The organism is Terrabacter sp. FW104-15G4B, assembly GCF_058790095.1.
Genome location: NZ_JBYTCI010000001.1, coordinates 1 through 56,463 on the forward strand (window position 1 = coordinate 1; position 56,463 = coordinate 56,463).

General features: G+C 72.1%; 53 protein-coding genes and 1 tRNA gene. 29 read left to right on the top strand and 25 right to left on the bottom strand.

Annotated elements, in window-relative coordinates:
• Positions 1-95 precede the first annotated feature (95 nt).
• Entirely contained in the window at positions 96-317 is a 222-nt protein-coding gene (locus tag AC3WRT_RS00005) for a DUF3107 domain-containing protein (protein WP_492717629.1), read from the bottom strand.
• A gap of 56 nt (positions 318-373) precedes the next feature.
• On the bottom strand, positions 374-1,063 hold the full coding sequence (locus AC3WRT_RS00010; RefSeq protein WP_492717631.1) for a TetR/AcrR family transcriptional regulator: 690 nt from the start codon (positions 1,061-1,063) through the stop codon (positions 374-376).
• A gap of 100 nt (positions 1,064-1,163) precedes the next feature.
• Between AC3WRT_RS00010 and moeB the strand changes: the two genes are divergently transcribed.
• From moeB to AC3WRT_RS00025, 3 genes are all read left to right on the top strand, one after another.
• Positions 1,164-2,342, top strand: a complete 1,179-nt coding sequence (gene moeB, locus AC3WRT_RS00015; RefSeq protein ID WP_492717633.1) for a molybdopterin-synthase adenylyltransferase MoeB — start codon at positions 1,164-1,166, stop codon at positions 2,340-2,342.
• Positions 2,343-2,352: 10 nt separating this feature from the next.
• Complete coding sequence (locus tag AC3WRT_RS00020) at positions 2,353-3,096, top strand: MGMT family protein (RefSeq protein WP_492717635.1); 744 nt, start codon at positions 2,353-2,355, stop codon at positions 3,094-3,096.
• A gap of 91 nt (positions 3,097-3,187) precedes the next feature.
• The gene (locus AC3WRT_RS00025) at positions 3,188-4,651 is read left to right on the top strand and encodes a hypothetical protein (RefSeq protein ID WP_492717637.1); all 1,464 of its coding nucleotides are present in this window, start codon (positions 3,188-3,190) and stop codon (positions 4,649-4,651) included.
• Between the two features lie 20 nt (positions 4,652-4,671).
• Here the strand turns inward: AC3WRT_RS00025 and AC3WRT_RS00030 are convergent, their stop codons facing one another.
• Positions 4,672-6,426, bottom strand: a complete 1,755-nt coding sequence (locus tag AC3WRT_RS00030) for a glycosyltransferase family 61 protein (protein ID WP_492717639.1) — start codon at positions 6,424-6,426, stop codon at positions 4,672-4,674.
• The gene (locus tag AC3WRT_RS00035) at positions 6,423-7,196 is read right to left on the bottom strand and encodes a class I SAM-dependent methyltransferase (protein WP_492717641.1); all 774 of its coding nucleotides are present in this window, start codon (positions 7,194-7,196) and stop codon (positions 6,423-6,425) included. Before AC3WRT_RS00035 ends, AC3WRT_RS00030 begins: the two co-directional genes overlap by 4 nt.
• Positions 7,197-7,316: 120 nt before the next feature.
• Between AC3WRT_RS00035 and AC3WRT_RS00040 the strand changes: the two genes are divergently transcribed.
• The 4 genes from AC3WRT_RS00040 to AC3WRT_RS00055 all read left to right on the top strand — a co-directional run bounded on the left by AC3WRT_RS00040 (position 7,317) and on the right by AC3WRT_RS00055 (position 16,955).
• Positions 7,317-7,748: a Fur family transcriptional regulator gene (locus AC3WRT_RS00040; RefSeq protein WP_492717643.1), complete on the top strand. Its 432-nt coding sequence runs from the start codon at positions 7,317-7,319 to the stop codon at positions 7,746-7,748.
• Positions 7,749-7,820: 72 nt separating this feature from the next.
• Positions 7,821-10,004 carry a catalase/peroxidase HPI gene (gene katG, locus AC3WRT_RS00045; protein WP_492718401.1) on the top strand — a complete coding sequence of 728 codons (2,184 nt, stop codon included), beginning with the start codon at positions 7,821-7,823 and terminating at the stop codon, positions 10,002-10,004.
• A gap of 169 nt (positions 10,005-10,173) precedes the next feature.
• The gene (locus tag AC3WRT_RS00050) at positions 10,174-13,410 is read left to right on the top strand and encodes an ATP-dependent helicase (RefSeq protein WP_492717645.1); all 3,237 of its coding nucleotides are present in this window, start codon (positions 10,174-10,176) and stop codon (positions 13,408-13,410) included.
• Positions 13,407-16,955: an ATP-dependent helicase gene (locus AC3WRT_RS00055; RefSeq protein ID WP_492717647.1), complete on the top strand. Its 3,549-nt coding sequence runs from the start codon at positions 13,407-13,409 to the stop codon at positions 16,953-16,955. Before AC3WRT_RS00050 ends, AC3WRT_RS00055 begins: the two co-directional genes overlap by 4 nt.
• 63 nt (positions 16,956-17,018) lie before the next feature.
• Here AC3WRT_RS00055 and AC3WRT_RS00060 read toward each other — a convergent pair whose 3' ends face one another.
• Positions 17,019-18,629, bottom strand: a complete 1,611-nt coding sequence (locus AC3WRT_RS00060; protein ID WP_492717649.1) for a phosphotransferase — start codon at positions 18,627-18,629, stop codon at positions 17,019-17,021.
• An 88-nt stretch (positions 18,630-18,717) separates the two neighbouring features.
• On the opposite strand from AC3WRT_RS00060, the gene nudC reads away from it, so the two are divergent.
• Entirely contained in the window at positions 18,718-19,746 is a 1,029-nt protein-coding gene (gene nudC / locus AC3WRT_RS00065) for an NAD(+) diphosphatase (RefSeq protein ID WP_492717651.1), read from the top strand.
• 9 nt (positions 19,747-19,755) lie between these two features.
• Here the strand turns inward: nudC and AC3WRT_RS00070 are convergent, their stop codons facing one another.
• A complete protein-coding gene (locus tag AC3WRT_RS00070) occupies positions 19,756-20,025 on the bottom strand; it encodes a mycoredoxin (RefSeq protein WP_492717653.1) in 270 nt (89 codons plus the stop codon).
• Between the two features lie 95 nt (positions 20,026-20,120).
• Here AC3WRT_RS00070 and ppk2 point away from each other — a divergent pair, with 95 nt between their 5' ends.
• The 6 genes from ppk2 to AC3WRT_RS00100 all read left to right on the top strand — a co-directional run bounded on the left by ppk2 (position 20,121) and on the right by AC3WRT_RS00100 (position 24,681).
• Complete coding sequence (ppk2, locus tag AC3WRT_RS00075; protein WP_492717655.1) at positions 20,121-20,960, top strand: polyphosphate kinase 2; 840 nt, start codon at positions 20,121-20,123, stop codon at positions 20,958-20,960.
• 23 nt (positions 20,961-20,983) lie between these two features.
• Complete coding sequence (locus tag AC3WRT_RS00080) at positions 20,984-23,098, top strand: ATP-dependent DNA helicase UvrD2 (protein ID WP_492718404.1); 2,115 nt, start codon at positions 20,984-20,986, stop codon at positions 23,096-23,098.
• Positions 23,099-23,214: 116 nt separating this feature from the next.
• A complete protein-coding gene (locus AC3WRT_RS00085) occupies positions 23,215-23,505 on the top strand; it encodes a hypothetical protein (RefSeq protein ID WP_492717657.1) in 291 nt (96 codons plus the stop codon).
• A 286-nt stretch (positions 23,506-23,791) separates the two neighbouring features.
• Entirely contained in the window at positions 23,792-24,079 is a 288-nt protein-coding gene (locus tag AC3WRT_RS00090; RefSeq protein WP_492717659.1) for a WhiB family transcriptional regulator, read from the top strand.
• Positions 24,080-24,153: 74 nt separating this feature from the next.
• Positions 24,154-24,288 carry a hypothetical protein gene (locus AC3WRT_RS00095; RefSeq protein WP_492717661.1) on the top strand — a complete coding sequence of 45 codons (135 nt, stop codon included), beginning with the start codon at positions 24,154-24,156 and terminating at the stop codon, positions 24,286-24,288.
• A 186-nt stretch (positions 24,289-24,474) separates the two neighbouring features.
• Positions 24,475-24,681, top strand: a complete 207-nt coding sequence (locus AC3WRT_RS00100; protein WP_492717664.1) for a hypothetical protein — start codon at positions 24,475-24,477, stop codon at positions 24,679-24,681.
• 24 nt (positions 24,682-24,705) lie between these two features.
• Here AC3WRT_RS00100 and AC3WRT_RS00105 read toward each other — a convergent pair whose 3' ends face one another.
• The 3 genes from AC3WRT_RS00105 to AC3WRT_RS00115 all read right to left on the bottom strand — a co-directional run bounded on the left by AC3WRT_RS00105 (position 24,706) and on the right by AC3WRT_RS00115 (position 27,625).
• Complete coding sequence (locus tag AC3WRT_RS00105; protein ID WP_492717666.1) at positions 24,706-26,034, bottom strand: ABC1 kinase family protein; 1,329 nt, start codon at positions 26,032-26,034, stop codon at positions 24,706-24,708.
• A gap of 267 nt (positions 26,035-26,301) precedes the next feature.
• Positions 26,302-27,264, bottom strand: a complete 963-nt coding sequence (locus AC3WRT_RS00110) for a hypothetical protein (RefSeq protein ID WP_492717668.1) — start codon at positions 27,262-27,264, stop codon at positions 26,302-26,304.
• Between the two features lie 199 nt (positions 27,265-27,463).
• Positions 27,464-27,625, bottom strand: a complete 162-nt coding sequence (locus AC3WRT_RS00115) for a DUF5679 domain-containing protein (RefSeq protein ID WP_020143053.1) — start codon at positions 27,623-27,625, stop codon at positions 27,464-27,466.
• A gap of 200 nt (positions 27,626-27,825) precedes the next feature.
• On the opposite strand from AC3WRT_RS00115, the gene AC3WRT_RS00120 reads away from it, so the two are divergent.
• Positions 27,826-28,377, top strand: coding sequence for a M48 family metallopeptidase (locus AC3WRT_RS00120; protein ID WP_492717672.1), 552 nt, complete (start codon positions 27,826-27,828; stop codon positions 28,375-28,377).
• 72 nt (positions 28,378-28,449) lie between these two features.
• On the opposite strand, the gene AC3WRT_RS00125 is transcribed toward AC3WRT_RS00120, so the two are convergent.
• Both AC3WRT_RS00125 and AC3WRT_RS00130 read right to left on the bottom strand, forming a co-directional pair.
• Positions 28,450-29,046 (bottom strand): NUDIX hydrolase, encoded by a 597-nt coding sequence (locus AC3WRT_RS00125; RefSeq protein ID WP_492717673.1) that lies wholly within the window; start codon positions 29,044-29,046, stop codon positions 28,450-28,452.
• Positions 29,043-30,818: a zinc-dependent metalloprotease gene (locus AC3WRT_RS00130; RefSeq protein ID WP_492717676.1), complete on the bottom strand. Its 1,776-nt coding sequence runs from the start codon at positions 30,816-30,818 to the stop codon at positions 29,043-29,045. The genes AC3WRT_RS00125 and AC3WRT_RS00130 overlap by 4 nt, the downstream gene beginning before the upstream one ends.
• A gap of 154 nt (positions 30,819-30,972) precedes the next feature.
• On the opposite strand from AC3WRT_RS00130, the gene AC3WRT_RS00135 reads away from it, so the two are divergent.
• Together AC3WRT_RS00135 and AC3WRT_RS00140 are read left to right on the top strand one after the other, a co-directional pair.
• Complete coding sequence (locus AC3WRT_RS00135) at positions 30,973-31,437, top strand: molybdenum cofactor biosynthesis protein MoaE (RefSeq protein ID WP_492717678.1); 465 nt, start codon at positions 30,973-30,975, stop codon at positions 31,435-31,437.
• The gene (locus AC3WRT_RS00140) at positions 31,434-32,570 is read left to right on the top strand and encodes a YlbL family protein (RefSeq protein WP_492717680.1); all 1,137 of its coding nucleotides are present in this window, start codon (positions 31,434-31,436) and stop codon (positions 32,568-32,570) included. The genes AC3WRT_RS00135 and AC3WRT_RS00140 overlap by 4 nt, the downstream gene beginning before the upstream one ends.
• Before the next feature lie 44 nt (positions 32,571-32,614).
• Here the strand turns inward: AC3WRT_RS00140 and AC3WRT_RS00145 are convergent, their stop codons facing one another.
• On the bottom strand, positions 32,615-33,145 hold the full coding sequence (locus AC3WRT_RS00145) for a PPA1309 family protein (protein ID WP_492717683.1): 531 nt from the start codon (positions 33,143-33,145) through the stop codon (positions 32,615-32,617).
• Between the two features lie 260 nt (positions 33,146-33,405).
• Between AC3WRT_RS00145 and AC3WRT_RS00150 the strand changes: the two genes are divergently transcribed.
• Together AC3WRT_RS00150 and AC3WRT_RS00155 are read left to right on the top strand one after the other, a co-directional pair.
• Positions 33,406-36,432 (top strand): UPF0182 family membrane protein, encoded by a 3,027-nt coding sequence (locus AC3WRT_RS00150; RefSeq protein WP_492717686.1) that lies wholly within the window; start codon positions 33,406-33,408, stop codon positions 36,430-36,432.
• Positions 36,433-36,587: 155 nt separating this feature from the next.
• Positions 36,588-36,661, top strand: a tRNA-Met gene (locus AC3WRT_RS00155).
• A 102-nt stretch (positions 36,662-36,763) separates the two neighbouring features.
• Here AC3WRT_RS00155 and AC3WRT_RS00160 read toward each other — a convergent pair.
• The gene (locus AC3WRT_RS00160; RefSeq protein ID WP_492717689.1) at positions 36,764-36,952 is read right to left on the bottom strand and encodes a hypothetical protein; all 189 of its coding nucleotides are present in this window, start codon (positions 36,950-36,952) and stop codon (positions 36,764-36,766) included.
• Between the two features lie 338 nt (positions 36,953-37,290).
• Between AC3WRT_RS00160 and AC3WRT_RS00165 the strand changes: the two genes are divergently transcribed.
• A complete protein-coding gene (locus AC3WRT_RS00165; RefSeq protein ID WP_492717692.1) occupies positions 37,291-38,220 on the top strand; it encodes an alpha/beta hydrolase in 930 nt (309 codons plus the stop codon).
• 158 nt (positions 38,221-38,378) lie between these two features.
• A complete protein-coding gene (locus tag AC3WRT_RS00170) occupies positions 38,379-38,912 on the top strand; it encodes a hypothetical protein (RefSeq protein ID WP_492717694.1) in 534 nt (177 codons plus the stop codon).
• Positions 38,913-38,964: 52 nt separating this feature from the next.
• Here AC3WRT_RS00170 and AC3WRT_RS00175 read toward each other — a convergent pair whose 3' ends face one another.
• The 3 genes from AC3WRT_RS00175 to AC3WRT_RS00185 all read right to left on the bottom strand — a co-directional run bounded on the left by AC3WRT_RS00175 (position 38,965) and on the right by AC3WRT_RS00185 (position 41,763).
• Positions 38,965-39,528 (bottom strand): DUF1990 domain-containing protein, encoded by a 564-nt coding sequence (locus AC3WRT_RS00175; protein ID WP_492717696.1) that lies wholly within the window; start codon positions 39,526-39,528, stop codon positions 38,965-38,967.
• Positions 39,529-39,569: 41 nt separating this feature from the next.
• Complete coding sequence (locus tag AC3WRT_RS00180; protein ID WP_492717698.1) at positions 39,570-41,270, bottom strand: aminotransferase class V-fold PLP-dependent enzyme; 1,701 nt, start codon at positions 41,268-41,270, stop codon at positions 39,570-39,572.
• 127 nt (positions 41,271-41,397) lie between these two features.
• Entirely contained in the window at positions 41,398-41,763 is a 366-nt protein-coding gene (locus tag AC3WRT_RS00185; RefSeq protein WP_492717700.1) for a hypothetical protein, read from the bottom strand.
• A gap of 122 nt (positions 41,764-41,885) precedes the next feature.
• Between AC3WRT_RS00185 and AC3WRT_RS00190 the strand changes: the two genes are divergently transcribed.
• A complete protein-coding gene (locus tag AC3WRT_RS00190; RefSeq protein WP_492717702.1) occupies positions 41,886-43,181 on the top strand; it encodes a M16 family metallopeptidase in 1,296 nt (431 codons plus the stop codon).
• The gene (locus AC3WRT_RS00195) at positions 43,178-44,566 is read left to right on the top strand and encodes a M16 family metallopeptidase (RefSeq protein ID WP_492717704.1); all 1,389 of its coding nucleotides are present in this window, start codon (positions 43,178-43,180) and stop codon (positions 44,564-44,566) included. The genes AC3WRT_RS00190 and AC3WRT_RS00195 overlap by 4 nt, the downstream gene beginning before the upstream one ends.
• A 30-nt stretch (positions 44,567-44,596) precedes the next feature.
• Here AC3WRT_RS00195 and AC3WRT_RS00200 read toward each other — a convergent pair whose 3' ends face one another.
• From AC3WRT_RS00200 to AC3WRT_RS00220, 5 genes are all read right to left on the bottom strand, one after another.
• Positions 44,597-45,181, bottom strand: a complete 585-nt coding sequence (locus AC3WRT_RS00200) for a GNAT family N-acetyltransferase (RefSeq protein WP_492717706.1) — start codon at positions 45,179-45,181, stop codon at positions 44,597-44,599.
• Positions 45,182-45,216: 35 nt separating this feature from the next.
• On the bottom strand, positions 45,217-46,017 hold the full coding sequence (hisN, locus tag AC3WRT_RS00205; protein WP_492717708.1) for a histidinol-phosphatase: 801 nt from the start codon (positions 46,015-46,017) through the stop codon (positions 45,217-45,219).
• A gap of 56 nt (positions 46,018-46,073) precedes the next feature.
• Positions 46,074-47,117: a ribosome small subunit-dependent GTPase A gene (gene rsgA / locus AC3WRT_RS00210; RefSeq protein ID WP_492717710.1), complete on the bottom strand. Its 1,044-nt coding sequence runs from the start codon at positions 47,115-47,117 to the stop codon at positions 46,074-46,076.
• Entirely contained in the window at positions 47,114-48,409 is a 1,296-nt protein-coding gene (aroA, locus tag AC3WRT_RS00215) for a 3-phosphoshikimate 1-carboxyvinyltransferase (protein ID WP_492717712.1), read from the bottom strand. The genes rsgA and aroA overlap by 4 nt, the downstream gene beginning before the upstream one ends.
• 91 nt (positions 48,410-48,500) lie before the next feature.
• Positions 48,501-49,031 carry a DoxX family membrane protein gene (locus AC3WRT_RS00220; protein ID WP_492717714.1) on the bottom strand — a complete coding sequence of 177 codons (531 nt, stop codon included), beginning with the start codon at positions 49,029-49,031 and terminating at the stop codon, positions 48,501-48,503.
• A 166-nt stretch (positions 49,032-49,197) separates the two neighbouring features.
• Here AC3WRT_RS00220 and AC3WRT_RS00225 point away from each other — a divergent pair, with 166 nt between their 5' ends.
• Genes AC3WRT_RS00225 through rsrA form a run of 4 tightly spaced genes read left to right on the top strand, consistent with a single transcriptional unit; the run spans position 49,198 to position 51,837 of the window.
• Positions 49,198-50,043: an SOS response-associated peptidase gene (locus AC3WRT_RS00225; RefSeq protein WP_492717716.1), complete on the top strand. Its 846-nt coding sequence runs from the start codon at positions 49,198-49,200 to the stop codon at positions 50,041-50,043.
• Positions 50,040-50,681: an alpha/beta hydrolase family protein gene (locus AC3WRT_RS00230; protein ID WP_492717718.1), complete on the top strand. Its 642-nt coding sequence runs from the start codon at positions 50,040-50,042 to the stop codon at positions 50,679-50,681. The genes AC3WRT_RS00225 and AC3WRT_RS00230 overlap by 4 nt, the downstream gene beginning before the upstream one ends.
• A 17-nt stretch (positions 50,682-50,698) precedes the next feature.
• Positions 50,699-51,541 (top strand): sigma-70 family RNA polymerase sigma factor, encoded by an 843-nt coding sequence (locus AC3WRT_RS00235; RefSeq protein WP_492717720.1) that lies wholly within the window; start codon positions 50,699-50,701, stop codon positions 51,539-51,541.
• Positions 51,538-51,837: a mycothiol system anti-sigma-R factor gene (gene rsrA / locus AC3WRT_RS00240; RefSeq protein WP_492717723.1), complete on the top strand. Its 300-nt coding sequence runs from the start codon at positions 51,538-51,540 to the stop codon at positions 51,835-51,837. Before AC3WRT_RS00235 ends, rsrA begins: the two co-directional genes overlap by 4 nt.
• A 93-nt stretch (positions 51,838-51,930) precedes the next feature.
• Here the strand turns inward: rsrA and AC3WRT_RS00245 are convergent, their stop codons facing one another.
• Both AC3WRT_RS00245 and AC3WRT_RS00250 read right to left on the bottom strand, forming a co-directional pair.
• Positions 51,931-52,005, bottom strand: coding sequence for a 50S ribosomal protein bL37 (locus AC3WRT_RS00245; protein WP_369791897.1), 75 nt, complete (start codon positions 52,003-52,005; stop codon positions 51,931-51,933).
• 612 nt (positions 52,006-52,617) lie between these two features.
• Positions 52,618-52,791, bottom strand: coding sequence for a hypothetical protein (locus AC3WRT_RS00250; RefSeq protein WP_492717725.1), 174 nt, complete (start codon positions 52,789-52,791; stop codon positions 52,618-52,620).
• Between AC3WRT_RS00250 and AC3WRT_RS00255 the strand changes: the two genes are divergently transcribed.
• Both AC3WRT_RS00255 and AC3WRT_RS00260 read left to right on the top strand, forming a co-directional pair.
• A complete protein-coding gene (locus tag AC3WRT_RS00255; protein WP_492717727.1) occupies positions 52,790-53,764 on the top strand; it encodes an HD-GYP domain-containing protein in 975 nt (324 codons plus the stop codon). The two genes, AC3WRT_RS00250 and AC3WRT_RS00255, sit on opposite strands and share 2 nt — an antisense overlap.
• Entirely contained in the window at positions 53,761-55,056 is a 1,296-nt protein-coding gene (locus tag AC3WRT_RS00260; protein ID WP_492717729.1) for an HD-GYP domain-containing protein, read from the top strand. The genes AC3WRT_RS00255 and AC3WRT_RS00260 overlap by 4 nt, the downstream gene beginning before the upstream one ends.
• Positions 55,057-55,083: 27 nt before the next feature.
• Here the strand turns inward: AC3WRT_RS00260 and AC3WRT_RS00265 are convergent, their stop codons facing one another.
• Both AC3WRT_RS00265 and AC3WRT_RS00270 read right to left on the bottom strand, forming a co-directional pair.
• Positions 55,084-55,755 (bottom strand): CbiQ family ECF transporter T component, encoded by a 672-nt coding sequence (locus AC3WRT_RS00265; protein ID WP_492717732.1) that lies wholly within the window; start codon positions 55,753-55,755, stop codon positions 55,084-55,086.
• Complete coding sequence (locus AC3WRT_RS00270) at positions 55,752-56,462, bottom strand: energy-coupling factor ABC transporter ATP-binding protein (RefSeq protein ID WP_492717735.1); 711 nt, start codon at positions 56,460-56,462, stop codon at positions 55,752-55,754. Before AC3WRT_RS00270 ends, AC3WRT_RS00265 begins: the two co-directional genes overlap by 4 nt.
• Between the last annotated feature and the right edge of the window lies 1 nt (position 56,463).

Genomic DNA, 56,463 nt, shown 5'->3' on the forward strand with positions numbered 1-56,463 from the left:
GACCGGTACCGGTCGGCGGCCTTCACAGGGCGCTTCGTGTCCGTTGCCGTTGCTGATCTCGTTGCAGCACTGGGGCTTCGGTGTGCCGTATGTCGTCAGTGAGCGCCGAAGCCGACGCCGGTCTTGCGCTCGGCACCCGTTGTCACGTAGCCGATCGAGGCGGAGGGGACGAGGATGCGCCCCCCCTTGTCGTCGGTCAGCTCGAGCACGTCGGATGCGAGCGATGCCTTGACGGCGGTGAAGACCTCGTCGCTCGACTGCGTCGTCTCGAAGGTGATCTCGCGTGCCACGTTCTGCACGCCGATGCGGACCTCCACGTCAAACCTGCTTTCTCCGGCTGGGTGGACGCGGTCGACCGCGTCCTGTCGTCACCTTAACCAGCGGGCGTACCGACCGATTCCCGGCCCGTACCCACGAGTCCGTCCCCCTCGGGCCGGCCCTCGCCCCGCCCGACGAGCGGGAAGGCCCCGAAGCCCCGGCGGATCAGGGCTGCCGTGATGCGCACCGCCGTCTCCTTGGACAGGCTCGCCTCGTGCGTCAGCCAGTGGCGAGCCGATGTCTGCGCCAGGCCGACGAACGCGACGCCGACGAGGACGGCCTCCTCCTGCTCCATGGACGTCTCGCTGCGGATGATCTGGGCCATCGCCTCCGCACAGGTCAGGTCGATCTGGTCCAGGCGCCTGCGCACCTCCGGCTCGTTGGCGAGGTCGGACTCGAAGATCAGCCGGAAGGCAGCTCCCTCCTGGCCCACGAAGTCGAAGTAGGCGCGGGTCATGGTGTTGATGCGCGCCTTGTTGTCGGACAGCGCGAGGGCGTCGCGCACCAGCTGCTCCAGCTCGCCCGTGTGCTGGTCGATGAGCGCGAGGTAGAGCTCGAGCTTGCCCGGGAAGTGCTGGTAGAGCACGGGTTTGGACACGCCGGCCCGTGCCGCGATGTCGTCCATGGCGGCCGCGTGGTAGCCGTTCTCGACAAAGACCCCGAGGGCGGCGTCGAGCAGCTGGGCGCGCCGCTCGGATCGGGGCAGTCGCTGCCCGCGGCCGGGCGGGGTGGTCTCGTCTGCCATGCGGATCCTCTTCGTGCGTCGGCGCATCTCGGGTGTCGTCGCCGTCCGCCCCCGCAGACGACCGTGTCCCTCCCACCATACCGAGCAGTACGGTGTGGGCATGTCCACGGATCCGCTGGTCAGGACGGGTCGCGCGCTCAGCAAGGCCGAGACGACGAGGTACGCCCGCCACGTCCTGCTGCCTGATGTGGGGCGCGACGGCCAGGAACGCCTCGCCGCGGCCCGGGTCCTCGTCGTGGGCGCCGGGGGCCTCGGGTCACCGGCCCTGCTGTACCTCGCCGCGGCGGGCGTGGGCACCATCGGCATCGCCGACGCGGACGTCGTCGACCTGACCAACCTGCACCGGCAGGTCATCCACTCCGACGCCGACATCGGGCGCCCCAAGACCGAGTCCGCCGAGCAGGCCGTCCATCGCGTGAACCCCCACGTGACGGTCGTGCGCCATGACGTCGCCCTCGACTCCTCCAACGCGCTCGAGATCATCGCCGGCTACGACCTCGTCGTCGACGGCACCGACAACTTCCCCACGCGCTACCTCGTCAACGACGCGTGCGTCATGCTCGGCAAGCCGCACGTGTGGGGATCGATCCTGCGCTTCGACGGCCAGGTGTCGGTGTGGTGGGCAGGCCACGGGCCTTGCTACCGCTGCGTCTTCCCGGAGCCGCCACCGCCGGGCTCGGTGCCGAGCTGCGCGGAGGGCGGGGTGCTCGGGGTGCTCTGCGCGGCGATCGGCTCCGTCCAGTCGACCGAGGCCGTCAAGCTGCTCCTCGGCATCGGCGAGCCGCTCGTCGGGCGTCTGATGGTCCACGACGCCCTGCGCCAGACGTGGGACACCCTGACCGTGCGCGCCGACCCCACCTGCCCGGTGTGCGGCGACGAACCGACCGTCACCGAGCTCATCGACTACGTGGAGTTCTGCGGTGTCCCGGGCGCCGCGACGCACGGTGAGGGTGACCTCCCGACGGTCACGGTTCGCGAGATGGCCGACGAGCTGGCCGCCGAACAGCCGCCCCTGCTCGTCGACGTGCGCGGCCCCGAGGAGCGGGCGATCGCCTCCATCCCCGGCGCCATCGCCATCCACCTCGACCGCTTCCGGTCCGGCGAGGCGTTCGACGAGCTGCCGTCCGGCCGTAGGGTGCTCATCCACTGCAAGGTTGGCGCACGGTCGGCCGAAGCGACCAGACTCGCGCTACGCGCGGGCCTCACGGACGTCGCGAACGTCGAGGGCGGCATACTCGCCTACGTCCGGGAGATCGACCCGAGCCAACCCGAGTACTGAGAGGGCGCCAGTGCCGCTGGAGGACCACGCCGAGCGCGTGCTCGACCTCGTCACGACCATCCCGGAGGGCCGCGTCCTCGCCTACGGCGACATCGCGCGACGTCTCGGGGGGATGGGCCCGCGCACCGTCGGGACGGTGCTGAGCCGCTACGGCTCCGGCGTGCCCTGGTGGCGGGTCATCCGGTCGGACGGGAGGCCACCGCAGGGCCTCGAGGACGAGGCGGTCGAGCACTGGCGTGCGGAGGGCACCCCCATGGTGCGCGGTCTCGTCGAGGGCGGCCGGGCCGACATGGAGCGGGCCCGGTGGGACTTCGGGGGAGCGGCCGCCGGGTCGGCGGGGTCCGTCGGGGGTGGGGGAGTCGCGGCACGCGGCGCGCTGCACCACGTCGAGATCTGGGTCGACGACATCGCGTCCGCCGGACGCGAGTGGGGCTGGCTCCTCGGCCGGCTCGGCTACCACCTCGGCGACGACTGGGGGCGCGGGCAGGCGTGGGAGCTCGGGTCCCTCTACGTCGTCCTCGAGGCAGGCCCAGACGTCGTCGCCGGGCCCCACGAACGAAGACGAGCGGGACTGAACCACCTTGCCTTCCATGGCGGTTCGCGGGCGGAGGTCGACGCGGTCGTCGACGGGTGCGGCGAGGGCGGGTGGACGCTGATGTTCCCCGACCGGCACCCGTATGCCGGTGGCCCGCAGCACTACGCCGCCTACCTCGAGAGCGGCGAGGGTTTCGAGGTCGAGCTGGTCGCTCGCTGAGGCTGCCCGCGCCGGAAGCCCCTCCGCGGCAGCCCGGCCGCTAGGGTTGCGGTCGTCCCAGCTCATGGCGAGTGGAAGATCGGTCTCCCAGATGACGCGTCGGCTCACGGTATGGACGAGGGTCGAGGCCAAGGGTGTGCCCGCCGCCCTCGCACTCCTGCGGCACCTCGATGCGCAGACGCTGCCCGTGGAGGACTGGGAGCTGGTCATCTCGACCGCCCCCTCGGCGCTGTCGGCCGCGCTGGAGTTCGCGGTGTCTCACCGCCCGAACGTCCGGCTCGTCGTCGGTGCCGAGGAGTTGGTGGACCCCGAGGGCGACTGGGTGCTGCGACTGGCGCTCGACGACCGCCTCGAGGCGTCTGCGCTGAGCCGGTTGGTCGACATCGGGGGGCAGTCCGGCGGCCATGACCAGGTCACCGTCGAGGCGAGCCATCCGCTCGGCAGCGTCGTGGCCCGACCCCTGGAGCTGCATCGAGGAGGCCCCGGCGCGTCGGGCGCAGCCGGCGTCTCCGGCGCCGCCCGCCACGTCGCCGTGCGGGTTCCGCTCCGGCACGCCGCGGGTCTCGGCGTGCATCCAGCAGCGGCGTCCGCCCTCGAGGGTGTCGTGGCCGAGGTGCGGTGGGACGGCGGCGTGCTCGAGCTCCGGGGCTGCGCTCCGCAACCGGCCGGGTCGGTGCGTGAAGCCTCCGTCCTCGTCGTGGGCCGGGCCAGTGGACGGCTGGATGCGCACCCGGCCGTCGCCGCGTCGGCGCCCCAGGGCGCCGTGGGCGTTCCTGGCGTCGATGGCGGCCTCGGAGCGCCCGGGGCGGATGGCACGCACGAAGCTCAGGCTCCAGTTCTCGCCTGGTCCGCCGGCATCCCGGTGTCGGGCGAGATCCCGGACGAGGTGCTCGAGGTGTGGCTGGAGCTCGAGGTCGGTGAGGCGGACGAGGCCCCCCGCACCCTGAGGGGCCGTGTCGGCGCGGCCGCCAAGGAGCCGGTGGAGGCGCCTGCCGTGCTGCACGGGCGACCAGTGGGAGTGCACTGGCAGGGCGGGGGCCTCGTCATCGACGTCGGCGCCACCGCGCGATCGCTGCTGGGGTCGCTGGAGGCACGGCTGTCCGACGTCGTGGAGGACGCCACGGGCTCGCTCCTGACGGTGGCGCTGCCGGGGCTCGCCCACGTCGGCGAGGGAGTCGTTGAAGGATCATTGGTCCTGGGCGAGGTCGTCCTGCCGGGCAGGCTCGTCCTGGACGACGAGCGGGCCCAGCTCCAGTGCCGTGTCGGCGCTCTGCCCGGGAGACTGGCCCTGCGCACGAGGTTCGGCGGCGTCCGTCCCGTCGACAGCGGGTGCGAGCTGGTGACCTCGCCGACGGGCGAGTACACCCTCGTGCCGGCGCCTCGTCCCGTCGGCCCGGCGGCAGGTCCGGGGCAAGACCGTGAGCGTCCGCGCGCCACCGGGGCCGTGGCCGCCCTGCGCCGCCGGCTGCCGCGCCGGGTCGACCCTCTGGTGTCCCGTCTCGCCCGGGTGCGGGTGCTGCGCGGCACCTACCGTCGGCTGACGGGTCTGCGGTAGGGGAGCCGGAAGCAGGCCGCTCAGTCCGCGAGCAGCCGCCGCAGCTGCCCGGCGAAACGGTCGAGCTCGAAGGTGAAGCCCGAGTGGAAGGCCTCGTCGGTCCAACCGCTCTCCGGGTGCTGGATGTCGCTCGGTGACCAGAAGTAGTGCAGGTCCAGCCCGACCACCGAGCCGATGAGGTACTCGTTGTTGGCGGTGTTCGCGTTGCCGGAGAGCAGGACGCACCGAGCTCCCGGGGCGAACATCAAGCTGAACATCCCGCTGCCGCCGAAGCCGGCGAGCCGTCGGGCCTGACGGAACATGCTGATCTGGTCGCCCAGCGAGTGGTCCTCGGGGTAGACGACGGTGAAGCCCTCGCGAGTGAACCACTCCTCGACGTCAGACAGGTTGTGACAGTGACGCCAGCCGCCGGGTCGACGCGAGACGAAGAGCTTCTCGGGGGTCTCCAGGTGCGGTGTGTGCAGTCGTCGCGCGACCTCGGCGTACAGCGCGGCCAGCCCAAGGTCGGCGTAGTGCGGCATCGTGAAGTCCGGCGTGACCCCGTAGAGCAGCTCGGGGCGAACGGTCCGGTCGTGCGGGACGTAGACGACCTCCTCCGAGGGGATGCCGAGGGCGTCGAAGAGCTGGACCTGGTAGTCGGGCATGGCCTGCTCGCCCTCCCGGAGGCTGACGAGCGGCCGCACGCCCGGTTCGAGGCGCCGGGCTTCGGTCCAGCCGTGGTAACGGGAGATCACCTCGGTCATGACGTGCCCGTAGTGGCCGGGGTACTCGGTGTCGAAGTGGAAGAAGCTGCCGGGCAGGTCGGTCGGGTCGAGCTCCCAGTCCTCCTTGAGCCGGTCGAGGGCCGCCGTCGCGCCCACCATGGTGTGATGTGCCAGCCGGCGCGCCAGGTGGTGCCGGAACGTCTCGGGAAGGAAGAAGTCCCCGAGGAGAACCCGCTGGCGGGGAAGCACCACGGGCTTTTCGTAGCGGCGCAGTGACCGCTGCGGCACCGAGATGGGTCGGGGCACGTCGTCGGAGCCGTGGAGGGGGCCGTCGCCGTAGGTGCTCACCCTGGCGCGGCTGGGATACGTGTAGCCGCTGCGAATCTCCACGACCGATCCCCATGAGTCGCCGAGACGGGCGGTGAGCAGGTCGGCCGCTCGCTCGTCCCGGAGCTTCATCAGATGCCGGTGCTGCTTGGAGACGTATGCCCTGTCACCGCAGATCCGTCGCGGGCACGAGGCCCGCACAAGCTCGGCATCGGGCTTGGACAGCGAGGCGTCCTCGGGGTCCAGGGACCTGGCCTGCTCGAGCCGCTCGAGCAGGTCGAGCACCGTCTCTCCGGGCACGTCGTGCAGCGCCTCGTCGTCCACGTCGGCGAGTCGGTCGACGACGTAGCAGCCGCCCGGCTCGAGAAAGAGGAACAGCTCGCGGAAACAGGCCAGCTTCTGGCCCTTGCGGCCGTTGCCGGACTCGACGATCAGCTGCGGGCGCGGCAGGCCCGCCAGGTGGTCGACCCGGTCCCAGATGCTCCGGCACAGCGTCACGCGGACGTTTGCAGGAAGCTCGGCGTCGAGGGCGGGGTCCGCGGCGGAGACGACGAGCAGGTGGACGGTGGCGTCGACGAGGCGCTGGCCGAGCTCGGTGGCAATCTCCACGGTGTCGTGTCCGAGCACGAGGACGAGGTGGCGGGCGTCCTGCGCGGGCACCTCGCCCGGCAGCGTGGGCACCTCGGTGGCCGCGGACACGTCACCCGCGAGAAGGTCGAGGACCGTGCGCGTGAGGGCGTTCATGAGGCGCCGGTCGGGAAGGTACCGGCGAAGGCGGGGCCGGCGCAGGCCAATACCGACTGGTCGACGCGTCGGCGCCAGGCCGCGTCGTCGGCAGTGTGGTCGCCGATGTCGTCGAGGAGCCTCGACGCGAGGAGGCGCTGCGGGGGCACGGCATCGAGGCGTGCGACGACCTCCACCGGCACCGTCTGCGGGTCGGGCTGGCGGTACTCCGCGAGGATGGCGTCGTAGTGCTCCGTCAGGACCCGGCTGTCGGGATCGAGTCCGCCGACCAGCACCAGACCTGTGGGAGCGGTGTCGATGGGTAGCACCACGAGGTCCGGCCGGTAACGGCGCAGGACGGCGGTGAGCCGGAAGACGTCACCGGTCCAGTCTCGGGTGTGGCGCGCCCGGGCAGCCTCGTCGACGGTGCGTGGCAGCATGTCGTCGAGGACGACCACGGAGCGGGGCCCGCAGTGGCGCTCCACGTTGGCGAAGTCGCGCAGGGCGAACTCGAACAGGTGAAGGCCGTCGATGAAGGCGAGGTCGACTGGACGTCCGCGCGAGAGCCGGGCCAGGTCCCGGCCGGCGAAGAAGTCGTCGCTGGAGGACCGGACCAGAGCGATGTCGCCGTCGAGCTCATGGGTCACGGAGAAGGCGGGGTCGACGCCGATGGCGCGGCAGCGGGCGAGCGAGAGGCTGCGACCGTTGCTGACGCCGATCTCCAGGTAGGTCGTGGGGTGGAGCCGGTCGTGCAAGGCCTTGAGCACGTCGAGATAGAACACCAGCGCCATCGCTCCCTGTCTCGTCCGGGCGTCGGCCGCCCGGCCTGCGCGTCAGCATAGTGTTCCCTGCCCTCCGACGGGCCTCTGCAAAGACTTGATTTGTTCCAGAAAGCGGTCCAGACTCGCAACGTGACCGGGGCCGACGTGGAGGTGCAGCTGCGTGAGGCCGGCCTGCGCGTCACCCGCCAGCGTGTCGCCGTGCTCACCGTCCTGACCGACCACCCGCACACTGACACCGACACGATCATCCGGCACGTCCGTGACATCGCCGGAGACGTCTCGCACCAGGCCGTCTACGACGTCCTGCGAGCGCTCACCGACGCCGGCCTCGTGCGTCGCTTCCAGCCCACCGGATCCGTCGCCCGCTACGAGGTCCGCGTCGGTGACAACCACCACCACGTCGTGTGCCGCTCCTGCGGTGTGATCGCCGACGTCGACTGCGCCGTCGGGGCCTCGCCGTGCCTCACGGCGGCCGACAGCCACGGGTTCGTGATCGACCAGGCCGAGGTGACGTACTGGGGCCTCTGCCCGTCGTGCGCCTCCTCCGCCGTCCCCTCCTGAAGTTGCCCACCAGAGAAAGTGAAGGACATCCTCGTGTCTGAGCTCCACCAGCCTGACGCCGAAGTCGGCGAGATGAACGAGCCGGAGGCCAGCAAGTGCCCCGTGGCCCACGACCGGTCGACCCGCCCTGCGGGCACGAGCAACCAGGACTGGTGGCCGAACCGCCTCAACCTCAAGGTCCTCGCCAAGAACCCCGCGGTCGCCAACCCCCTCGGCGCTGACTTCGACTACGCCGCAGTCTTCGCAAGCCTCGACCTGGCCGCCGTCAAGGCCGACATCGCCGGCGTCCTGACCGACTCGCAGGAGTGGTGGCCGGCTGACTTCGGCAACTACGGCCCCTTCATGATCCGCATGGCCTGGCACAGCGCCGGCACCTACCGGGTCCACGACGGCCGCGGTGGTGCGGGCGCCGGCCAGCAGCGCTTCGCCCCACTCAACTCCTGGCCCGACAACGGCAACCTGGACAAGGCCCGGCGCCTGCTCTGGCCGGTCAAGAAGAAGTACGGCCAGAAGCTCTCGTGGGCAGACCTGATGGTCCTCACCGGAAACGTCGCTCTCGAGACGATGGGCTTCAAGACCTTCGGCTTCGGTGGCGGGCGCGAGGACGTGTGGGAGCCGGATGCGGACGTCTACTGGGGATCGGAGGCCGAGTGGCTCGGCGACGAGCGCTACACCGGCGACCGCGACCTCGAGAGCCCGCTGGCCGCGGTGCAGATGGGCCTGATCTACGTCAACCCCGAGGGCCCCAACGGCAAGCCCGACCCGGTGGCCTCGGCCCGCGACATCCGAGAGACCTTCGGGCGGATGGCGATGAACGACGAGGAGACCGTCGCGCTCATCGCCGGCGGCCACACGTTCGGCAAGACCCACGGCGCCGCCGACCCTCTGAAGTACGTCGGCACGGAGCCCGAGGGCGCGCCACTCGAGGAGCAGGGCCTGGGCTGGAAGCAGTCCTACGGCACCGGCAGGCTCCAGGACGCCATCACGTCCGGTCTCGAGGTCACGTGGACCCCGACGCCGACACAGTGGGACAACACCTTCTTCGACATGCTCTTCGGTCACGAGTGGGAGCCGTCCCAGAGCCCGGCGGGCGCCAACCAGTGGGTCGCCAAGGACGCGGAGCCGATCATCCCGGCCCCCGACGAGGGTGGCGAGAAGCGCCTGCCCACCATGCTGACGACCGACCTCGCGCTGCGCTTCGACCCTGCCTACGAGCGGATCTCGCGCCGCTTCCACGAGAACCCGCAGGAGTTCGCCGACGCGTTCGCGCGGGCGTGGTTCAAGCTCACGCACCGCGACATGGGGCCCATCGAGCGCTACCTCGGCCCCGAGGTGCCGCAGGAGGAGCTGCTGTGGCAGGACCCCCTGCCCGTGGCCACCGGTGAGCCGGTCGACGCAGACGACGTGGTCACGCTCAAGGCGGCCATCGCCGACTCGGGCCTCACCGCCAGCCAGCTCGTCAAGGCAGCGTGGGCCTCCGCCTCCACCTTCCGCAGCAGCGACAAGCGCGGCGGCGCCAACGGTGCGCGAGTGCGGCTCGAGCCGCAGAGCGGCTGGGACGTCAACGACCCCGCCGAGCTCGCGACGGTCCTGCGCGCCCTCGAAGGCATCCGGTCGGACTTCAACGGCCGTGGCGGCCACGCCGTCTCGCTCGCCGACCTCATCGTCCTCGGCGGCAACGTCGCGATCGAGCAGGCGGCTGCGGCGGCGGGCGTCACCGTCGAGGTGCCCTTCCGCCCGGGCCGCGTCGACGCGAGCCAGGAGCAGACCGACGTCGAGTCGTTCGGCTACCTCGAGCCCAGGCACGACGGCTTCCGCAACTACCTCGGCAAGCCGGGTCGTGTGCCGGCCGAGTACCTCCTCGTCGACCGCGCCAACCTGCTCGGCCTCTCCGCCCCGCAGATGACGGTGCTCGTCGGGGGCCTGCGCGTCCTCGGCGCCAACACGGGCGGCTCGACCACGGGCACGTTCACCCACCGTCCCGGCACGCTGACGAACGACTTCTTCGTCAACCTGCTCGAGCTCGGCACCACGTGGACGCCGACGAACGAGGCGGCCGACGAGTTCGTCGCCACCAACGCCGCGGGCGAGCAGACGTGGACCGGCAGCCGCGTCGACCTGCTCTTCGGCTCCAACTCCGAGCTGCGTGCCCTCGCCGAGGTCTACGCCAGCGACGACGCGGGCGAGAAGTTCGTCCACGACTTCGTCGCGGCCTGGTCCCACGTCATGGAGGCCGACCGCTTCGACATGAAGTGACGTCCTGACACTCCGGAGGCCCGGGACGGCGTATGCCGTCCTTCGCGCGCCCACAAGTCTTGTCGGGGCCGAGTTCCCGGCCCCACGGGCGCGCGACCGCACCAGGGGGCACACGGCATACGTCGTCGGTGTGGCGGGCGTTGTCGGTCGCCCGTGATGGAATCCTCCCGTGGTCATCCTCCGTCGAGCTCCCGCCCCCACCGCGGCGCAGGTCCGGCTCGACGAGCGCCAGCAGGCGGTCCTCGACTCCCAGGCGCGCGTGCTGCGGGTCCTGGGCGGGCCCGGCACCGGCAAGTCCACCGTTGCGGTGGAGCTCGTCGTCGACGCCGTCCGCCGGCACGGGCTGCGCGCCGACTCGTGCCTCGCGCTGACCTCGAGCCGGAGCGCCGCCGCCGAGCTGCGCCAGCAGGTGACGGCTCGCCTCGGGGGCACCTCCACCGAGCCGCTGGCGCGCACGTGGCAGGCGTTCGGCTTCGGCGTCCTGCGCGCCGAGGCCGCCCTGCGCGGCGACCCGCCACCCCGACTGCTCAACGGTCCCGAGCAGGACGTCATCCTGCGCGACCTGCTGGCCGGCCATGCCTCCGGTGAGGTGCCCGGGCCGGCGTGGCCCGAGGAGCTGCGTGAGGCCCTGACGACCCGCGGTTTCCGCAACGAGCTGCGCGATCTGCTCATGCGCGCGGTGGAGCTGGGGCAGGGGCCCGACGACCTGGCGCACCTGGCCGCGCAGCACGGCCGGCCCGAGTGGGGTGCGGCCGCCCAGGTGCTGCGCGAGTACGACCAGGTCACCTCGTTCAGCAGGCACGGCTCCTACGACCCCGCGTGGGTGCTCACGGCCGTCGCAGAGCTGCTCGACGACGAACCGTCGGCCCTCGACCGCCTCCACGAGCGCATCCGCCTCGTCGTCGTCGACGAGGCGCAGGAGCTGACGTCCGCGGCAGCCCGGCTGTTGCAGGTCGTCGCTCGCCCCGGTGGGCCGCGAATCGTGCTCATCGGTGACCCCGACGTCGCGGTCCAGACCTTCCGCGGCGCCGACCCGCGCTTCCTCGCCGACGGCTGGACCGAGCTCGGAGTGGAGCGACGTGACCCTCGCTTCGTCGGCGGGCTCTTCGACCTGCTCGACGAGCAGGGCGCCGGCGAGGCCGACACGGTCGTCCTCGACCGCACCCACCGGCTCGGAGACGCCATGGCGGGCGTCGCCGACCGTGTGTCGAGACGCATCGGCGCGCTGGGCGGCGGTGAGCAGCGACGGCTGGCGTCCGCGGTGCCCGACCCTTCGAGAGGTGTCGTCGAGGTCGCCCTGCTGCGGTCCACCGCCCAGGAGACCGCCCACGTGGCGGCGCTGCTGCGCCGGGCCCACCTCGTCGAGGGCGTGCCGTGGACCGACATGGCCGTCGTCGTGCGCGGGTCGGGTCGCGCCGACACGATGCGACGCCTGCTCGGTCAGGCCGGCGTGCCCGTCCAGGCCGGCACGGCGGAGACCCCGGTCCGCGACGAGAGCGCGGTGCGGCCACTGCTCCACCTGTTGGAGGAGAGCCTCGCCGTCGCCCGTGCCGAGCACCGCGGCGAGGCCCATGTCATCGACCCGGTGCGCGCCGCAGACCTCGTGGTCTCGCCCGTCGGGGGCTCCGACACGGTGGGTCTGCGCCGGCTCCGGCGGCTGCTGCGCCAGGACGAGCTCGCCTCCGGCGGTGGCCGCTCCAGCGACGAGCTTCTCGCCGAGCTGCTCCAGTCCGCGCCGCGAGCCGTGATGCTCGGGTCGACGGCGCGGCCCGCCGAACGCATCGCGACGGCGCTGGCCGCGGGTGCGGCAGCCGCCCGGGTCGGGGCCGACGGTCGCTGGGCCCGCGGGGTCACGGCCGAGTCGGTGCTGTGGGCGATCTGGCAGAGCGCAGGCGTCGCCGACAGCTGGCGCCGGCAGGCGCTCTCCGGCGGCACGTCGGGGGAGCGGGCCGACCGCGACCTCGACGCCGTGCTGGCCCTCTTCGACGCTGCCGGTGCCTTCGTCGACCGGCTGCCGACCGCCGGTCCGGACAAGTTCCACGAACACATCCAGGGCCAGGACGTCCCGGGCGACACCCTGCTCGTCGGCGGGCAGTCCGGCGGTCGCGTCGCCCTGCTGACGCCGCAGACCGCCGCCGGCCGACAGTGGCGCATCGTCGTCGTCGCGGGGGTCCAGGAGGGCGTCTGGCCGGACTTGCGGCTGCGCGGGTCCGTCCTCGGGTCCGAGGACCTCGTCGACGTCGTCGCGGAGCGGCCGCTCGGCTTCCGGGCCGCCCAGGCGGCGGTGCGCTACGACGAGACGCGCCTCTTCCTCGTGGCCGTCACCCGGGCCACCGAGCGACTGCTCGTCACGGCGGTCGGCAACGAGGACGAGCAGCCTTCCGTGTACCTCGACCTCGTCGACCCGCCGGCCACGACCCGGCTCGCCGACGAGGTGCGCCCGCACTCCGAGGTGGCGCGCACCATGACCCTGCCCGGGCTCGTCGGTGAGCTGCGCCGTGAGGCCGTCAGCCTCGACCCCGGCGTCGCGGAGCCCGCGCTCAACCTGCTCGCCGCCGCGGCGCGCGAGGGCGTGCGGGGCGCCGACCCGTCCTCGTGGTGGGCGCTGCGGTCCGTGACGAGCGAGCGGCCCGTCCGCAGCCCCGATGAGCCCGTGCCGGTGTCGCCGTCCAAGGTCACCTACTTCGCCGAGTGCGGTCTGCGGTGGTTCCTCACGTCGGTCGGCGGCGAGGGGGTGTCCCTCGGGGCGGCCTCCGTCGGCACGTTCGTGCACGACATCGTCGCCGAGCTTCCCGACGCGCCGCTCGACGAGCTGCGGCACGAGGTCGACGCGCGCTGGGGACGACTGGGGCTCAAGCCCGGCTGGGTCACCGACCGCACCCACCAGGAGGCGCACGACATGGTGGCCCGGTTCGCGGCCTACCGCGACGCCGCCGAGCGCGACTGGGAGCGCGTCGGCATCGAGACCGGCTTCCGGGTCGAGGTAGGCCGCGCCGTCGTGGCCGGCCGCGTCGACCGCATCGAGCGCGACTCCGAGGGGCGCCTGCGCATCGTCGACCTCAAGACGGGCAAGTCCAAGCCCAGCAAGGCCGAGCTCGCCGAGCACGGCCAGCTCGGCGCGTACCAGGTTGCCGTCGAGGAGGGCGGCTTCCCCGCCCTCGGCGACCGCAGCGCCGGTGCCGCCCTCGTCTTCATCGGCAAGGGCGGCCTCTCCGGTCTCAAGCCGAGCGTGCTGCCGCAGCCGCCCCTGGCGGGCAGCGACGATCCGGCATGGGCGCGCACCCTCGTCGAGCAGACAGCCGAGGGGATGGGCGCCGGGGAGTTCACGGCCTCGCAGGGCAAGGCCTGCGAGACCTGCCCGGTGCGCTCGTCGTGCCCCGTCCAGCCCGAAGGGGACGCCGTATGAGCACCATCGAGACGACGCAGCCGCGGCCAAGTGCCGGCCGGGGTGCTGGACCGAGCGCAGGACCGAGCGCAGGGCGGAGCGCAGGCGCCACCACGACGGTGCAGCACAGTGCGTTCGACATCGCGACGGCCCTGGAGATGCCACCCCCCACCGACGAGCAGGCGGCCGTCATCGAGGCCGGGGCCCGACCCCTGCTCGTGGTGGCAGGGGCCGGCTCAGGCAAGACCGAGACCATGGCGGCCCGCGTCGTGTGGCTCGTCGCCAACGGCCTCGTCGACCCGGATCAGGTGCTCGGTCTCACCTTCACGCGCAAGGCCGCCGCGGAGCTGTCGCAGCGCATCGCGAAGCGCCTGCGCGGCCTCGAGCGGGCCGGCATCTGGACGCCACCGGCCGACGACGGCTCCGGCGCCGAGGTGCTCGGCGGCACTCCCACCGTGTCCACCTACCACTCGTATGCCGGCCGCGTCGTGCGCGAGCACGCCCTCCGGGTCGGCATCGAGCCCGAGTTCCGCATCCTGACCGAGGCGGGCGCCTGGCAGCTGGCCGCCGAGGCCGTGTCGCGCTGGGACGGTCCGATGGACGGCGTCGTCAAGAGCGAGGCCACCGTCATCCAGGCCGTCATGGCCCTCGCCGGCGAGATGGCCGAACACGTTCGCACACCGACAGAGGTCATCGAACACCTCGACGCCGTGCTGGCTCGGCTCGAAGGCCTGCCGGACGGCGACGGGCGCGGCTCGCTCACCGCGGCCCGGGACGCCGTCGCCGTGCTGCGGGAGCGGCGCACCGTCCTGCCGATCGTCGACGCCTTCCTCGCCCTCAAGCGGGAGCGAGAATCCCTCGACTTCGCCGACCAGATGGCGATCGCCGCACGGCTGACTCGCTCCGTTCCCGCGGTCGGCGAGATCGAGCGGGAGCGCTTCCGCGCGGTCCTGCTCGACGAGTTCCAGGACACCTCCGAGGCGCAGCTCGAGCTGCTGCGCTCCCTCTTTCACCACCCGGGGGTCGCGCTGACCGCGGTCGGCGACCCGAACCAGTCGATCTACGGCTGGCGCGGCGCCAGTGCGACGACCCTGCTGCGCTTCCCGTCGGAGTTCGCGAGCGATGCGCGGCCGGCCGACGTGCTGCCGCTCTCGACGAGCTGGCGCAACGACTCCCTGATCCTCGACGCGGCCAACGTCGTCGCGGCCCCGCTCGCCACCGAGCACGTGCAACCGCTTCGCCCCCGCCCCGGCGCCGGCGTCGGTTCCATCGAGGTCGCCCGCCTCGAGACCGCCGAGGAGGAGGCCGACCACGTCGCAGCCTGGATCGCTTCCCACTGGTCAAGTCCCAGCGGACGGCGCACGGGCCGCAGCGCCGCGGTGCTGTGTCGCCGGCGCTCCTCGTTCCCGGTGGTGCTCGAGGCGCTGCGCCGGCACCAGCTCCCCGTCGAGGTGGTGGGCCTGGGCGGCCTGCTCGTCACCCCCGAGGTCAGCGACCTCGTGGCCGCGTTGTGGGTGGTCCAGGACCCGACCCGTGGCGACCAGCTCATGCGGCTGCTGACCGGCCCCGTGGTCCGTCTCGGTGCGGCCGACCTCGCCGGGCTCTGGGCGTGGGCCCGGGAGCTCCACGCCCGCGCGACACGCGCGGCGTCGAGCCGCGCTGAACACGACGGGACGTCGGCGTCGGCGCACGAGGGCCACGAGGGCTCCGGTCCGGAGGACCGGCGCCACGATGGCGCGGGACCGGCCGACGAGCGCGACCAGGCCTCGACGCCGGCAGGCGTGCCGGGCGAGGAGTCCGCCTCCGATCGACGCGGGTCCGACCTGGCCGCCGACAGCGCCGACACGGCCACCCTGGTGGAGGCCCTCGACGACCTTCCGCGCCCCGGCTGGACGGCTCGCGACGGGGCCCGCATCAGCGAGCAGGCGCAGGTCCGCCTGCGCGACCTCTCCGACGTCGTGCGCCGCCTCCGTCGCCTCACTGCGCTGCCCCTTGTCGATCTCGTGGCCGAGGTGGAGGTCGCCATCGGCCTGGACATCGAGGTGCTCTCGCGGCCGGAGCACACCGCATCGACGGCGCGGGTGCACCTCGACGCCTTCGCCGACGTCGCAGCCCGCTACGCGACGACCGCGGACCGGCCCACCCTCTCGGGCTTCCTCAGCTGGCTCGACGCTGCGCGCGACCAGGAGCGCGGGCTTGACGCCGGCCACACGGAGTCCGACGCCGACGCCGTCCAGGTCCTCACGGTCCATGCCGCCAAGGGCCTCGAGTGGGACGTCGTCGCTGTGCCCACGCTCGTGGAGGGCGTCTTCCCCGCGCACGGCGCCACGGCTGTGGCGCCCGTCGCCGACAGCGACCCGGTGGAGTACGCTTGCTCCGGCGACGTCAAGGACAAGGGGTGGCTGATCGGTCTCGACTCGCTGCCCTACGACCTGCGCGGCGATCGGGCGGGCCTGCCCCACCTCGACTGGCGTGGCGTGCCGGACCGCAAGGCGCTGAGCGCGGCCATCGACGCGTTCGTGCTGGAGGGCGGGCGCCACGCCGTGGCGGAGGAGCGCCGCCTCGCCTATGTCGCGCTCACGCGTGCGCGCTCCTCGATGCTGCTCACCACGCACCTCTGGGGCGCGGCGAAGAAGACGATGTCCGTGCCCTCACGCTTCCTGGCTGAGGTCGAGGAGGCCCTGCCGGGCGCGGTCTCGCGCACCACGTGGGCGCCCGCCCCGGAGCCGGTCGTCGACGCCAAGGGCGCGCCGTGCGCGCCCACCAACCCGCACCTCGCGGTGCCGATCTCGCAACAGTGGCCGCACGACCCCATGGGCGCACGTCGCGCCTCGCTGCTCGGGGCCCACGCCCGCATCACCCGCCTCGTCCGGGAGGGGCCCACGGTCCCGCAGGGCGACGCGCGAGTCGATGACCTGCGGATCCTGCTGGCAGAGCAGGCGGCTCGACGCACGAGAGCCGACTCTGTCGTCGAGGTGCCGCGACACCTCTCGGCCTCGGCGGTGGTGTCGCTCGCACGCGACGCCGAGGCCTTCGCCATGTCGCTGAGGCGCCCGATGCCGAGCCCGCCGGCCGTCGCCGCGCGTCAGGGCACGGCCTTCCACGCCTGGATCGAGGAGCACTACTCGCGCGCCGCCTTCGTCGACGTGCTCGACCTGCCGGGCAGCGCCGACGAGGGCGCGTCCGACGACGGTGACCTCGACGCCATGAAGGAGCGCTTCCTCGCCAGCGAGTGGGCCGACCGCATCCCCGAGGAGGTGGAGCTCTCGATCGAGACCGTCCTCGACGGCATCGCGGTCCGTGGTCGCGTCGACGCCGTCTTCGGGCGCGACGACGGCGGCTGGACGGTGGTCGACTGGAAGACGGGGGCCCGCCCGACCGGACGCGACGCGACCGTGCGAGCCCTCCAGCTCGGCGCGTATGCCGTCGCCTTCGCCAGGCTGCGCGGAGTCGACCCGTCGCTCGTCGACGCCGCGTTCTACTACGCAGGGGAGGGTTTTACGGTCCGCCCGGAGGTGCCCGGCGAGGCCGCGCTGGTCGAGCTGCTGCGCACGCTGCCCGAGTGAGCGGCGCAGTCCGCGGCGCGGGACCGCGCGGTACCACGACGCGAGGAGAAGCCGGGGAAGGCGTCAGCCGTGGTCCTCGGCGGCCTGTCGCTGTCGGGGGACGGCGTCGAGGGCGTGTTCGGTCGAGGTGACCGGGACGAACGCCGAGGCGCCTTCATGCAGGTCCAGCACTCCGTCGGCGTCCTCCGGCAGCGCCTCGACCTCGTCGATCTCGAAGGGCGAGGCGTCGGAGTCTGCTGCCACGACCGGCACCGGCTGGGAGTCCTCGACCTGGCCTGTCGCCACGGACCCCGGCTCGACGTCGTCGGCGGCGGGCGGCTCGGCCGGTGCCTGCCCGACCGGCACCGGCACTCTCGACTCACCACGCGGCGGGCGATCGGCTTGGTACGCCAACGACGACCCGGGGTCGGGGAGTGCGGGCGGGGCATCGTGGGACGAGGCCGGCTGCGGCTCGGCCGGGGCGGCGGCATACCCGTGCTCGACGGCATCCCGCGACGGCCGGGGCTCGTCGGGCAACGACGGCGTCGACATGGCCTGCGTCTCGCCGAGCATCGGGAAGGGGACGTGCGGCTGGGTCGCGTCCCACTCGGACTCCGGGTGCTCTGTCGGCTGGACGCGTTCGGCGCGTTCGGCGTGCTGTGGCAGCTGCTCGGACGGTCCGAGCTCGTCGGCGCGGGCGGCTGCGGCGGCGCGCTCACGCGCCTGACGGGTGCGCTTGCTGCGCTCGGCGTCCTCGCCAGCACGTCGGCGGTCGTCGCGCTCCACTCGCGCGTCGAGCCTGCGCAAGACGTCGGCGGTGCGCTCCACGACCTCGAGCTCCCCTGCAGCCAGGGCATGGAGCAGGGTGCGCAGTGGCGCCATCTCGGCGGCCAGCCGGGCTCGGCGCACGAGGTGCACGTCCGGCCGCTCGATGCGCGACTCCGCGTAGGCCTCGAGGACCGCGTCCAGCGTGTCGGGCGACGCGACACTGGCGAGCTCGGCGAAGTCGTCGGCGGGGTCGCCGACACGGCTCTCCTCCCAGGCCAGCACGCCGCGGACGTGCCCGCTCGACGAGTCGTCGTCGTCATCGAACGACGCGAGGACGTTCTGGCCGGTGAAGGTGCCGTGCACCGCGCAGGGGGCGAATCGCCAGAGCGAGACGTCCTCGAGGGCGTGCTCCCAGCGCGTCAGCAGGCCGGTGGGCACATGCCCCGTCGCCGCAGCACGGTCGAGCTCGGAGAGCTGGCGCCGGCGGTGCGCCTCGGCGTCGTAGGTGGGCCGCCCAGCCTCCTCGAAGAGCAGGTGCTCGACGTTGTGGATGTGGGCGAGCGTGCGGCCCACCGCGGCGCTCAGCGGGCCCGTCGGCAGCCCGGCGAAGTCGAGGGGCCGGCCGGGGACCCGGAGGTAGACCGTGGCCCGGCCCTCCGGCACCGGGGCACATCCGCGCACCATCGGCATGGCGACGTCGAGCCGTCGCCCGAGCAGGCCCGAGAGGGTGGAGATGTCGTCGAGCATGGCTCCGGCGGCTGCCGTGCATGGCGCCTTGACGACCCACCGGCGGTCCTGGCTGTCCTGCACGTAGGCGATCTCGAAGAGGTCGCCGGGCTCACCCGGCACGCCCTCCACCGTCACCGGGTCCAGGCCCGGCACGGCCGAGCTCGCCAGGGCGGCGAGGAACAGAGGGCTGCGCGTCACGTGACGAGCGTAGGACGAGGGACGCGCCCAACGTGGGAGGCGACGCCCGGCACGGCCGACATGCCTGAGCCGTCCTAGTGTGGTGCGTGTGGCACTGACGGACGAGACCCTGGCCGATCTCGCGCTCTCGCGCGGCTCCCTCGACCGGGCAGCCCTCGAGCGTCGCCGGCCCGGGCTGCTCACCGAGCTCCTGGACGACCCCCGGACCCGCGTCGCGGAGATCCGCGGTGACCGCATGCAGGTGGTGACGGGTGAGAGCGCCCGCGTCGACGGCAACCGACCCGGAGGCGGTGAGGGTGACGGTGACCTGACCCTGGTGCTGCGCGCCCCCGAGCCGGCGGACCGTGCCCGGCTGGCACTGCACCTGGGCCGGGATGCCAACGGCACGGCATACGTCGGCGTCGTGGCGCAGGACCCCGGCGACGACGGCCATCGGCCCGACGGCCGTACGAACGAGGGCGGCGACCGCGCCGCCGACAGCTGGCTCGGCCTGCGCCAGGCGGGTGAGGCGCTCGCGCCGCGCGACGCCGGAGTCTTCACGACGGCGCTGGCGCTTGCGAACTGGCACGCGAACCACCGCTTCTGCCCGCGCTGCGGCGCCCGGACCGAGCCCCGACAGGCCGGCTGGGTGCGTCGGTGCGAGCGGGAGGGCAGCGAGCACTACCCGCGCACCGACCCGGCCGTCATCATGTCGGTCCTCGACCCCGACGACCGCCTGCTGCTCGGCCGTGCGGCGCACTGGCCCGAGGGACGCTTCTCGGTCCTGGCCGGCTTCGTCGAGCCGGGCGAGTCGTTCGAGGCTGCCGTGGCCCGAGAGGTGGCCGAGGAGGTCGGGATCCGGGTAGAGGGGGCGCGCTACCTGGGCAACCAGCCCTGGCCGTTCCCGTCGTCGGTGATGATCGGCTTCGCCGCCACGACGCGGGAGACGGAGCTGACGGTCGACCCCGTCGAGATGGCCGAGGCGCGATGGGTCACCCGTGACGAGTACCGCGACCTGCTGCGCAGTGCCGCCATCCGCACCCCGAGCGGCATCTCGATCGCCAAGCGCATCATCGAGCACTGGCTCGGCCAGAGCGTCGAGTCGGTCGTGTCCCCGGGGACGGCCACCGCCTTCTGAGCCTCGCGCTCAGCCGGCGAGGCGGGAGCGCACCTCGGCCAGCGAGGGGTTGGTCGCCGCCGAACCGTCGGGGAAGACGACGGTGGGGACTGTGCGGTTTCCGCCGTTGACGTGCTCGACGAAGTCGATGTGCTCCGGGTTGGCCTCGAGGTCGATCTCGGTGAACGGCACGCCCTCGCGGCGCAGCTGGCCCTTCAGACGGGTGCAGTAGCCGCACCACGTCGTCGTGAACATCGTGATGGAGCCCTCGTCGGGCGTGACCTGGCTGGTCTCGGACATCGATACCTACTCGTCTTCCACTGGTCGTTCGCGGGCTGATGCCGGCGTTGGGGACGGGCCGGACGGGCGTCGTCCCTCGATGCAAGGATGACCCCATGGCCAAGCACGGCGCAAAACGACCCCCGAAGATGGACCTCGAGGTCTACGACGCCGAGGTCCGTCGTCTGCAGGCCGAGCTCGTCGCCTTCCAGGAGTGGGTGCGCGCCACGGGCCAGCGGGTCGTCGTCGTCTTCGAGGGGCGCGACGCGGCCGGCAAGGGGTCCGCGATCAAGCGGATCACCGAGTACCTCAGCCCGCGCGTCGCCCGCATCGCCGCCCTGCCCGCGCCGACCGACCGCGAGAAGACGCAGTGGTACTTCCAGCGCTATGTCGCCCACCTGCCCGCGGCTGGCGAGATCGTGCTGTTCGACCGGTCCTGGTACAACCGGGCGGGCGTCGAGCGAGTCATGGGCTTCTGCACCGACGAGCAGTACGACCGCTTCCTGGAGCAGGCGCCGGTCTTCGAGCAGATGCTGCTCGACGACGGCGTCATCTTGCGCAAGTACTGGTTCAGTGTGTCCGACGTCGAGCAGGAGCGCCGCTTCCGCAGCCGAGCCAAGGACCCCATGCGCCAGTGGAAGCTCTCGCCGATGGACCTCGAGTCGATCACCCGGTGGGAGGACTACTCCGAGGCCAAGGACATCATGATGGCCGCGACGAGCACCGACTGGGCGCCGTGGTTCGTCGTCGAGTCCGAGGACAAGCGCCGCTCGCGGGTCAACGTCATGCACCACCTGCTCAGCACCATCCCGCACGCCGAGGTGGCCCCCGACGTGCCGCCCATCCCCAATCGCCCGGCTCCGCGCGGTTACGAACGCCCGCCGCAGCACGAGCAGAACTACGTGCCCGACCACGCCTCGAGCGTGCTGGCCACCTCGAAGGGTGATCGCTCCTGAGCGCAGTACCGTCCGCCGACCAGATCCTCGACGGTCTCGACCCGGAGCAGCGTGAGGTCGCGCTCGCCCCGCCGGGGCCGCTCTGCATCCTCGCGGGTGCCGGCACCGGCAAGACCCGGGCCATCACGCATCGCATCGCGTATGCCGTGCACTCCGGCGCGCAGCAGCCGCAGCGCGTGCTCGCGCTGACCTTCACGGCGCGCGCCGCCGGCGAGATGCGCACGCGCCTGCGCGGACTCGGGGTGCAGGGCGTGCAGGCCCGCACCTTCCACGCCGCCGCCCTGCGCCAGCTGCACTTCTTCTGGCCGCAGGCCATCGGGGGCGCCGCCCCTGAGGTCATGAGCCACAAGGCGGCCGCCGTCGCCGAGGCGGCCAGCCGGCTGCGGCTGCAGTTCGACCGCACCACGGTGCGCGACCTCGCCGCCGAGATCGAGTGGGCCAAGGTCAACCTGCTCACCCCGCAGTCGTATGCCGCCCGCGCCCGCGAGCAGCGCCGCGAGCCCCCGGGCCTCGACCTCACGGCCATGGCTCGCCTCTTCGAGGCCTACGAGGAGGTCAAGCAGCGTCGCGGGGTCATCGACTTCGAGGACGTCCTGCTGCTCACCGTCGGCATCCTCGACGAGCGCGAGGACATCGCCCGCACGGTGCGCGGCCAGTACCGCCAGTTCGTCGTCGACGAGTACCAGGACGTCAACGACCTGCAGCAGCGGCTGCTCGACCAGTGGCTCGGGGAGCGCAAGGACCTCTGCGTCGTCGGCGACCCGGCGCAGACGATCTACTCGTTCACCGGGGCCAGCCCGCGACACCTCATCGGCTTCCCCCAGCGCTTCCCCGGCGCCCAGGTGGTTCGGCTCGTCCGCAACTACCGCTCCACCCCCCAGATCGTCGCCCTCGCCAACACGATCGTCGCCTCGGGCACGCAGGCCGCGCGCGACGGCGCGGTGCGCCTGCGTGCCCAGGGCGAGCCCGGTCCGGCGCCGGAGCTGACGAGCCACCCCGACGACCCCGCCGAGGCGGCGGCCGTCGCCGAGCGCATCCGTGCCCTCGTGGCCGGCGGCCACCCCGCCGCAGAGATGGCGATCCTCTTCCGGACGAATGCCCAGTCCGAGGCGTTCGAGTCGGCACTGACCGACGTCGGCGTGCCCTACCTCGTGCGCGGTGGTGACCGCTTCTTCGCCCGCAAGGAGGTGCGCGACGCGATCCTGCTGCTGCGCGGAGCGGCCCGCAGCGACGACGGTGACAAGCCGCTGGGCGAGATCGCCCGCGACGTCATCACCGGAGCCGGGTGGTCGCACGAGCCACCGTCGGGCAGCGGGGCCACGCGCGAGCGCTGGGAGTCTCTGACCGCGCTCGCGACCCTCGCCGACGACATCGCGGTTGCCGCTCCCGAAGCCCGCCTCCCCGAGCTCGTCGCCGAGCTGGACCGGCGCGCGGCTGAGCAGCACGCCCCGGCGGTCCAGGGCGTGACGCTGGCCAGCCTGCACGCGGCCAAGGGCCTCGAGTGGGACACCGTCTTCCTCGTCGGTGCCTCCGACGGGCTCATGCCGATCTCGATGGCGGAGGGGCCCGATGCCATCGAGGAGGAGCGGCGCTTGCTCTACGTCGGTCTGACCCGAGCCCGCAAGCAGCTGCTCATCTCCTGGTCCGGCGCCCGCACTCCCGGGGCGCGAGCGACTCGACGCGTCTCGCGTTTCCTCGCACCGGCGGCCGACATCCTTGGTCAGGGCGCCCGCAGCGAGGCCCGCGCCGGCGGGTCCAAGCGGGCCGTCCCCAAGGTCGCGCGGGTCGCGCACTGCCGTGGATGCGGGGCCGAGCTGGTCTCCGCCGCGCAGCGCAAGACGGGCCGGTGCGACGACTGCCCACCCACCTACGACGAGGCGACGTTCGAGCGACTGCGCACGTGGCGGCTGGCCGTCGCGCGCGAGGCCAGCGTGCCGGCATACGTCGTGTTCACGGACGCGACGCTGACGGCGATCGCCGAGAGCGCCCCGACCGACGAGGGTGGGCTCTCGGTCATCAGCGGGGTCGGCGCGCGCAAGCTCGAGCAGTACGGCGGCGACGTCCTCGCCATCCTGGCCGGCGCAAACCCACAAGATCTTATCGAAAGCGACTCTCCCGCAAAGGAATCCGCCGGTTGATCGGTCTTGCTGAAAAGAAGTTGGGAAAAGTTCGTTAAATCAGTTGTTCGCCCGCGAGCGCCACTTGTACCCTTGACGAAGTCAAGCCCAGTGGTCTCGGTGGCCAGCTGGGACCCGTGAGCAGAAGTGAGGAGGTCGGCCTGATGGACAACACCACGATGACGATGAACGCAGTCTCCTGCGTCCTTTCCGTGCGTCTGCGGCCGACCACCGGCGAGGTCCGCCTCGCGGCGACCCACGCTCCGGAGCAGGGGACCACTGTGTCCGCCGGCGCCCCCATGGGCGGCCGCCTCGCCGACTTCCGGTCCCCGATCCAGGGAGACGTCTCGGTCGCCGGCCTCACGTTCGCCCCCGCCTACAAGCCCATCGATGTCGTTCGCTCCCGCTCTGGGAGGCCACCGGTCTGACCAGACCCGAAGCCTCACCTCCAGGCCGCGAACCCGACATCACCGGGTCCGCGGCCTTCGTGTTTCTCCGGGGAGTCTCCCGGCCGATCGCCGCTCCACACGCACCACCGACACCGCCAGACGAGCACCCGACCGGGTGCCTGACCGATCAGGGACACAGATGACTCCCCGGATGCCGAGCAGCAGGACCGAGACGCGCACCACCGGTGCCGGTCTTCGGACCAGACCAGACACGAGTGAGCAGGGGCGCCCCACCACGGGCGCCCAGGAGACGGAGGTGAGAACGATGCAGCTGAGTGAACTGCTCGACCTGAGAGAGGAAGCCGAACAGGTCGGCGAGACCATTCCGTGCCGCGACTACGACGCGGAGCTCTGGTTCGCCGAGCGGCCCGAGGACGTCGAGTTCGCGAAGACGCTCTGCGGGCTCTGCCCCGCGCGCGTCCAGTGCCTCGCCGGCGCCCTCGAGCGCCAGGAGCCATGGGGCGTCTGGGGCGGGCAGCTGCTCGTTCAGGGCGCCGTGGTCGCTCGCAAGCGGCCGCGTGGCCGGCCGCGCAAGCATCCCGTGGCTGCCTGAACCTGCGTGACCACGCATGACCCAGACGCCAACGGCCAACAACGACAACCCATTTCACAGACCAGGAGATCGTCATGAACCAGCTCGAGATGCTGGCTCGCGACCGGATCAACCAGCGCAGTCAGCGTCAGGACCGCAACGGCATTCGCCGCAGCGCCCGGCTGATCGCCCAGGAGATCCGCGCCAGTCGACGCCACAGCGAGAAGTGAACGACCGCGCCACGAGGCGCGTTGCAGGACAACTGAATCGAGTGAGCGAGCCGCGGGTGACGCGCACGTCACCCGCGGTTCCTCATGTCTCGGTGCGAGTCACCCACCCCTGAGGGTTCGCCTCCCTGACCTGCTGCCGTGATAACCGCACGGGTGGATACTGCCGGTGAGGACAAGGAGAACGCCGTGGACACCGCCAGCGACGCCGAACCACCCGGGCAGCCGCTGGTCTGCGCCACGTGTGGGGCGACCCCCTCCGTGCCCGAGCAGCCCGCGGCCCGTATGACGTGGAGCCGCAGCACCGAGGGCGGCCGCACGACGTGGACCTGCGAGCGGTGCAGCCGAGAGAACGCCCGGTCCATCGAGGGCAAGCTGGACCCCGCCTGGTGGTGACCCAGCGCCGGACGCGAGGACCCGTCAGTCGTCGCCCACGGGGGGCAGGTCGGCCCCGGGCAACAGCTCGTCGACGATGGCGCGGCCGTGCACGGTGCCGCCGAGCTGGCTGAGCACCCCGATGCCTCCACCCCAGACCCGGTGGATCAGGAGGTACTCCCGTGGCAGGTTGAGCTTGTAGGCGACGGCGTAGTTCGGCTGTCGGGGGTCGTTGATGTGGGCGAAGACCCCACGCAGCCAGTCCCGGCTGAAGGTGAAGGTGTCGTCGCGGAACGGCGCCATGAACGGCTCGAGGTAGTCGAGGAGCCGATGCGGGTCGAGGTCGATGTTCGGCTTGACGAAGCCGATGCCCCGCAGCCCCTCGAGAACGTCCTCGGCGCTGCCCTCGAGGCCGGTCGTCAACAGGGGACCGATCTCCGGCGGCATGCCCTCGGGCAGGCGGTTGACGGCGCCGAAGTCGATGACGCCGAGGCGCCCGTCGGGCGTGATGCGGAAGTTGCCGGGGTGAGGGTCGGCGTGCAGCAGGCCGGCGCGGGCCGGCCCGGCCAGGAGGAAGCGCAGGTAGAGCTGGGATGCGGTGTCGCGCTGCTCCTGGGTGCCGCCGGAGATGATCTGCGACAGGGGGAGCCCGTCGAGCCACTCGGAGACGATGACGTGCTCGCGGCCCTCCACGACCTGGGGCACCGCGAAGTCGGGGTCGTCCTCGAAAGCCGCCGCGAACGTCGCCTGCGACTCGGCCTCGAGCCGGTAGTCGAGCTCCTCGGCCATCCGGTCGCGAAGCTCGTCGAGGATCGGCCCGAGCTCGATGCCCGGGACCCAGCTGCCGGCGACCTTGGCGACCCGGCTGATCTGGCGGATGTCGCTCATCAGGGCGGCGCCTGCACCGGGGTACTGCACCTTGACGGCGACGTCGCGGCCGTCCTTCCAGACGGCGCGGTGCACCTGGCCGATTGAGGCGGAGGCCACCGGGTGGTCGTCGAAGCTCTCGAACTTGCTGCGCCACCTGGTGCCGAGCTGGGTGCGCAGCACGCCGTGGACTGAGCTGGTCGGCATGGGGGGAGCGCTGTCCTGCAGCTTGGTGAGCATGGCCCGGTAGTGGACCGCGAGCTCCTCCGGCAGCGCGGCCTCGAAGATCGACAGGGCCTGGCCGAACTTCATCGCCCCGCCCTTGAGCTCGCCGAGCACCTGGAAGAGCTGCTGTGCGGTGCGCGCCTGCAGCTCCGCGGTGACGATCTCGGCGGGGCGCCCGCCGAGGCGCTTGCCGAGACCCAGGGCGGTGCGCCCGGCGAACCCCAGCGGCACGGAGGCGAGCTTGGCCGAACGGACGACGGCCTTGCGTGGCAGGTCGGTCATGTGCACCTCCTCGGGCGGTGTGGCGGTGTGGCGGTGTGGCGGTGTGGCGGTGGGGCCGGCGGTCTGGCGATCTCTGCGATCGTGCCGGGTCGGCCGTGGATGCGGGAAGCGGCCGTAGTGCAGCGGTGGCCGGTGGCCCGTCGTCGGTGGCCGTCCGTCCTCGACTCTATGTGTACCCGCCGGCGGCGGTGTCACCGCCCATCTGTCCAGCCTTGCACCTTCCGGCGCACCCTGCTGCCACGGTCTCCGCGACGCCTGACGCCCCTCTCACGCGCCGCGGGGAAGTTCACCCCGCACGCGAGGGTCGGCGTCCAGCGCCTCTTCCGGGTGCCGAGCAGGAAGGGCTCCCCGAGCATGCTCGGGGCACAGCGGGTGCGTGGGCCAGCGCCGGTGGTCCATCCGCGGCCAAGGCAGGCTCACCTCGACGGAGACGCCGGGAGGAGGTGAGTGACCCTCGAGCACCCCGCTCACGAGAAGCGAGACGGTGCCGACGACGATGTGGGTCGCCCCGGGCGGGATCGGATCGTGGACGCCCTCGGGTGGGCCGGCCAGCGCGAGGGGCCGGCCCGGAGCGGCCTGGCTCATCACGGTGGGCCAGGCCGCGTCGCGGTCGGTTCGGTGCCGGTCGAGGCACCAGAGACAGGGGGCGCCGGGGGAGCCGTCGACGAGCGGGCCGACGGTGGTGCGTGGTCCGGCGGACGCCACGGGCAGGTGCGCGACGCCGTGACGGAGCCAGACGTCGCCGCGCCGGGGGTCGACCACGGGGGAGCCGACCAGCACGACAAGGTCAGGCCTGGGGTGGTGCGGCGCCGCCACGGCGCGGTCGACGGCCACGCGGCCGTGCACGACGGTCAGTCCGCTCTGGCCGAGGGCCTCTGCCAGCCGGGATGCGAGGTCACCGCAGCCGTCGACGACGACACGGCGTCGTGCTGTCGGGTGCCTCGTGCGGTGGTACGGGCCGCGGTCGGTGAGGAGCCCGAGGCTGCTGGCCAGCTCGAGCAGGGCCCGCCAGCGCTCCGGGCCGATGCCCGACTCGGCGGCCAGCCGGTCCGTGGAGGCGAGCGGCAGGGACCCGTCGAGGCGGCCGAGCAGGGCGGCCTCGGCGTCACTGACCCCGGTGACCACGGGACCTCCGGGGAGCACGCCGAACTGGACCTCGCCGCGTCGTCGCATCAGGGGCCGCAGCCAGACCGGGACGCACGGATGGGGTGGGACGGTTGCAGGGGACATCAGACCTCCGGACCCGGTGGCGCCATCAGCGGCCGCCACCCTCGGTCGTCAGGCTGGCACCCGTACCGCCGGGCGCGCGGGCGTCGTCCACAGCCCCGACAACCAGCGCCGGGGGTGGCGGTGCCCGGACGCACGAGGGGGCGGGACCGTGAGGTCCCGCCCCCTCGACTGCGGCGTCAGCGACGCCGCCGCGACCCGGTCAGGCCTTGCCCAGAATGCGGTTCAGGTTGGTGCCACAGACGGGGCACTGTCCCTTGGCCATGCGGCGACCGTTGTCGGAAACGACAACCTTGCCCTCGGCCTCGCGCTTCTCCTTGCACTTCACGCAGTAGAACTCGCCCTTGTAGGTCTCGTCAGCCATTGGTGTCTCCTTGTAGACGGCACCCATCCGACGGGCACCTCGACTCGTTCAACCCTAAGGCACGCTGAGCACGAAGTCGTGCTCATCCCCGCTTGGCGCGCCCCTGCGGCGTGCGGTAGGACGCGCGGGCGCCAGGCTCGGCGTGTCGTGTCCTCGGCGTGCTGCGACCCGTTGTCCCCGCCCTGGCCTACCCTGCCCTCATGACGACGGTTCGGCGTGAGGTGGTGCAGACGGTGGTCGACGGCGTCACCGTCGAGGTCCGCCGCAGCGCCAACCGTCGCCGCACCGTGTCGGCCTACCGCCAGGAGGGGCGCCTCGTCGTCCTCGTGCCGGCGCGGATGAGCCGGGCCGAGGAGGGGGAGTGGGTGCGCACCATGGTCGCGCGCGTGGCCGCCTCCGAGCAGCGGCGCCAGCGCACCGACGGCGACCTCGAGCAGCGAGCCCTCGCCCTTTCGCGTGAGCACCTCGGCGGCCGGGCCGTGCCCGCGAGCGTGCGCTGGGTGTCCAACCAGAACTCCCGATGGGGTTCGTGCACCCCAGCGGAGGGCTCGATTCGCTTGTCGGACAAGCTTCGTGGCATGCCGGCCTGGGTTGTCGACTACGTCCTGCTCCATGAGCTCGCCCACCTGCTGCAGCCCGGTCACGGACCCGACTTCTGGCGGCTGCTCAGCAGCTACCCTCGCCTGGAGCGCGCGCGGGGCTACCTCCAGGGCGTGTCCGCGGCAGCCGGGCTCGAGCTCAGCGACGACTGAGCCCACGCCGGCGGGGCGCTCAGGGCATACGAGCACGTATGCCGTGTCGGCGCCCGTGGTGGCCCGTGACGCTCAGCAACGGTGCAGCCGCAGAGCCGCTTGGACGAGCGGGCGCAGCTCGTCACGCGTGCCCTCGGGAAGGGCGTCCACGGGCCACCAGCGCACGTCGAGCGACTCCTCGCTGACGGCAGCCCGGGCCGTCCGCGGTACCACAGCCGCGAAGCGGACGTCGAGGTGCTCCCGGCATGTCCCGAAGGCGCCGGCCAGGACGTGTCGATCGAGCTGGACGATCTCCGGCAGCGCCGAGATGTCCGGTATGCCGGACTCCTCACGAGCCTCTCGGGTCGCAGCGTGCCACACCGAGGGGTCGCCGGGCTCGAAGTGGCCGCCGAGCTGGAACCACTCGCGGGCGCGCCGGTGCAGGGTCAGCAACGCCGATCCACCATCCTCGTCCAGCACGATGACGCTGCCGGTGAGGTGCGACGGCGGCCCGGCCTTGCTCATGGCGTCGGGGTGGGCACCCAGGTGCTCGAGGAAGTCGAGGCGCAGCCCTTCCTGTTCCTCGTCCGGGGCCGTCCACGCCTCGAGGCGGCGCACGGCGTCGGTGTGCAGCCGCCGCCAGTGGGCGGCCTCCGGTGCCTGGGTGCCGGCGGGGGAGGCCGCCGTCACCGGGGGGGTTCCGTGCCGCCGTCGGAGTCGTCACCCGGGGCGTCGCCCGAGCCACCACGCTCCCGGTCGGCCTGCTCGAGGATGTCCTGCAGCACCGAGTCGAGGTCCGCGCCCAGCCCGTCGCCCGGGGCGTCGGCCGCTCCGACACCCGCGGCGGGGTTCTTTGTCGGCGCGTCGCCGGTGGCGCGCTCGACGAAGCCGATCAGGTCGTCGAGGTCGGCCGACGTCGGGACGAGGTCAGGGTGCGCCCAGCGGCCGTCGCGCAGGGTCGCGCCGCCGGTGCTCTCGAGGGCAGCCCAGAGGTTGGCCGCGTCGCGCAGCCGCCGCGGGCGCAGCTCGAGCCCGACGAGGCCGGCGAAGGTCTTCTGCGCAGCGCCTCCGACGCGGCGGCGGCGGATCGTCTCGGCCAGCGCCGCCGACTGCGGCAGGTGCCTCGCGGTGGTGCGGTCCGTGACGTGGTCGACCCAGCCCTCGGCCAGGGCCAGGAGCGTCTCGAGGCGGTCGAGGGCCGCGCGTTGAGCGGGCGTCGGCTGCGGCCGGAACAGGTTGCCCTGCAGGGCCGAGCGCAGCGCCTCCGGGTCCGATGGGTCGATCGTCGAGAGGGCGGACTCGATGGCGTCGGTGTCGATGGTGATGTTGCGGGCATAGTCGGAGACCGCCGACAGCAGCTGGGGGCCGAGCCACGGCACTTCGGCGAAGAGGCGGACGCGCGCCGCCTCGCGGACGGCGAGGTAGAGGCGGACCTGCGCGACGTCGATCTCGAGCGACTCGGCGAGCTGGGCGACGTTGCCGGGCAGGAGGGCGACGACGCCGGGCTCGGTGAGGGGCAGGCCGACCTCGGTGCCGCTGACGACCTCGGTCGCGAGGGTGCCGACGGCCTGACCCAGCTGGGCGGCGAACATCTGGCGGCTGAGGTTGCCCAGCATGGGCGCCCACTGCTCGATCATCTGGGAGGGGTCGAAGCCCTCCGGGAGCCCCTCCGGCAGGGCGTCGCCCAGTGCCTCAGGCCCGAGCTCGCTGACCTGCTTGCGCATGGCGTCGGACGTCGCGGCCGTGACGCCGTCGGAGACCGGCTCGATGAGCTCGAACCAGCGCGGCATCGTTGCCTCGACCCACTCTGCGCGGCTGAGGCCGGTGGCCCGCCAGGCCGGCGGAGCGAGCGTCGTCTGCTCGTCGAGCCACAGCGTGGCGACCGCGACGGCATCGGCCACCTCCCGGGTGGCCGCATCGTCGTGGACGTCGTTTCCCTCGACGGTCATCACGTGCCGGCGGGCGACCTCGGTGGCCAGGTCACGCGAACCCGTGGGCGACTGCTGGGCGGCCATGAAGGTGCCCAGCTGGGCGCGCATCGCGGCCTGGGTCGCCGGGTCCTGGGGGTCGACGCCCATGCTGCGCATCGCCTCGGCGAGCTCGGGGTTGTCGGCGGCCTCGCCGAGGACCTTCTCGAGCATGGCCCCGAGGTCGGAGGGGTCCATGCCGCCGAGATCGGGCAGGCCGGGAAAGCCCCCACCGAGCCCGCCACCAGCGCCCGGGCCGACGCCCCCGCCGAATCCGGCACCGAAGCCCGCCGGGCCGGAGCCGCTCCCGGGGGAGCCGGCCGAGGGGCGGTTCAGCGGCAGCCCGAACGGGGAGTCACCGGGGTCGCGCCCGGATCCGCTCTCCCCGACATCCTTGCCGCGCGTGCCTTCCTGACCGGTCTCGTCCTGGTCGTCGCCGGGCTCGTCGTCCCGGTCGCCGCTCGTGTCGTCACCGCGTCCACGGTCGTCGGCCATGACTGCTCATCCCCACTCGAACGATTTCCTCTGCGGCCGGATGGCCGCATACCAAGACAACCACGGATCGCTCCGGTTGGTTCCCTGCCCCTGCGGTCCGAGGCGCTCGGCCGACGGGACACGGGGGCCGGCGGAGCGGCATACGATTGCCGTCGTGACTGTCACCCTTGCCGAGATCCGCGAGACGCCCCTGTCGGTGGACGAAGTGCTCGCCAGCGTGTCCTCGGCCCGGGCCGGCGGGGTGTGCCTCTTCGTGGGGACCGTCCGTGACCACGACGGCGCCCACGGGGCTCAGGACGGCGCTCACGACGCCGAGCCGGGATCCGACCCTACGGTCACCGCCCTCGACTACTCCGCCCACCCGCAGGCGGTCGAGGCGGCGCGCGCCCTCGCCGACCGGCTCGCGGCCGACGGCCGAGCCGTGCGGCTCGCCGTCGTGCACCGGGTCGGCCACCTCGAGGTGGGCGATCTCGCCGTCGTCGTCGGGGTGAGCGCCGAGCACCGCGGCGAGGCCTTCGACGTCTGCCGCGAGCTCATCGACGAGTTCAAGGCTACGGTCCCGATCTGGAAGCACCAGAGGTTCGCCGACGGCGCCGACGAGTGGGTCGGCCTTCCATGAGGACGATCAAGCGCGTGCCGGAGCAGCCCGCCGATACCGACCTGCCGACGCGCGCCGACGTGCTGGAGGCCGATCAGCGCGGCAGGTTGAGCCGGGGCAACAAGCTCGTCCTAGCGCTGTTCTTCCTCTTCCTCGCCGTCATGGTCGTCGGCTCGGTCGTCCACCTGCCGTATGCCGTGATGAGCCCCGGTCCCACCCAGGACACCCTGGGCAGCTCGGGTGACAAGAAGGCGCCGATCATCGCCGTCTCGGGGCTGCCCACCTACCCGACCGACGGTGCCCTGCGGTTCACGACCGTCCGGGTCGAGGGGGGGCCGGGCTATCCGGTCGACGCGTGGGACGTCCTGCAGGCCTGGGTCGACCCGGCCCGTGACGTCCTCCCGGTCGACCAGGTCTTCGACCCGCAGGTCACCCAGGAGCAGGTGGCGGAGGAGAACGCCATCCAGATGGAGGGCTCGCAGGAGGAGGCGACCGCCGTGGCCCTGCGCGCCATCGGCAAGGACGTCCCGACCCACGTGGCCATCGCGGGCATCACCGACACGTCCAAGGCCAAGGGTCTGCTGCAGGTCGGCGACCGGCTCGAGCGCATCGGCGACGTCGCCATCACGACGACCCAGACGGTGCGCGACGCCCTCCAGAAGGCCTCGCCCGGTGACGGCGTCTCCATGACGGTGACCCGCAAGGGCAAGGAGCAGACCGTGCAGGTCCCGACCATCACGGGACAGGGGGGCCGCACGGCGCTTGGGGTCCTGCTCGGCCTCGACCACGACTTCCCGGCCAAGGTCACCGTCGATGCCGGCTCCATCGGAGGACCCTCGGCCGGACTTATGTTCTCGCTCGGCATCTACGACAAGCTGACCCCCGGACCGCTCGCAGGGGGCCGTCAGATCGCCGGCACCGGCACCATCGACGACGAGGGGACCGTGGGCCCCATCGGGGGCATCCGGCAGAAGCTGGCGGGCGCGCGCTCCGACGGGGCCCAGTACTTCCTGGCGCCCGCGGGCAACTGCGACGAGGTGGTCGGGCACGTGCCCGACGGGCTCGACGTCTTCAAGGTCGGCACCTTCGACCAGGCGCGCACGGCCGTCGAGGCCATCGCCAAGGGGCGGACCGGCTCGCTGCCGCGCTGCTGACGCTCGGGCCGTCGACCGTCACGTCGACCGCGACGGCAACCCCGTCAGTCCTCGAAGGTCGCCTTCAGTGCCTCCACGAGACCCGGCGCGATGTCCTTGCCCGTGGCCACCGCGTCGTCGGAGTCGTGGTCACGCTGCCGGAGCAGGCAGATCGAGGACCCGTCGCGCAGGACCGCCACGACGAGCCGCACGTCCTTGCGGTCGGGGTGCGCGGCCAGCTGGTCCACCGCGTCCTCACCGTGCGAGGGGAGGTCACGTTCGGCCTCGGGCGGCACGACCATCCGTTCGATGGCGAAAGCGCAGCCGTCGACCTCGTCGGGCCAGGCGAGCCGCCCGAGCAGCGTCTCGAGCGAGCTCGTCGTGGGCAGACCCTCCTGCTCGATCGCGGTGAGGGCGCCGTCGGCCAGGTCGGACGGACCCATCTGCTGACGCAGCTGCGGCTCGCGCTCGAGCAGGTCGGCCGTGCGCACGAGCGCGAAGAGGCGGGCCGGCTGGTCCCAGCCGGAGGCCGCGACATGGCGCTCGGTATCGAGCGCGGCGATGGCGAGGGGGTCGATGACAGGCTGCGAGGTCACGACCCCATGCTGCCGTATGCCGTCGCCGCCGTCCGTGCCGGTCGGACGCCCCCCGGGCCCGCCGGCGTCCTGGCCCGGACACAGCCCGTCCACAGCGGTCCCGTCCGCAGCCCTGGCGGCCCTTGTATCGTGCCGGTCACGTTGCTGCCGCACTCCGGGGTACTCGCGCGGCGCCGGGTTATGGTTGCCGCAGACGGCTCCAGGGGGCCGTCCCGGGTCCGCCCGACCACCTGCCCGCCCCAGCATGCAAGGCACTCCACGTGAGCGACAGCAACTTCGGCCCACCGCCGGGCAACTTCAACGACGACGACTCCGGCACGCCCCGGCGTCCCGAAGGTGCGGCCCTGCCGCCGACTCGGCGGCCACTGGTGACCTCTCTCGTCGTGGCCGCGGCCCTCCTCGTGGTCATCGCGATCGCCGCACAGTTCTGGACCGAGGTGCTCTGGTACCAGTCGGTCGGCTTCGCCGGCGTCTTCACCACCCAGATCGTCACCAAGATCCTGCTGGGCCTGCTCGGCGGCCTGCTGACGGCCGCGATGGTCTGGTCCAGCATCCACTTCGCCTACCGCAACCGGCCCATCTACGCCCCGTCGCCGGACACCCAGGCGATGGAGCACTACCGCCAGCTCGTGGAGCCGATGCGGCGTACCGCGACGATCGCGGCGCCGCTGGCCGTCGGCCTCTTCGCCGGCCTGTCGGCTGCCACCCAGTGGGACACCTTCCTGCTCTGGCGCAACGGCAGCCCCTTCAACTCCAAGGACGCCGAGTTCAGCCTCGACATCGGCTTCTTCGTCTTCGACCTGCCGTGGATCAACTTCGTCGTGGCGTTCCTGACGATGATCCTCGTCATCGGCTTCATCACGGCCGCGTTCACGCACTACCTCTACGGCGGCATCGTCGTCGGCAACAAGATGCGCTCCACCCAGTCCGCCCGGGTGCATCTCTCGGTGATCGCCGCGGCCCTCGTGCTCGTGCGCGCCGTCGCCTTCTGGGTCGACCGATACAACCTGGCCACCGCCCAGTCGACGAAGATCACCGGCATCCAGTACACCGAGTCGCACGCCATCATCCCGACCAAGGGCATCCTCGCCGTCGCGGCCGTCATGTGCGCGATCCTCTTTCTCACCACCATCTGGACACGATCCTGGCGCCTGCCACTCGTCGGCGTCGCGGTCCTGGCGGTCATCGTCGTCGCCGTGGGTGGCATCTACCCGGCGCTGGTGCAGTCGCTCAAGGTCGTCCCGTCCGAGAAGTCCCTCGAGATCCCGTACATCCAGCGCAACATCAACGCGACACGGGCGGCATACGGCTTCGACAAGATCATGCCCTCCTCCTACGACACCAAGACGGTGGCGGCGCCGGGGCAGCTGCGCGGCGACGCAGCCACGGTGCCAGGCATCCGCCTGATCGACCCCAACGTCGTGGGCCCGACCTTCAAGCAGCTCGAGGCGAGCAAGGGCTACTACCAGTTCGCGGACGTCCTCGACGTCGACCGCTACCAGATAGACAGCAAGTCCCAGGACACCGTCATCGCCGCCCGCGAGCTCGACCTGCGGGGGGTGCCCGAGGCCCAGCGCAACTGGCTCAACGACCACACCGTCTACACCCACGGCTACGGCGTCGTGGCGGCCAAGGGCAACACCCGAGAGAGCGACGGTCGCCCCACGTTCTTCGAGTCGCAGATCGGGACGGAGGGTGCGCTCGGCAAGTACGAACCGCGCATCTACTTCGGTGAGAGCTCGCCGGAGTACTCCGTCGTGGGTGGCAACAAGCAGGAGTTCGACTACCCGGACCCGAAGGGCACCGGGCAGATCAACTACACGTACGAGGGCAAGGGCGGCGTCCAGCTCGACGCCGTCAAGCGTCTCGCCTATGCCGTGAAGTACCGCGAGATCAACTTCCTGCTCTCCGACGCCGTGACCAACGACTCGCGCGTGCTCGACCACCGCACCCCTCGGGAGCGCGTGCAGCGGGTCGCGCCGTGGCTGACGCTCGACGGCAACGCCTATCCCGCCGTGGTCGACGGGCGGGTGGTGTGGATCCTCGACGGTTACACGACGTCGGCGGACTACCCCTACTCGCAGACGACCACGCTGGACCAGGCCACGGAGGACTCCGTGACGAGCACGCGTACCTCCGTGCGCGCCGTGCAGGCCGGCCAGGTGAACTACGTGCGCAACTCGGTCAAGGCGACGGTCGACGCCTACGACGGCACGGTCTCGCTCTACCAGTGGGACGAGAACGACCCGGTGCTCAAGGCGTGGATGTCGATCTTCCCCGGCACCGTCCAGCCACTCAGCGCCATCAAGGGGTCACTCATGTCGCACCTGCGCTACCCGGAGGACCTCTTCAAGGTGCAGCGCGAGCTGCTCAAGCGCTACCACGACACTGCGGCGTCCTCCTTCTACGGCGGTCAGAACTTCTGGCAGATCCCGGACGACCCGACGCAGTCCACCAACGCGCTGCTCCAACCGCCGTACTACCTCTCGCTCGCCATGCCGGGCCAGAGCAGCCCTGCCTTCTCGCTGACGTCCACGTTCATGCCCACCGGTGACCGCAACGTCCTGTCCGGGTTCCTCGCGGTCGACGGCGACGCCGGTTCGCAGGACGGCAAGAAGTCCGAGAACTACGGCAAGATGCGGCTGCTCGAGACGACGGGCGGGTCCGTCAACGGGCCGGGTCAGGTCTTCAACGACATGCGCACCTCGACCGTCACCTCCAACGACGCCTCCCTGGGTCGGCAGCTGACGCTGGCACAGTTCATCTCGACGACCTCGTCCACGGGCGCCAGCGTCATCTTCGGCAACCAGCTGACCTTGCCGGTCGGCGGCGGACTGCTCTACGTCCAGCCGATCTACGTCCAGGCCCGCTCGAGCGGGTCGGGTACCTACCCCCGGCTCTCGGCCGTCGCCGTGGCCTTCGGCGACAAGATCGCTTGGGCCGGCTCGCTCGACGGGGCACTCAACGACCTCTTCGGTGGCTCCTCGGGAGCACAGGCGGGCGACAACGGGACCACACCGACCCCGGTGCCCACCCCGACTCCCACGCCGGGCAGCACCGCCACGCCGAGCCCGTCGGCCACGACGACGCCTCCTCCCGCCGGGGCGCCCGACGCGGCTGCGCTCTCCAAGGCGCTCAAGGATGCGCAGTCGGCATATGTCGAGGGCGAGGCAGCGCTCAAGCGCGGTGACTTCGCGGCCTACGGCGAGGCACAGTCCAAGCTGAAGGACGCCCTCAAGCGGGCCGCCGACGCCTCTCCGCAGTCGGTGCCCACCAAGGCTCCCTGAGCAGGAGATGCTGGAGACGACCTGTGGCAGTGCGCGAATCGCGTGCTGGCACAGGTCGTTTCCCTGTTTGCACCCTCTTTGACCGGTCCTGTCCGAGTAGGCAGGTCGCTCGATTTGGTCCTGCGTGAGGTTTCGCGTAACGTTGCTCTTGCCGACGCGGGGTGGAGCAGCTCGGTAGCTCGCCGGGCTCATAACCCGGAGGTCGCAGGTTCAAATCCTGCCCCCGCTACGAACGCGTGTGCAGTCGAAAGCCCCTCAGGTTCGCCTGAGGGGCTTTCGCCGTTCCCCGGCACAATGCCCGTACTTCACCGATGCCATGCCGGGCCGGAGCTCAGCGGCGCGGTCCCACGCCGTGCAGCAGGGTGTCGCTGACGAGGGTGGCCAGCGCTTCGGGATCCTGGGCGCTCGCATCAGCCTCGACCGCCCGGCCGGCTACGCGCGCGTCATCGTCAACCCCGTCGCGCCGTCCGACATCACGACGAACCTTCTCCTGTTCGGCGGGGCATCCCTCGTCGCGCAAACCTGGCACCGCGCGACCTGCTGGACGACGTCCCCCACCGCAGCTGGTTGCGCTGTCCGCCATCGTCGGTGGATCCGGGCTGACGTTCGAAGCCCGCGTACGTCGCGCAGGTCGTCGTCGCCGCGATAATCGTGACTCTCGCCGTGGTCGAGCAGCGTCACCCGGTCGAGGACGTACCTGCGAGGTCGATCCACTCGAACCCGAGCAGACGATCGCCGGCATCTCCTCCACAGGGCGGGTAGGCGCGGCACGGAGATCCCACCGGCACCCCAAGGGGCTCACAGCCTGGTTGGCCACACTGGGGCCTGCGCTTTCCGGACCGACGACAAGGATGCTGAGTGAAATCACGACCTCACCGTGACCGGCGACCCGCCGCAGCGGGCCGCCGGCCCTCACAGGGGAGGCTCCGCGACCGGCTCGCCCTCGCCGCCGTCACCATCGCGACCCTGCTCGTCGGAGCCGCGCCCGCCGTCGGCCAGTCGATCAGCGACGGGGCTGCGGTGTACGTCGCCGGGCCGGCGGCCACCGTGCTCAGCGCCGACTCGCACGGGCAGGGTCGCCTCGTCGAGGCGTTCGGCGACGTGCGCCGAGCGCGCAACATCGCCGTCATCGTCCCCGGCGTGGGCTGGACGGGCCCGCTGCTCAGTGATGAACATGGTGCGGGACGCCGACATCCGGCCGTGCAGGCTCGCACCCTTCTCGCCGAGATGGAGCGGTCGGCTCCCCGCACGCCGGCCGCGGTGGTGGTGTGGGTCGACTACGACGCGCCGGCCGGACTCGACGCCGACGCCGCTCGCTCGGACCGCGCCGTCGAAGGCGCCCCTCGGCTGGCCGCGTTCGTCGACCACCTCTCGCGGTCGGCAAGGGTCAGCGTGGTGTGCCACAGCTACGGCTCGGTGGTCTGTGCCCACGCCGCACCACACCTGCACATCCCGGCCCTCGTCGTCATCGGTTCGCCGGGGATGGACGTGTGGAGCCGGTCCGACCTGCACACGCCAGCGACCGTGTGGGCCGGCATCGCCCCCGACGACCCGATCGGGATGGTCCCCCACACCCGCGTCGACGGTTTCGGCCACGCCGCCGACCCCACCGCCCCCGGCTTCGGCGCGAAGCCACTGCCGGTCGACGCCGCCGACGGGCACAACGGCTACCTCGTCGCCGGCACGGGTTCACTGCACGCGATCGCACAGATCGCGACCGGCCATGGCTCGACCGTCGCCTCACCTACCGGGAGCGGCGGCGTACCCAGACCACCGGTCCTGCCCTGAGGCATCCGGGGCCAGCGGCGGTCGCTCCAGCCGCCACGTGCGCTCGTCAAGTCTGCTGCCAGAGCCGGTGTTGATCGGATGACACCGATGGCAAGGGTGCGGCAGTCTTGGAGGTCGGAGTGCCGCGTCCGGTGGCACCCTGCTCCGGGGAGGTGGAGGTGAGCGCGGAGGCCGGTGGACCCAGCGCCTTCATGGCGACGCGCGTCGGTCGTTTGTCCCGCCGCATCGCACGAAGCAACCCGTCAGGACTGCTCTATGGCGCCATCATCACCGGCGCGGTCATGAGCGCGACGGGCAACCACGCGCCCTCCACCGCCCGCGTCATCGTGGCCACTGTCTTCGTCCTCGGCGTCTACTGGCTCGCTGACGTCTACGTGCGCGCCTTCGCCGACCAGTTCCTCCACGGGCGGTCTCCGCTTCCGCGCCGGGTGCTGACGGCGGCGCGGCACGAGTCGCGGGTGCTGGTCGGGGGCGCCCCGGCTCTCGTGGTCGCCGCCGTGGCCTCGCTCCTCGGCGCCGGAACGGAGCTGGCCGTCGACCTCGCCCTGTGGCTCACCGTCCTCGAGCTCGGCGCCGTCGGCTACCTCGCCGCACGCTACGTCGGCGCCGGCCGCAGGAGCGCCGCAGGTGAGTCGTTCGCGGCCGCCTTGCTCGGCCTCGTCATGGTCCTGGCCAAGACGCTCCTGCACTGACCCGCAGGGGCGTATGCAGTGGGCGCCCCCGCCCGGCCCGTTGGCGTCGGTGTCAGGCGCAGTCTCGAACGAGCCGGTGGAGGGAGCGCGCGTAGCGGCGGGTCATCCCGCGCTGCGCCCACCGGCCCGCCGGGCCGACAGCCCGCGTCAGGAGCGACCCCGGGCGTGAGAAGGCCTGCACGGTGAACGTCACGGCCCCGACCTCGTCGATCGTGACGACGAAGGACTCCTCTCCCGTCTCCGGGTGACCGGGGAGGGTGCCGTAGGCGAAGCCGCGACTGCGCGGCCCCTCGACGACGTCGACGACGCGTACGGGGGCCCGGAGGCCGAGCGGTCCGAGCCCGAGGCGCAGGTCGGCGACGACGTCCGCAGCCGCTCGAGGGCTCGACGGGGCGACCCGGAGGCCGGCGCCGCGGTGCACGCTCCAGCTCAGGAGCGCCTCGGTCGCGCGGTGGAAGCACCCCGCGCCCTGCCCCACGCCGAGATCCCGGCGCAGGTGGTGGTAGCCCGCGGGAAGATCCCCGGCTCGCACCGTCGCGCCGACCTCGGGATAGGTCAACGCGGCACCTGTCAGCTCAGCGAGCCGGGCACCGGTGAGAAGGGGATGCTGGTCCATGGACCCCAGCATGCCCCGTTCAAGCTGCCGCTCAGCCCAGCTCAACCCGAGAGGCTGCGTACGGGCAGCTCGAACCACCGCAGGTGGTCGAAGTCGACGTTGACGTGGGGCTCCTCAGAGCGCTCGGGCGTCGCAGCGGCAAGCAACCTGCGCGCTTCGTCGAGGTAGCCCGCCAGCGCGCCCTCGCCGGCGCGGTCGAGCTGGGCGGGGTAGCTGAGCCCATCGGGCTCGAAGCTCACCTGGTGCAGGCGCAGGGGCGGCTCGACCGGGCCGTTCCGGTGGCGCCAGAGGCCCGTCGCGGGCTCGAAGTGGTAGTCGCCGAGCAGACGCCACCCGTCGCGGGCGACGATCCGGACGGCCTCGATGACGTAGTCGGCGACGGTGTCGGAGATGAAGTAGTTGAAGTTGACCCGCACCCATCCCGGCTTGATCCCCTCGCACCCGCGCCCGATCTCCCGCTCGAACGCATGGGACCGCTCGAGGTCGATGCCCAGCAGGTAGTGGCCGTAGGGACCGGCGCAGGAGCAGCCGCCACGGGCCTGGATGCCGAAGAGGTCGTTGAGGACGGCGACGACGAAGTTGTGGTGCAGGTAGCGCTCGCGATGCGCGCGCACGACGAAGGAGACGATCGAGAGACGCTCGGCCTGAAGGTTGCCCAGGATCTCGATGGCCGGCTCGCCGCGCCAGGCCTGCACCGCGCGTTGGAGGAAGTAGTCCTCCCGGGCGCGGATCGTCGCCACGCCGACGGCCTGCTTGAGCTTGAAGACAAGCCCTGCCCGGATGGCCTCGATGATCGCCGGGGTGCCGCCCTCCTCGCGATGGGCGGGGTCGGTCAGGTAGTCGTGCGAGTCGGGGTTGACGTAGGCGACGGTGCCGCCGCCGGGCACGTCGGGCACCCGGTTGGCCATGAGCTCGCGACGCACGACGAGGACTCCGGGAGTGCTGGGCCCGCCGATGAACTTGTGCGGGCTGAGGAAGACGGCGTCCTTGTATGCCGTGGGCTCTGCCACGCCGCGGCCGCCGCGGCCGTACATCTCGATGTCGACATAGGGCGCCGCCGCGGCGTAGTCCCAGAACGCCAGTGCGCCGTGCTCGTGCAGGAGGGAGGAGATGGCGTCCGCGTCGGTCACGATGCCGGTCACGTTGCTCGCGGCGGAGAAGGAGCCGATGAGCAGCGGACGGTCGGCGTGCTCGATGAGGCGCCGGCGCAGCACCTCGATGTCGACGTGGCCGTCGAGGTCCTGCGGGATCACGACGACGTCCGCGACGCACTCGCGCCACATCACCTCGTTGGAGTGGTGCTCGTAGGGCCCGATGAAGATGACCGGCCGCTCACCGGCAGGCACGAGATCGCTTGCGTGCCAATGGTCCTCGAAGTTCGACGGGATGCGCAGCCCGAGGATGCCGACGAGCTTGTCGATGGCGCCGGTGCAGCCGGACCCGGCGAAGACCACCACGGTCTCGTCGTCACCGCCGACCGCGTCACGGATGGTGCGTCGGGCGTCCTCGCGCAGCCGGGTCGTCTGCAGGCCGGTACCGGAGCTCTCTGTGTGCGTGTTGGCGTAGCGGGGGAGCACCTCCTCGCGGATGAAGTCCTCGATGAAGCTGAGGCCGCGACCGGAGGCGGTGTAGTCGGCGTACGTGACGCGGCGGGGGCCGTACGGCCCGTGCATGACCTGGTCCTCGCCGATGACGCTCGCACGGATCGTGGCCAGCAGGTCGTCCTGCGATGCTGCACCCATGCATCCAACATAGCGATCAGTGATGCTATCTGCAAAGAGCATAACGCACCGTTACCGAAGTCGTCATGACCCGGCATACCTCCTCTCCGAGCCCGCGGTGACCGAACCGGGCCGGCGCCGGCGGCCGCTACCTGGAGTCGACGATGCAGATCACGGTCCCCGTGCCCCCGGAGGAGTCGGCACTGGTGACGGCGCGGGTCGAGCCATGGCTCGCGCACAACCGGCGCACCGACGCGTCGTCGGTGAAGGCGTTGCGCTCGACGTGCACCACCTTGCCCAGCGCGGAGGCGTCGTCGCAGCCCACAGCCCGTACGTCGTCGCCTGCGACGGCGGTGACGCACTGACCGGTCGTGATGTCCCGGGTGCCGGCATCGCTCGTCAGCGCACGAAACACCAGAAAGGCGAACACCGCCAGGAGCACCCAGCGCAAGCGCTTGATCGTCGGGACGGGGGCTGCCTGTCGGCGCGAGCCGTCGGAGGGCACGTCGGTCACGGGGCGGCTCCTGCCGGGTGGGGCGTTGAGGGGGGCGACGCCGGCGTTCTCCGGGTCCGCCAGGTCGGCGCAGTGATGCGCGGCCCCTCATCATCGCGGCTTCGTCGCATAGGGTCGAGCCCGTGACAGCGATCTCCTACCCGCTCGCCGAACGCAGCCTGCCCAACGGGCTACGCGTCATCGTCAGCGAGGACCACACGGTGCCCAACGTCGCAGTGAACCTCTGGGTCGGTGTCGGCTCGCGGCACGAGTCCCCGGGCCGCACCGGATTCGCCCACCTCTTCGAGCACCTGATGTTCCAGGGCAGCCGCAACGTCGCCTCGGGCGAGCACTTCTCGGCCCTGATGGACGAGGGTGCGCGGCTCAACGCGACGACGTGGTTCGACCGCACCAACTACTTCGAGACGGTGCCGACCGGCGCCCTGGAGCTCGCGCTCTGGCTCGAGGGCGACCGGCACGGCCACCTCCTCGACGCGGTCACCCAGGAGAACCTCGACAACCAGCGCGACGTCGTCAAGGAGGAGAAGCGCCAACGCTACGACAACGTGCCCTACGGCGCGGCGCTCATCGACATCTACGCGACCGTCTTCCCCGAGGACCACCCGTACCACCACCCGACCATCGGCTCGATGGAGGACCTCGACGCCGCCACCCTCGAGGACGTCCATGCGTTCTTCCGGGCGCACTACGGTCCCAACAACACCGTCCTCACGCTCGTCGGTGACGTGACGCCCGAGGAGGGTTTCGCGGCCGCCGAGAAGTACTTCGGACCGCTCCCGGCCATCGAGCTGAGCCCCCGCGAGCCCCGCCCACAGCTGCAGCCGCTGCAGCAGCCGGCGCGGCTCGACCGGGTCGGCGACGTGCCGAACGACCGCATCTACGTCTCCTTCCGGCTTCCGGTCGACAGCACCCCCGACTACCTGGCGTGCCAGGTCGCCGTCGACGTCCTCGGCGGGCTCGCCAGCTCGCGACTCGTCCGCCGGCTCGTGCGGACGGAGGAGACCGCGGTCGCGGTCGGCGGCTGGACCATGGGTCTGGTCGACGGCTCGGGACTGGGCACCTTCACCGTCGACGTGTCCGCCGGCGCCGACGTCGAGCAGGTCGAGACGGCCGTCTGCGAGGAGCTCCGCCGCTTCATCGCCGAGGGGCCCGACGCCGCGGAGCTCGAGTCGGTCATCGCCGACACCGAGCGATCCTGGCTCAGCGCCCTGGCAAGCATCGAGGAGCGCGCCGACCACATCAGTCACTACGCCCTTCTCGCCGACGACCCGGGCTACGTCAACGCGTTCGTCGACCAGATCCGCGCTGTCACGGCAGATCAGGCCCGTGCGGCCGCGCAGGCGTGGCTGGATCCGGGCTCGCGCGCCGTGGTGCGCTACCTCACCGACGCCGCCAACAACTCGGAGGAGGCCGCATGAGTGCCGTTGCCCGCCCCGTCGTCGCACCACCGGAGCCGTGGGAGTTCCCCGAGGGTGACACCGTCGAGCTGCCCAACGGTCTCCGCCTCATCACCTACGACGTCCCCGGCCAGTACGTCGTGTCGGTGCGGCTGGGCGTGCCTGTCTCCCTGCGGGACGAGCCGCGCGACCGCGAGGGAGTCGCCTCGATCATGGCGCGCACCCTCGACGAGGGCACCGAGAAGCACAGCGCCGAGGAGTTCGCGCGCCTGCTCGAGCGCAAGGGCGTGAGCTTCGGCGCCGGCATGGCCGACGCCGGCCTGTCGGTCGACCTCGACGTCGTCAAGGGCAACCTCGAGCCGGCTCTCGACCTGCTGCGCCAGATCCTCACCGAGCCGGCCTTTCCGCAGGTCGAGGTCGCGCGCCAGGTCCGTACCCGGATCGCCGAGATCGAGCAGGAGCGTTCGGTCGCGGCACACCGGGCCGGGCTGGAGTTCGTGCGCACGTTCTACGCCGCAGAGGACCGCTCGTCGCGCCCCACCGGGGGCACCCGTGAGTCCGTCTCCGCCATCACCCGCGACGACGTCGCGGCGTTCCACGCCGAGCACGTCGTCGCGGCAGGCGTGACCGCCGTCGTGGCAGGCGACCTCGAGGGCCTCGACGTGCCGGCGCTCGTCGAGGCGGCCCTCGGCGGTTGGGCCAAGGGCCCCCGCGACCGTGGGCACCACCTGCAGCACGCCGCCGTCCTCGCGCCCGACCGGGGCCGGATCGTGCTGGTGTCGCGCCCCGGATCGGTCCAGACCGAGTTCGTCATCGGGGCCCCCGGCCCTGACCGCTCCGTCGAGGGCGGGTGGGCGCCGTACCCGGTGCTCGGCTTCGTCCTCGGCGGCTCGCCGAACGCGCGGATCGACGCGGTCCTGCGCGAGGAGAAGGGCTACACCTACGGCATCCGGTCGAGCTTTCGGCCACGCCGCCGAGGCGGGGTCTTCCTCACCTCCGGCTCCGTGCGCGCCGACTCCACGGCCGAGTCGCTGCGGCTGCTCGTCGAGATCCTCGAGAGCGGCCGGGACGGTTTTCGCGACAAGGAGGTCCGCTCGGGGGTCGACTTCATCTCGAAGACCGCTCCCGGTCGCTACGCCACCGCCGACACGATCTCGGACGAGGCGGTCGGCATGGCACTCGACGGCCGCACCACCGACTTCACGACGGCCAACCTGCGGGACCTGGCCACCGTCGACCGCCACCGGGTCGACACGGCATACGTTCGCTTCGCCCAAGGTGCCGGCATCGGCACGGGTGATCCCGGCGCCGGGTGGACGATCGTCGTGGTCGGCGATGCGAGCGAGCACCTCGCGGCCATCGAGTCGCTCGGTCTCGGCGACGTCACCGTCGTCACCGACCCCTGAGCACCCGCCCCCGACGCCCCGTCTCCTCGGTCAGGGGAGGGGGGCGACGGCGCGCTCCATGACGTAGTCGTCCTCGTGCTGTCCGCCGACGAGGAACCGCTTGGTGCCGACCCGCTCGAAGCCGCTCTTGGCGTAGAAGCGCTGGGCGCGCTCGTTCTGCTGGTTGACGCCCAGCCAGACCCCCGCCGCGCCCGCCTCGGCCGCCCACTCGAGGGCCCGCGCCATCAGCAGGGCGGCAGCACCAGTGCCGTGCGCCTGCGGCAGGACGTAGATCTTGGAGAGCTCGACCGTCGGACGCACCCGGATGGCAGCACGGACGTCGACGTCGTGCGGCTCGCCGGCGACGAGCATTGCGTAGCCGAGCGCGCTCCCGTCGCGCTCGGCCAGCAGCACGTGACGGGCGGGGTCGGCGAGATAGCCGGCGAAACGCTCGGCAGAGAGGACCTCGGCGACGAACGCGTCCACCCGCTCCCTCGCCATCGACGCAGGGCACGCCAGCTCGAAGGTCGCCGCCGCGACGTCGGCCAGCACCGGCACATCGGGAGTGTCGGCGGGACGGACCCTCGCCTCCGGCACGGGGAGGGGGACACGGGCATCGACTGCATCGGGGCGCATGGCGAAAGGCTATGCCCCGCAGGGCGGTCCGCCCACTACGCGGTCAGGGCAGACGGCATCCCGATGCGCGACAGCACCTCGTCGTGCAGCGTTCCGTTGGTCGCGAGCGCGTTCCCGCTCCAGCACCCGTCCCGGCCGTCGAGGCCGGTGAACCGCCCGCCGGCCTCCTGCACGATCGTGACGAGGGCGGCCATGTCGTGCACCGCGAGCTCGGGCTCGGCGGCGATGTCCGCGGCTCCCTCGGCGACGAGCATGTAGGACCAGAAGTCACCGTAGGCCCGAGTGCGCCAGCAGTCGTCCATGAGGTCGAGGAAGTCGTCGCGGCGGCCACGCACGCGCCAACCGGAGAGCGAGGAGTACGACAGGGAGGCGTCGCCGAGGCGGCCCACCTGCGAGACGGCCATGCGGCGGGCGGACGACAGCGACCGGCCGGTCCACGCGCCGGACCCGGTCGCCGCCCACCAGCGGCGCTGCAGTGCCGGAGCCGCGACGAGTCCCAGCACGGGCGTTTCGTCGACGACGAGTCCGATGAGTGTGGCCCAGACCGGCACGCCGCGGACGAAGTTCTTCGTGCCGTCGATCGGGTCGACGATCCAGCGGCGCCGGCCGTGTCCTGTTGTGTCGAACTCCTCGCCCTGGACGGCGTCCCGCGGACGGGTACGCCCCAGCTGGGCGCGGATCAGCTCCTCCGCGGCGCGGTCGGCGTCGGTGACCGGGGTCAGGTCGGGCTTGCTCTCGACGACGAGGTCGGCGGCCCGAAACCGGGCCATGGTCACGCGCTCGACGGCATCGGCGAGGACGTGGGCGAGACGGAGGTCGTCGTCGAAGGAGGTCACCGGGTCAACCTAGCGGCAGCCTCCCGGACCATGGCACCGCGGATGCCGTGTGCCGTTCAGTACTCCTCGCCCGACCTGCTCGACAGCAGGCGGCGCAGGGAGGTGAGCCGGGACGCGCCCGCCGGGCCGGCGTGGCCCTCGGCGACCCAGGCGTCCAGGGCGCACTCCTCCTCGTCGTGGGTGCAGCCGCGGGGGCAGTTGTCGGTGCCCGCGGCAAGGTCCGGGAAGTGGTCGATGATGTGGTCGACGTCGATGTGCGCGAGGCCGAACGAGCGGATGCCCGGCGTGTCGATGACCCAGCCGTCGTCCGAACCGTCCGGACTGCGCAGCCGGAGGGCGACGGCGTTCGTCGAGGTGTGCCTGCCCCGGCCGGTGGTGTCGTTGACGATTCCGGTGGCGCGCAGGGCCCCCGGGACGAGACCGTTGACGAGGGTGCTCTTGCCGACGCCCGAGTGCCCGACGAGGACGGATACCTTGCCGGAGAGCTTGGCGCGCAGCTCGTCGAGGCCCGAGAAGTCGCCGTCCTTCCAGGAGGTGACGACGTGGTCGACCTCGAGCGGTGTGTAGTGCGCGAGAAAGTCGGCGGGGTCGACGAGGTCGGCCTTCGTGAGAGCGAGCAGCGGCTCGAGGTCGGCGTCGTAGGCCGCCACGAGGCACCGGTCGACCATCCGGGGCCGCGGCTCGGGGTCGGCGAGCGCCGTGACGATGACGAGCTGGTCGGCGTTGGCGACGATGATCCGCTCGAAGGGGTCCGTGTCGTCGGCCGTGCGGCGCAGCACCGAGCGGCGTTCCTCGATGCGCACGATGCGCGCCAGCGCGTCCGGTCCTCCCGCGAGGTCGCCCACGAGCGCGACGTCGTCGCCGACGACGACCCTGGTGCGCCCGATCTCCCGGGCCTTCATCGCCGTGACGACGCGCTCCGGCTCCTTCTTGCCGAGCGAGCCCCGGGGGATGAGGCACGTGTAGCGCCCCCGGTCGACGCCGATCACCATGGCCACCACCGCGTCGGCGTGGGCTGGGCGCTCCTTGGTGCGCGGGCGAGAACCCTTGCGGCTCGGGCGGACCCGGACGTCCCCCTCGTCGAGGTCCCGCCAGCTCATCGCGGCAGCACCAGGTCGGCACGCTCCAGCATCCCGCGCCAGAGGCCGACGAAGTCGGGCAGCGTCTTGCGGGTCGTGCCGATGTCCTCTACTTCGATGCCCGGCACCCGGAGGCCGAGGATGGCTCCGGCGGTGGCCATGCGGTGGTCGTGGTAGCTGCGGAAACGCCCGCCGTGCAAGGGTGCCGGCGAGATGCGCAGGCCGTCCTCGGTCTCGGTGACGTGGGATCCCACGCGCCCGAGCTCGGTGGTCAGCGCGGCCAGGCGGTCGGTCTCGTGGCCACGGATGTGGGCCACACCGCGGATCCAGGTGGGAGTCGAGGCCAACGCTGCCAGGGCTGCCACCGTGGGGGTCAGCTCGGCCGCGTCGTGCAGGTCGATGTCGATGCCGACGAGCTCCCCGCTGCCGACGACGGTCAGCCCGGACCGGTCGAGGCGCACGTCGGCGCCCATCGTGTCGAGGATCTCGCGCAGCAGGTCGCCCGCCTGGGTGGTGTGCTGCGGCCAGCCGGGTACGTGCACCGTGCCCCCGGCGACGAGCGCGGCCGCCACGAAGGGCCCGGCGTTGGACAGGTCCGGCTCGACCGACACGTCGAGCGCGTTGATCTCTGACGGCTCCACCCGCCACGTGTTCGGCTCGCTGTCGTCGACGACGGCGCCCGCGTCGCGCAGCGTCTCGACGGTCATCAGGATGTGCGGCTCGCTGGGCACCGGTTTGCCGTCGTGGTGGACGGTGACCCCGTCGTCGTAGCGCGCGCCGGCGAGCAGCAGCGCCGAGATGTACTGCGAGGAGGCGGAGGCGTCCATCGTCACCGCGCCGCCGCGTACGCGTCCCCGCCCGTTGACCGTGAGGGGCAGGTGCCCGGCATCGTCGTCGACGTCGGCGCCGAGCGCGCGCAGCGCGTCGATGACCGGCCCCATCGGCCGCACGCGGGCCTGCGGGTCGCCGTCGAGCCGGACGGGACCCTCGGCCAGGGCGGCCACGGCCGGCAGGAAGCGCATCACCGTGCCGGCCAGCCCGCAGTCGACCGAGACGTCGCCGCGCAGCCGCTCGGGCGGCGTGATCACCCAGTCGAGGTCCCCGCCGGCCGCCGACTCGCCCTCGGTCGCGACGTCGTCGATGCGTACGCCCAGCGATCGCAGGGCCTCCGCCATGAGCAGCGTGTCGCGCGACCGCAACGGCGCCCGCAGGCGTGAACGGTCGCCGGCGAGTGCGGCCAGGACGAGGTAGCGGTTCGTCAGCGACTTGCTCCCAGGGAGCACGACGGTCGAGTCCAGAGGTTCCGTGGCCACCGGTGCCGGCCAGTCGGCCTCAGCGGAGGTGGCGGGTGGCGCGGCCGCCGTCGGCGACGAGGGATGGGGCGATGGCTCGGCGCGACTCAAGTCAGCTCACGACGTCCTGGGCTCGATGCGCCAGCAGGCGCGCCTCACGCTTCGCGGTCCGCTGGGCACGACGGGCCTCGCGGCGCGTCGTCTTCGTGGCGTGCTGGGCGCGCCAGGCCAGACCTGGCTTGCCCTCCGTGTCGACGGCCGCGAGGAGCACTCCACCGAGCAGTCCGACGTTCTTGAGGAAGAGGCTGCGGCTCTGCGACTTGCGGGCCGGGTCGGACTCCTCCCAGAAAGCGTGCTCGATCGCGGTCGTCGGAACGACCGACGCGGCCAGCAGCGTCGAGGCCAGCCTGGGCAGGCGACCGGTGGCGAGCAGCAGTCCACCGCCGAGCAGCGCCGCCCCGTTCACGCGGACGAAGAGGTCGGGGTCCTTGGCGGCGACCTCGGCCCCCGGGACCTGTCCGGGCACCTTCTGGAGCAGGTGGGCGGCCTGGTCGGTGCGCGCTGCGGGGTTGCGCAGCGCTTCAGCCCCTGCCGCGACGAAGACGGACGCGAGCAGCGGACGGGCGAGACGGCGGACGAGCATGCGATTTCCTCCTCTGGCGCGCGGCGGGCCGGGGCACGCCGTGGCCATCGTGGGCCTGTGGACACCTACGGTATCGACATACCCCGGCGGCGGGAGCCGCCGCCCGGGTGGACGACGTGTCGGGCGTCGTGCCCCCGCACGGCGCACGCGGCATACGCTGTGCCGCATGTGCGGGAGGTATGCCGCGAGCGCGCGGCCCGACGAGCTCATCGAGGCCTTCGACGTCGACGAGGACCACACCGAGGAGCCGGCTCGGAGTGTGCTGAAGAGCCCGCAGGCCCCGCCTGCAGGCGAGCCCGACTGGAACATGGCGCCCTCCAAGCAGGCGCCCGTCGTGCTCGCCCGCCGGCCGCGAGGCGACGACGGCGCGGCTGAGGACGTCGAGCCCACGCGCCAGCTGCGCCTGCTGACGTGGGGCCTGGTGCCGGCGTGGTCCAAGGACGTCAAGATGGGGCTGCGGATGACCAACGCGCGGGCCGAGTCGGTCCTGGGCAAGGGCGCCTTCGCCAAGGCGGCGCTCGCCCGCCGCTGCCTCGTGCCGGCCGACGGGTGGTACGAGTGGCAGGCCTCGCCGACCGCGGTCGACGCCAAGGGCAAGCCGCGCAAGCAGCCCTTCTTCATCCACCGGGCCGACGGGGACCCGGTCGCCTTCGCCGGGCTCTACGAGTTCTGGCGCGACCGTGAGCTGCCGGAGGGCGACCCGGCGGCCTGGCTCACGACCTTCACCATCATCACGACCGCGGCCGATCCCGGCATGGACCCCATTCACGACCGCCAGCCGCTCGTCCTTGAGCGCGAGCAGTGGGGGCAGTGGCTCGACCCCGACGAGAAGGACCCGGGCTGGGTCCAGAGCGTCCTCGACTTCGCGGCGCCCGGCCGTTTCGAGGCCTACCCGGTGAGCCGGTCCGTCGGCGCGACGAGCAACAACGGCCCCGGCCTGCTGGCGCCGGTCCCGGAGTCGGAGCTCGAGGGCGTCGTCGACCCGATGACCGGCGAGCTGGTCGGCGGGTGAGCGCTCCCGTCCGCGACACGGTCCGAGTGATCGACACGCCGGGAGGTCCGGCGCGGGCCCACGTGCAGCGACCGGCCCGTGCGCGCGGCACCGTCGTGCTCGGCCACGGAGCCGGGGGAGGGCTGCACGCTCTCGACCTCGAGATCGCGCGAGAGGTCCTCGCGGGCGCCGGCTGGGCCGTGGTGCTCGTCGAGCAGCCCTGGCTGGTCGCCGGACGGCGGGTGGCCGGACGTCCGCCCACGCTCGACGCGGCGTGGGTGCCGGTGGTCGAGGCGCTGCTGGGTGGGCGCGGCCGCCTGCCGCGCCCCCTCGTCCTCGGCGGGCGCAGCGCCGGCGCCCGCGTCGCCTGCCGCACGGCAGGACCGCTCGAGGCCGACGCCGCCCTGCTGCTCAGCTTTCCCCTGCACCCGCCCGGCCGGCCCGACACGTTGCGCGCCCACGAGCTGGCCCTTGCGCCCGACCCCTGCTGGGTGGTGCAGGGCAGCTCCGACGCTTTCGGGACGCCGGACGAGGTGCGCCCCCACCTGCCGACCGGCGCCATGCTCCTCGAGGTACCCGGCGCCCACAGCTTCCCGAAGGGCTCGCGCAGCGCCCTTACCGAGGCGGTCACGACGATCGCGGGAATGCTCCCCGGCTAGGTGTCGTTGAAGCGGGCATGGTCATCTGCCCCACCCGAGTGCCCGAGAGCCTCACGATCGCGCCGGCCGCAAGCGGTCGGCTCACGCCCACCGGTCTAGGCTGGGAGGCGATGGCAAAGGACAAGAAGACCGATCCCGGCGCGACCCTGCGGCTCGCCGACCCGAGCACCGACCAGAGCACCGGCACCAGTACCTCCCCGAGCACCGACCTCGAGGACGTCGCGCGCGCCGACGCGTCCGTCGACGTGTCGAGCGAGAGTGAGCCCGACCGTCGGGCGCGCTTCGAGCGCGAGGCGATGCCGCTGCTGGACCAGCTCTACAGCGCGGCGCTGCGCACCACCCGCAACCCGAGCGACGCCGAGGACCTCGTCCAGGAGACGTTCGCAAAGGCATACGCCGCCTTCCACCAGTACAAGCCGGGCACCAACCTCAAGGCGTGGATGTACCGCATCCTCACCAACACCTACATCAACAGCTACCGCAAGAAGCAGCGTCAGCCGCTCGAGTCGGACGCTGCCCAGATCGAGGACTACCAGCTGGCGCGCGCGGAGTCGCACACCTCCGTCGGACTGCGCTCCGCCGAGGCGGAGGCGCTCGACCACCTGCCCGACAGCGACGTGAAGCGAGCCCTGCAGTCGATCCCCGAGGAGTTCCGCCTCGCGGTGTACTTCGCCGACGTGGAGGGCTACTCCTACAAGGAGATCGCCGAGATCATGGAGACGCCCATCGGCACCGTCATGAGCCGCCTGCACCGCGGCCGGCGCCAGCTGCGCGAGCTGCTCTCGGGGTATGCCGCTGAGCGTGGTTTCGTCGCGGCCGGCGCGTCCGACGGCGCGGGCACGGAAGGAGGCCGGTCGTGAACGACCACACGACGGATGGACCGGTTGCCCCGGAGCCCGAGGGGAGCCGTACCGACTGCTCGGAGGCGCTCCTGCGTGTCTACGAGTACCTCGACGGCGAGCTGGGTCCCGACGAGTGCGCCAAGATCCAGGCACACCTCGACGAGTGCGGGCCGTGCCTCAAGGAGTACGACCTCGACACCACGCTGAAGTCGCTCATCAAGCGCTCCTGCGAGTCCGAGCAAGCGCCAGAGACACTCCGGCTGACGATCATGTCGCGCATCTCGATGACCGTCATCCAGGTCGAGGGCCACTGAGAGCCACGGAGCCAGACCGGGAGCCGTCCCCGCGACCAGGTACGACGAAGGCCCGCCCCGAGTGATCGGGTGCGGGCCTTTGACGTCTGCGGCTCAGGCGTTGGGCTTGCGGCCGTGGTTGGCGGCGTTGCCCTTGCGGGAGCGGCGCTTGCGGGCGCGCTTGCTCATCGTCGGCTCCTTGGTGGGTCGTACAGTGGTCTCGAGGCCGATGCGGCACACGAAGTGGCAATTCTTCCACACCGGACGTGTTGCGCCCAATCTGGTCGCAGGGATGGTCTGCAGACCTTAAAATCTTTGTATAGATCCGTCCAATATGGCCGGGTCTGCTTCCGTGCGCCAGCCACTCAAGGCATTGTGACCCCTGAGGGAAACCTCAGTTGTTCTGTGCTGCCGCAGCAATGCCGCCCCTCCATGGCGCACGCATCCGGAACATCCATGTAACCAAGGAGCCCCCACATGTTCGCTGCCCTGCTTTCGGCCCTCGCATCCACCGACTACGCCTCGCGGGCCGTCCTCGCGTTCAGCAGCATCTGGGGATGGGGCGGCTGAGCGAAAGACTTTCGACGGCGCCACGGACGCACAGCGTCCGTGGCGCCGTCGCACTACCGTGGACGACGTGAGCCAGGTTCCAGCCGCGAGTAGCCGGTCACCGTGGTTGCCCGCCTACCTCACCACCGTTATCGCCGGGTCGCTCCTGACCGGCGTGTTCTTGTGGTTCACAGCCAGTCGGCCGGACCCCGGGCCTCTGGTGCTGTTGTGCTTGATGGGGATCCTCAGTTTTCAGATCCGCGAGCCCGACGTCGGATTACGCGTCAGCTTCTCCTTCTTGTCCATCATCCTGGTCGCGTCGGCGGCTATCGTCGGCACGCTCGGCGCCTGGGTCGTAGGCAGCATCTCGATGCTCATCGACAGGCGGCAACCGAGATGGACTGCGACGATGTTCAACGCCGCCATGAGTGGCCTCGTCGGGGCAACGAGTGCCTGGGTGTACGCGATGCTGGGCGGGGTCGAAGGCTCTGGGACGATGGGAATGGACCCTTTTGGGCTCGCTCGCCACCTGGGCTGGCCGCTCCTCGCGGCGGATGTCGTCGCCTGCCTGCTCAACGCGGCCATGCTGTCCGGTGTCATCCACTTCGACCAGGGCGTCCCCTTCTGGATCCAGCTGCGCCGCGTCCTCAGTGGCTCCGGCGTCGCCTACGTCGGCTACGGCATCATCGGTCTGCTCTTCGTCATCCTCTGGTACCCGGCGGGCCTCGGCGCGTTCAGCGCCCTGCTCGTCCTGATCCCGCTGCTTGCCGCCCGCTGGGCCTTCGTCCAGTACGGCGAGGAGCTGCGCTCCCACGAACGCACGGTGGACACCCTGGTCACCGCCCTCGGGACGAAGGAGCCCGCAGCCGTCGACCGCAGTCGGCGGGCTGCGGCCCTGGCCGAGTGGATCGCCGAAGAGCTGGGCCTGACACCCGGCCAGATCGGCACCGTCCGCTACGCCGCCACCCTTCACGAGATCGGCCACCTCGGCGTCGCCACGCGGTTGCTGCGCCGCGCTCCGGAGAGCTTGAGCCAGACCGAACGCCGCGTGATCGACGGCCACTGCGTCGTGGGCGCGCGCATGATCGAGGGCATCGACTTCCTCGAGGACGCGCGGTCCGGCATCCGTCACCAGCACGAGCGTGTGGACGGCCAGGGGCGACCTGATGGCCTCACTGGTCCGGACATCCCCATCGCGGCCCGCATCGTCGCCGTCACCACGGCGGTCGAGGAGGTCGTGCGCTCGGCCGAGGCCGCACCGGTCGTGACGGTCCCCGAGGTGGCGCGTCGACTGGGGTCGGACGCCGGGCGCTTCGACCCCGACGTCGTGGCAGCGGCCGTCGCGGCCCTCGAGAAGCACGGCTGGCCGGCGTCCGTGCCCGCTGAGGTCGCCTCGTGAACGGGGCCCTACGCCGGGAGCCGCTGGCCGGTGTGTTCGGCGTCGTGGCCCTCCTGGTCCTCGTCGTCGTGGCGATCCAGACCGGAGACGTCCCGTCGTGGCACGACCAGCTGGCGATCTGGGTCGCCGTCGTGTTCGGCGTCACGATCATCCTCGGCGAGTGGTTCCACATCTCCGCACCAGGCTTCCGCGAGGCATCACCCATCGCGATGGCGGCGGCCTTCGGGCTCGCGCTGACCACCGAGCTGCCGGGGGAGAATCACCTTCCCTACGGCGCTCCCTTCGTGCTCGCGGTCACGGCGACCTCCATGGCCCTGGGCACGACGGTCCGCGTCGCCGCTCGGCGCGACACCAGCGTCGTCGACGCCGTCGGTCGGTTCGTGGCCATCGTCGTGGTCACTCTGGTCTACCGGGTCGCCGTGCTGGGTCAGCGTCCCGGGTCCTCGGCGCCCGACACGTCCAACCCGCCGTGGCTGCACGCCGTCCTGCTGCTGGGGATCTGTCTGCTGGCGCTCGTGACCGACGCCCTCTTCACCTCCCTGCTGCGCGGGCTGACCGCTCGGGTCGACGTGCGTCGGATCTTCGTCGAGGAGCTGCGTTCGTCCCTCGCCCTGTCCATCGCGGTGGCAGTCACGGGCGTCCTCATCGCCCTCGCCGCCCCGCCACTGGGCATCGCGGCCCTGCCGCTCTTCCTGATCCCGCTGGTGCTGACGCTCTTCGCCTTCCGCCGTTACGTCAGCATCCGCGCGACCTACCTCCAGAGCATTCGCACCCTCTCTCGCCTGACCGATGCCGCCGGCTACACCCCGTCCGGGCACTCCGAGCGCGTCGCCGCGCTGTCGGTGCGGGTGGGGCGCGAGCTCGGCCTCTCCGAGCGTGAGCTGCTCGACCTCGAGTACGCCGCCCTGCTGCACGACATCGGGCAGGTGGCCCTGGTCGAGCCCATCCCGGGTGGTGCCACCGTGCTGGCTGCTCCCGCCGACCAGCGGCGCATCGAGGCCGACACCGTCGCGATCGTCCGCGAGACCGGCGTCCTGGACGGTGTGGCGCACATCCTCGAGCACCAGACGACCCCGTACCGCCAGGTCCGCGAGCTGGGGGAGGAGATCCCCCTCACCAGCCGGATCGTGAAGGTCGTCAACGCCTACGAGGACCTCACTGCCGGCGCGCGGAGCGTGCGGGCGCGTGAGGCCGCCGTGGAGCGGATCTACCTCGGGCTCGGCTACGAGTACGACCCCCGGGTCGTCGACGCCCTGCTCAAGTCGATCGACACCGCCCCCGCAAACGCCTGAGGGCGTCTCCCGGCCCCCAGCGCTCGATCAGCGTGGCGCGCCGCTCCCGCCCTCGTCCGGGCCAGGAGCGTCGCGGTGGGCCCCGTCGGCGGTGTCGGTGAGTCCCCGAGCCGCCAGCGCCTCACCGGTCGACCGGGCGAAGGCCACGATGTGCACCACGGTCGGCACGACGACGGCCCTGGGGCTTCGGTCCAGGCCCCGGGCCCTGGCCGACTCCCGCACGCTCGAGAAGGACCCTGCAACCCACGGAACCGAGCGCACCACCACGCCGAGGGTGAGCGCCACCACCTCCGGGTCGACGAACCGACGCACGGGCCCAGCGGCACGGACGGCCCCGTCGAGCAGGTCGTTGACCGGGGTCGTCGCGGTGAGGATGCCGGCCGCGACCACGGCGTTGACGATCCCGAGAAGGACGCGGACGGCATACGCCAGGTCCCGTGACCACCACTGGAAGGCGAGCAGCACGAGCAGAACCGGCAGCAGGCCGCGCAGTGACCGCAGCAGTCGTCGCAGGGGCAGCCGGGCGAGCAGCACGAGCCCCGTCAGGGCGACCGTCACCAGCGCCAGAGGCCACACTGACCGAGCCAGCCAGGGTGAGACGCCCACCGCAAGGACCCCGATGAGCTTGAGCCACAACGGCGTTCGGTGCACGACGGACGTGCCGGGGATGTGTGCGGCGAACAGGCCCGCGCTCGTCATGTCCCGTCGACCAGCCTCACGTAGTGCTGCACCGCCTCGGCCGGGGCGCCGTCGAAGACCACCCGCCCGGCGTCGACCACGAGGGTGCGGTCCCCGGACAGTGCCAGCTCGAGGTCATGGGTGGCCAGCACGACCGACTGGGGCAGGGACTCGAGCAGCTCACGCAGCCGCAGCGTGTTGCGGCGGTCCAGCAGCGTCGTCGGCTCGTCGAGGACGAGCAGCCCCGGGTCGGTCGCGAGCACGACCGCAAGGGCCATCAGCTGGCGTTCCCCGCCCGACAGGTCGTAGACGCTCTGGTCGGCCAGGTGTGTCAGCCCGAAACGCGTGAGCACGCGCTCGGCCTCGCGACGGCGGTCCGCCCGCGACCGGTGCACGCGTCGCAGCGACAGCTCGACGTCCTCCCGGCCGGTGGGCATGACGAGCTGGGAGAGCGGGTCGGTGAAGGCGAAGGCGACCCTTCGGCGCACGCGCGGTCCCTGCCGGACGGTGTCGAGCCCGTCGACGGTCACGGACCCTGATGTGGGGGTGACGAGCCCGTTGAGCAGGCGCAGCAGGGTCGACTTGCCCGACCCGTTCGCACCGATGACGGTGACCCGTGGCTCGGTGAGATGCAGGTCGACCGGTCCGAGGATCGCGCGGTGCGGTCGTTCGCCGGGGCGGTCGACCGGCACCGTGACCGTGGCCGCGTCCAGGTGGACCTCCGTCACG

Bases quoted from the DNA above. Each gene is read 5' to 3' on its own strand.
- AC3WRT_RS00180 (WP_492717698.1), bottom strand. From the start codon at position 41,270: ATGGGTGCAGCATCGCAGGACGACCTGCTGGCCACGATCCGTGCGAGC.
- ppk2 (WP_492717655.1), top strand. From the start codon at position 20,121: ATGGCCAAGCACGGCGCAAAACGACCCCCGAAGATGGACCTCGAGGTC.
- AC3WRT_RS00220 (WP_492717714.1), bottom strand. From the start codon at position 49,031: ATGCTCGTCCGCCGTCTCGCCCGTCCGCTGCTCGCGTCCGTCTTCGTC.
- AC3WRT_RS00175 (WP_492717696.1), bottom strand. From the start codon at position 39,528: ATGGACCAGCATCCCCTTCTCACCGGTGCCCGGCTCGCTGAGCTGACA.
- AC3WRT_RS00070 (WP_492717653.1), bottom strand. From the start codon at position 20,025: ATGTCCGAGACCAGCCAGGTCACGCCCGACGAGGGCTCCATCACGATG.
- AC3WRT_RS00030 (WP_492717639.1), bottom strand. From the start codon at position 6,426: ATGAACGCCCTCACGCGCACGGTCCTCGACCTTCTCGCGGGTGACGTG.
- AC3WRT_RS00225 (WP_492717716.1), top strand. From the start codon at position 49,198: ATGTGCGGGAGGTATGCCGCGAGCGCGCGGCCCGACGAGCTCATCGAG.
- AC3WRT_RS00115 (WP_020143053.1), bottom strand. From the start codon at position 27,625: ATGGCTGACGAGACCTACAAGGGCGAGTTCTACTGCGTGAAGTGCAAG.
- rsgA (WP_492717710.1), bottom strand. From the start codon at position 47,117: ATGAGCTGGCGGGACCTCGACGAGGGGGACGTCCGGGTCCGCCCGAGC.
- AC3WRT_RS00250 (WP_492717725.1), bottom strand. From the start codon at position 52,791: ATGGCGGCGTTGAACATCGTCGCAGTCCATCTCGGTTGCCGCCTGTCG.
- AC3WRT_RS00010 (WP_492717631.1), bottom strand. From the start codon at position 1,063: ATGGCAGACGAGACCACCCCGCCCGGCCGCGGGCAGCGACTGCCCCGA.
- AC3WRT_RS00195 (WP_492717704.1), top strand. From the start codon at position 43,178: ATGAGTGCCGTTGCCCGCCCCGTCGTCGCACCACCGGAGCCGTGGGAG.
- AC3WRT_RS00265 (WP_492717732.1), bottom strand. From the start codon at position 55,755: ATGACGAGCGCGGGCCTGTTCGCCGCACACATCCCCGGCACGTCCGTC.
- AC3WRT_RS00105 (WP_492717666.1), bottom strand. From the start codon at position 26,034: ATGACCGACCTGCCACGCAAGGCCGTCGTCCGTTCGGCCAAGCTCGCC.
- moeB (WP_492717633.1), top strand. From the start codon at position 1,164: ATGTCCACGGATCCGCTGGTCAGGACGGGTCGCGCGCTCAGCAAGGCC.
- katG (WP_492718401.1), top strand. From the start codon at position 7,821: ATGAACGAGCCGGAGGCCAGCAAGTGCCCCGTGGCCCACGACCGGTCG.
- AC3WRT_RS00140 (WP_492717680.1), top strand. From the start codon at position 31,434: ATGAGGACGATCAAGCGCGTGCCGGAGCAGCCCGCCGATACCGACCTG.
- AC3WRT_RS00090 (WP_492717659.1), top strand. From the start codon at position 23,792: ATGCAGCTGAGTGAACTGCTCGACCTGAGAGAGGAAGCCGAACAGGTC.
- AC3WRT_RS00055 (WP_492717647.1), top strand. From the start codon at position 13,407: ATGAGCACCATCGAGACGACGCAGCCGCGGCCAAGTGCCGGCCGGGGT.
- AC3WRT_RS00120 (WP_492717672.1), top strand. From the start codon at position 27,826: ATGACGACGGTTCGGCGTGAGGTGGTGCAGACGGTGGTCGACGGCGTC.
- AC3WRT_RS00035 (WP_492717641.1), bottom strand. From the start codon at position 7,196: ATGGCGCTGGTGTTCTATCTCGACGTGCTCAAGGCCTTGCACGACCGG.
- AC3WRT_RS00130 (WP_492717676.1), bottom strand. From the start codon at position 30,818: ATGGCCGACGACCGTGGACGCGGTGACGACACGAGCGGCGACCGGGAC.
- AC3WRT_RS00255 (WP_492717727.1), top strand. From the start codon at position 52,790: ATGAGTGGCCTCGTCGGGGCAACGAGTGCCTGGGTGTACGCGATGCTG.
- AC3WRT_RS00025 (WP_492717637.1), top strand. From the start codon at position 3,188: ATGACGCGTCGGCTCACGGTATGGACGAGGGTCGAGGCCAAGGGTGTG.
- AC3WRT_RS00200 (WP_492717706.1), bottom strand. From the start codon at position 45,181: ATGCGCCCCGATGCAGTCGATGCCCGTGTCCCCCTCCCCGTGCCGGAG.
- AC3WRT_RS00095 (WP_492717661.1), top strand. From the start codon at position 24,154: ATGAACCAGCTCGAGATGCTGGCTCGCGACCGGATCAACCAGCGCAGT.
- AC3WRT_RS00235 (WP_492717720.1), top strand. From the start codon at position 50,699: ATGGTCATCTGCCCCACCCGAGTGCCCGAGAGCCTCACGATCGCGCCG.
- AC3WRT_RS00110 (WP_492717668.1), bottom strand. From the start codon at position 27,264: ATGTCCCCTGCAACCGTCCCACCCCATCCGTGCGTCCCGGTCTGGCTG.